This window comes from Streptomyces cinnamoneus, from assembly GCF_014650495.1.
GTDB lineage: Bacteria > Actinomycetota > Actinomycetes > Streptomycetales > Streptomycetaceae > Streptomyces > Streptomyces cinnamoneus.
In genome coordinates this window covers 213,431-269,886 of record NZ_BMVB01000001.1, presented here as the reverse complement: position 1 = coordinate 269,886, position 56,456 = coordinate 213,431, and the positions used below count along the sequence as shown (strand labels likewise).

The window sequence follows — 56,456 nt, the reverse complement described above, 5'->3', positions numbered from 1 at the left end:
TCGCCTCGACCCAGCCCGCCATGGCGAGCAATTCCTCGTCGGCACACGGCGCCGCAACCAACTGGAGCCCGAGCGGCAGCCCGTTCGGAGCGGAGCCCGCCGGAACGCTCACGGCGGGCATGCCGGCGAAGCTCCACGGCAGACACATGATGGCGTTCCCCGTGCTGCCCAGTCCGCGTGGGGCCGGGCCGGTCGCGGCGGGGGTGAGCCAGGCGTCGACGGCCGCGTCCACCATGGCGGCCCGGACGCGCTCCCGGAATACCTCCCGGGCCCGCAGCGCACCGTCGTACGCCTCCTTGTCGATCTTCTGGCCCGCTCTGATCGCACGTACGGTCTCGTCGCGGTACAGCTCGCCGTAGCGCGGGAACCAGGTGGCGTGGGCCTGGGCGAGTTCGAAGCGGTTGATGAGGAACTGCTGGGCTACGACGTCCTCGAAGTCGCCCGGGAACGGGATCCTTCGCACCGTACAGCCTCGGTCCGCCAGCTGCCGCGCGTGATCGTCGAAGGCACTGCGGGCGTCAGGATCGGCCCGATCGAGATACGGCCCGTCCGGAAGGCCCAGCACCGGCCCTCCCACGGCGGGTACCACCGGCCGCCAGTGGTCGCACAGGGCTTGCGCCGCCGGGATCACACCGGCCACGTGCGCAGCGAAGAGTCCGACGGTGTCGAACGTCGGAGCGTTGGCGATCACTCCCTGCGTGGGGATGCGGCCGTACGTCGGCTTGAACCCCACCACCCCGCAGTAGGCCGCGGGGCGGAGCATGGAGCCGATCGTCTGTGTGCCGACCGCCAGCGGGACCATGCCCGCGGCGACGGCCGCGGCCGATCCGCTGCTCGAACCTCCCGGCGTGTGCTCAAGGTCGTGCGGGTTGCGCGTGGGAGCCGGCGCGCTGACCGCGAACTCCGCTGTGGCCGTCTTACCCGCCACCAGCGCGCCCGCGCGTCGCAGCCGGTCCACCAAGGGTGCCTGCCGTCCCGCCAGCGCCTCCGGCGGAAGCGCCGATCCGGCGCGTGTGGGCAGCCCGTCGACGTGAATGATGTCCTTGACGCCCACGGGGACGCCGAAGAGCGCCGGCCGGTCCGCCGGGTCGGGCCATCTCCGCAGGAGGGCAGCCCCCTCCCTCCGTAGCCGTTCCCGCCGCCCGGGCTCGCTCACGAACGCGTGCACCTTCGCGTCGGACTTCTCGATGCGGTCGCACATGCCGTCGGTGTCCATCACGTCCCCTCCCGCGTTTCCCATGAACGCCAGGCTACGAGCGGCGGTTTCGGCATGCTGCGGACTGTCCACAGCCCCGGTCATATGATCAGCCTGCTGGGGGGAATGGGAGGAGCTGAGTTGGAACTGCCACTGAGCGGCATCACCGTCGTCGCCCTCGAACAAGCCGTCGCCGCCCCCTTCGCCACCCGCCAGCTGGCCGACCTCGGCGCGCGGGTCATCAAGGTCGAACGCCCGGGGCACGGCGACTTCGCCCGGGACTACGACCGCAGTGTGAAGGGGCTCTCGGCGTACTTCGTCTGGGTCAACCGGGGCAAGGAGAGCGTGGTCCTCGACCTCAAGGACGGATCCGACCGCTCACTGCTCGACCGCATCCTCGCCGGTGCCGACGTGTTCGTCCAGAACCTCGGCCCCGGCGCGGCCGCGCGGCTGGGCCTGGCCGCCGACGGCCTGCGCGCCCGTCACCCGCGCCTGATCACCTGCGACGTCTCCGGCTATGGACCGGACGGCCCGTACCGGGACCAGAAGGTATACGACCTGCTGGTGCAGTGCGAGGCCGGGCTCGTGTCGATCACGGGCAGCCCCGACTCGCCGGCCCGGCCGGGCATTTCCATCGCCGACATCGCCGGCGGCATGTACACCTACACAGGCATCCTCACGGCCCTGTACGAGCGCGAACGCACCGGCGAGGGCTCGGCCCTGTCCGTCTCGCTCTTCGACGCCTTGGCGGAGTGGATGGGCCACCCCTACTTCACCCAGGCGTACGGAGGCTCCCCGGTCTCCCGCAGCGGCGCTCGCCATCCGTCCATCTCGCCTTACGGGCACTACCGCTGCGGGGACGGCGCACGGGTGTTCCTGAGCGTGCAGAACGATCGCGAGTGGGTCAACCTGTGCGAACTCGTACTCAGGAACCCCGGTTTGGTTCGCGATCCGCGCTTCGCCGACAATCCGCTGCGGCACGCCCATGACGAAGAACTGACGGCCGTCATGGAAGAGTGCTTTGCCTCCCACACAGCGGACGGGGTCCTCGCGTTGCTCGACGGCGCGGGAATCGCGCATGCCCGGCTGCGGACGGTGGCCGAGTTCGCCGATCACCCGCAATTGGCCGCGCGGGAGCGCTGGCGTGATTTCGGGTCGCCGGCCGGTCCGCTGCGCGGCCTGCTCCCTCCGGTTGAGGTGGCCGGCCGTGAGGCCGCCATGGGAGCCGTACCCGCGCTCGGCGAGCACACCGAGGCGATCCGTGCGGAGTTCGGGACCTCCTGACCGTCCACATGCCGCACAAGCCTGACCGTACAGAAAATCCTGACCATCGCGAGGGTGACCCTGTCAGTGGTACGCACGTGTTGCGTACGCAGCACGGAGGTCTGGGTGACGGGTGCGCCCGGCGGCAGGCTCTTCCTGACAGCGCACCACAGATCAGGAAGGGCCGGGTGGCAACATGTACGGGGCACAGCAGTGGTCGGCGGGATGGTCGGCGCCGGTGCAGCGACCGAGCAGCGGTTTCGAGGAGAACTGGTCCGAGGCCGGGTTCGACCGGCAGTCCGTGCGACAGGTCGTGCGGGTGACGACGAGTGGTACGCGAGCCCGCGTGCGGCTCTCGAATCGCTTCGGCAAGAAGCCGCTCACGGTCAGCGCCGCCAGCGCGGGGCTGACGGACGGGGGTGCCGCACTCCGCCCGGGCACACTGCGGGAGTTGACGTTCGACGGGGCGCCTTCCGTGGTCATACCGGCGGGTGGCCAGGTCACCAGCGATGGCGTGGAGCTCCGAGTGGAGCGGTTCGACTCCTTCACCGTCACGCTGTACTTCGCCGGGCCGACCGGACCGTCGACGTTCCACGCGCAGGCGTACACGGACAGCCACCTCGCCGACGGCGATCGCACGGCCGACGCCGGCAGTGAAGCCTTCACAGAGCGGACGCACTCCTGGTACTACCTCTCCGACGTCGAGCTGGCGGGTGACGAGGAAGCACAGCATGAGTCGGTGGTCGCCTTCGGCGACTCCATCACCGACGGCTTCGGCTCCACCGTGGGCGCCGACCGGCGTTACCCGGACGCACTCGCCGGGCGGATCGCCGCCGAGGGCCTCCCGTGGGCAGTGATCAACGCGGGGATCGGCGGGAATCTCATGCTCCACGACTCCCTCTGGTACGGCGACGCGGCCGTGTCACGGTTCGAACGCGACGTGCTCGACAAGCCCGGCGTCCGTTCGGTGATCCTCTTCGCCGGTCTCAACGACATCGGGTTCAGCGAGGTCGACCTTCCGACGTACAAGCCCGCGCCCGACGTCCCGGTCACCGAACTGGTGGATGGCTATCGTGCGCTGATCGAGCGTGCGCATGAGCGGGGCGTCAGGGTCATCGGTGCGACCGTCCTGCCGTTCAAGGGAGCGGAGTACCACACTCCGCGCGCCGAGGCCAAGCGCGTCGCGCTCAACGACTGGATCCGCACCTCCGGCGCTTATGACGCAGTGGCCGACTTCGCCACGGCTCTGGCCTCCGCGGACGACCCGGAGCTGCTCGATGCGGCCTTCGACAGCGGCGACCACAAGCACCCCAACGACGCCGGGTACCGCGTCATGGCCGAGGCCGTCGACCTCAGCTCACTGTGACCGGCGCCGGGGGCGGGCCGAGCGGTCGTACCGCCCGGCCCGGCGCGAGCGCCGTAGCTCAGACCTTGGCCGTGAGGTGCGTGTCGCGCCGCACCAGCGAGGCGTAGCGCCCGTTGTCCGCGAGGAGTTCCTGATGCGTACCGCGCTCGGCGATGCAACCGCCGTCGAGGACGATGATCTGGTCGGCGTGGCGGACCGTGGAGAGCCGGTGGGCGATGGTGATGGTCGTCCGCCCGGCGGACAGCGCGTCGATGGCCTGCTGGACCGCGTGCTCGGTGTGGGTGTCCAGAGCGCTGGTCGCCTCGTCCAGGATGAGGACGGGCGGATCCCGCAGGATGGTCCGGGCTATCGCCAGGCGCTGCTTCTCACCGCCGGAGAAACGGTAGCCGCGCTCACCGACGAGGGTGTCGTAGCCGTCGGGCAACGACGCGATGTAGTCATGGATCTGAGCCGCTTCGGCCGCTTGCCGGATCTCTTCGTCCGTGGCGTCGGGTTTGGCGAAGCGGAGGTTGTCCGCGACGGAGGCGTGGAAGAGGTAGGTCTCCTGGGAGACGACGCCCACGGCACGGGCCAGGGTGTCGAAGTCGAGGTCGCGGACGTCGACGCCGTCGAGCAGGACCCTCCCGCCCGTGACGTCGTACAGCCGGGGCACGAGGTAGCTCAGGGTGCTCTTGCCGGATCCCGTGGGGCCGACGACGGCCAGGCTGCCGCCGGCGGGCAGGGCGATGTCGATGTCCTTGAGCGCCGTGCTGCTCTGGTCGTACGAGAAGCAGACGTCCTCGAAGCGGACTTCGCCCCGGATCTTCTCCAGCCGTACCGGGTCGGCGGGCTCGGTGATCTCCACGGGCAGGTCGAGGTATTCGAAGATCCGCTGGAAGAGCGCGAGGGAGGTCTGCATCTGCACGCCGGTGGAGAGCAGGCTGACGGTGGGCCGGAGCAGGCCCTGTTGGAGGGAGACGAAGGCCACGAGCGTGCCGAGGGTGATGTCCGGGCCGCCCGTCTTCAGGGCCAGGCCCGCCGCCCAGTAGATGAGTGCGGGCATGGCGGCCATGACGACGCCGATGGTGGACATGCGCCACCGCCCGGCCATGCTGGTCCGCACTTCGAGGTCGACGAGCCGCTCGGACTCACCGGCGAACGCCTTCGTCAGGGAGTCGGAGCGGCCCATGGTGCGGCCGAGCAAGATGCCGCTGACGGACAGTGATTCGGTGACCATGGCCGCCATGGCGGCCATCTGCGTCTGGCGCTTGGCTGTGATCTTCCTGCGCTCGTCGCCCACCCGGCGGCTGACCCACACGAACACCGGCAGCAGGAGGAGGGTCACGACGGTCAGCCGCCAGTCCAGGGCCACCATCGCGATGACCGTGGCGATGACGCTGGTGAGGTTGGACACCAGGGACGTCGCGGTCGAGGTCACCGTCGCCTGCATGCCGCCGATGTCGTTGGCGATGCGGGACTGGACCTCGCCCGTGCGGGTGCGGGTGAAGAAGGCGAGCGGCATGCTCTGCAGCCGGCCGTACACGGCGGTGCGCAGGTCGTGCATCACCCGCTGGCCGACGGTGGTGGAGATCAGGGTCTGCAGGACGCCGAAGACGCTGTTGACGACCGCGGCGGCGATCATGCCCAGGGCCAGCAGAGTGAGCAGGCCGGTGCGGCCGCGGGGGATCGCGACGTCGAGGACCTCGCGCAGCATGAAGGGTGAGGCGACCGTGACCAGGGACGAGGCGGCGACGAGCAGCCCCACGAGGGCGAGCCGGCCGCGGTAGGGGCGGAAGAGACGGAGGATGCGCCGCACCTGAACGGGCTGCTCCGGATCCCGGGGAGGTGGTGTCCAGTTCGGTTCGTCGTGAGGCATGAGCTCCTTCAGCGAGGTTCGGTTCGGCATGCGGGACGTACACAAGCATGAAGAACGCCGATAACACTGACGCTGAACAGAGCATAGCTCACTGTTACCTATACTCACAATGAAAAGGGTCCTGATAACATTGCGATCATGACGGCCCCCGACACCTCCGGCCAGCTCGCCGAACAGCTGCTGCGGCTGACCCGAAGGCTCCACCGCGCACAGAAGCGCTATCTGGATCCCGTCGGCATCACCCCCGCCCAGTCACGGCTGCTGCGTACCGTGGCGCACTACGAGACCCCGCCGCGCATGGCGGATCTGGCCCAGCACCTCGAAGTGGTGCCCCGGGCGGTCACGACGCTGGTCGACGCCCTGGAGGCCAACGGCGCGGTGCGCCGCGTGCCGGACCAGTCCAACCGCCGGGTCATCCGCATAGAGCTCACCGACGAGGGACGCTCGACGCTGCGTGCCCTGCGGGAGGCCCGCAGGGCGGCCGTGGAGGACATCCTCGCCCCGCTCAGCACCGAGCAGCGCGACGTCCTGGGCGGCCTGCTGAACGAGCTGCTGGCGGGCCCGGACCGCGGCGCGCTCTGAACGGCGCACGGCGGCCACGGACCCGCCGGACCGGCGGTCAGCAGCGCTGCCGGTCCTCCGTGAGCTCTCCCTGAGCGGTGGCCAGAGTCCGGTCGTAGCAGGTGCCGGGGCCGAAGAGGCGGTAGCGCTCGCTGGAGACGCCCGTGGCGTGGCGCTGGTCGCGCGGCACGTTCTGGTTGTACGCCGCGTCACCCGTATAGGTGTCGTCCAGACGTGACCAGTCGACGCGCTTGCCGCCGCGCAGGGTGACGCTGTCGGCGCGGTCTCCCATGGTCATGACCGTGCGCAGGCGGTTGCCCGAGCCGACCGACGTCTCACCGTCCATGGTGTAGACCCGGTGGTTGCCGGTGGTGGTCGCCGGTCCGCGGCCGGCGACGGTGACCGTCTCGTCGTCGGTCCAGCGGGCCTTGAGCGCGTCCGTCGACTCTCCCTCGGTCCAGCGGTGGGCGGAAGCGCCGGCCACCGTCCGGGTGACGGTCGTCGTGACCCGGCCGTGCGAGGTGTCGAGGTAGCCCGCAACCGTGAGGGAATGCCCGCCGTCGGACGTCAGCCGGTGCTCCTTGCCCGGCTCGTACGCGGTGGTGTTCGCGGGCTTGCCCGGCCGGTGGACGGTCACCGCGCCCGTGACCCGGTCGGCCTTCGCGTCCTGCCACACCAGGACGTTGGTGGGCACGCTCCAGCCGCTCTGCCCCGCGGGCACACCGGCGACCGAGATCGCGACCTTGTGGGGTTTGCCGTCGTTCAGCTGCCCGGCGAAAGGCGTGAGGTCGTACTCCACCGGCCGGACGTCGAAGGCGCGCGGGCCCGGAATCACGTACCAGAGGAAGGGATTGGACCACCCGCCGGTCCAGACGGTGGGAAACGGCGCAGCGATGCCGGCGAGCCGCCCGTCCACCGACACCTGCACCTCGCGGTAGGGACCGTCCTTGGCCTTGCAGGAGTACGGTGCCGCGTCCGGGACGGTGAGGTACCAGAACTCCTCACAACCACCGCCCGATCCGGTCGCATACACCTCGGCGACGATCCGCTCGCTGTTGCGCGGTGTGGTCAGCAGCCCCTCGTACACCGCGCCCTCGTGGTGCGCACCGTCCAGGGTGAGGACCTGGTCGGGCGTCCGGGCGGGCTCCGCCCGGCCCTCGGCCCTGTAGAACGTCAACGTCACCTTGACCTTGATCACGCCGGTGTACGTCTCGTTCACCGTGTTGCCGATGAGCATTTCGACGGGCTGCGTGGTGCGCAGGGTGGGGGAGTAACGGGTGACGTCCTTCTCGACGTTCCAGGTGATGCCCTCGGGCGAGGGCTCGGGTGTCGAGGTGCGCAGCACCTCGACACCGCCTATCTGCAGGTAGCCCAGCCGGTCGTACTGCCGTCCGGCCACGGCGCCTTCGAGTCGCAGGACGACCTTGTTCCAGCGGTCGCCGCAGCCCTTGGGCGGCAGGTAGGTGCCCTTGTAGGGCGTGTAGTCGCGGAACTCCGTTGCGGCGACGGTCACTTTGCACGAGGTGGTTCCGGGTGTGGCCACCGGCGGGGCGCCGGTGACGGGGTCGTGCCAGTCGGTCCCGAATTCGGGGGGCGCCGCGGCCACGGCGGGGCAGACGCCCAGCAACAGGCCGGCGATCGCGGCGCACAGTGCGAGAAACAGTCGTCTCATGGGGCAGGAGTGAAGCGCCTCGTCGAGCAGCACACCAGTACGCCGCTGGCCTGATCCGCCGGCCTCAGCGGAAAACCAGTTGTGGCGAAAGCGCCCGAAGCGCGAGCCTTGCACGGCCCCCACCCACCCCTGCCCGAACCGGGATGCCATGCACATCAGTGATCTTCCGTATGCCGATCCGGGCCGGCCGGACGTCCGGTCAGGTCCTCGTTTCCTGCTCTGGCTGGGACGCAACCAACTGGGCGGCCAGCTGAAGGCGTTGTTATGGGGCGTCCTCCACATGGCGTCCGTGGCCGCGTTCCCCCTGGCCGTGGGGATCGCCGTGCAGGCCGTCGTCGACCGGTCGGGTGGACGGCTCGCGGCCGCAGGTGGCCTGATGCTGTTGCTCGGGGCGTTGACGGCGCTGGGCGACACCATGCTGCATCGGGTGTCGGTCACCAACTGGATCACAGCCTCGGCACGGGTACAGCAGCTTCTCGCCCGCAAGACGGCCGAGTTGGGATCCGCGTTGACGCGTCGGGTCGCGGCGGGCGAGGTCGTCGCCGTGTCGACGGGTGATGTGGAGAAGATCGGCTGGTTCGTGGAGGCCCTGTCGCGTTTCGCGTCCGCGGCGCTCACCACGGTCGTGCTGTGCGTGGCCCTGGTGGTCTACCAGCCCGCGCTGGGGCTTCTGATCGCGCTCGGCGTGCCGGTGCTGATCCTGGCCGTCCTGCCGTTGCTGCCGCCTGCCACGAAGCGGGCCGACGAGCAGCGCGACAAGGCGGGCCGGGCCACGGAGCTGGCCTCGGACACCGTGGCCGGGCTGCGGGTCCTGCGCGGCATCGGTGGCGAGGAGCTGTTCCTGTCCCGCTATCGCCGCGCCTCGCAGGAGGTGCGCAAGGCCGCCGTGCGCAGCGCCAGGTTGTGGGCGCTGATCGCCGCGGTGCAGGTGGTGCTGCCGGGGCTGCTGCTGATCGCGGTGGTCTGGCGCGGTGTGGGGCTGGTGCAGGACGGCCGGATCGGTGTGGGCGAGCTGGTGACGGTCTACGGCGTGGTGACGTTCTTGCTGTTTCCTCTTCAGCGTTTCGAGGAGATCGCCATGGCCTACTCCTTCTCCCGTCCCTCCGCGCAACGTGCTGCCCGGGTACTGGGGTTGGAGCGCACCGCGTCGACGACCGACGACGGACGGCACGCGACGGGCCTCGCGGGTGATCTGTACGACCCGGCGAGCGGCCTGCTGGCACCGGCGGGGCAGTTGACCGCGGTGGTGTGCGGCGACCCCGACGCCGCCGGTCGGCTCGCCGACCGGCTCGGTGGTCACGCCCCGGACGGGGCGGAGGGGACGCCGTCGGCGCTGCTGGGCGGGGTGGCGCTGGACGAGGTGCCGCTGGCTGCGGCCCGCGCCGCGGTGCTCGTGCAGGACAAGGACCCGGTGCTGCTGTCGGGCACGCTCGCCGAGCTGCTGGACGTGCCCGCATCGGGCGCCGTGACGGCCCGGGCCTCGCTGGCCGCCGCGCAGTGCACGGACGTGCTGGCGTCGTTGGCGCAGAGCTCGGGGGACGGTTCAGGGGACCCGATGGGCACGCGGATCACCGAGCGTGGGCGTTCGCTGTCCGGCGGACAGCGGCAGCGGCTGGCGCTGGCGCGCTCGCTGGTGACCGACCCGGAGGTGCTGGTGCTGGACGAACCGACCTCGGCCGTCGACTCGCACACCGAGGCGCGGGTCGCGGAGGGCGTGCGTGCCCTGCGCAAGGGCCGGACGACAGTGGTGTTCTCTTCCAGCCCCCTGCTGCTCGACCGGGCGGACCGCGTGGTGTTCGTCCGGGACGGCCGTGTGGCGGCGGAGGGAACGCACGCGGAACTGGTGCGTTCCCACCCGCTCTACCGCGCGGTGGTCACCCGTAGGACGGATGAGGAACTGGACGAGGAGCTCGCCGGGTTCGGCAAGAGCGAGCAGATCGAGGAGTCGGCATGATCGGTGTGGCGCCACCGGCGTACGACCCGGCCGCACCGGAGTCGGCGACGACCCTGCCGGTCGGCGGACCTGCCACGGTGCGGGGCTATGTAAGGGGCCTGCTGGGCAGGCACCGGGCGGCCTTCGTGCTGCTGGTGACGGTGAACGCGGTCGCGGTCGTTGCTTCGATGGTCGGCCCGTACCTGCTGGGCGGGCTGGTGGAGGACCTGTCGTCGGGAGCGGAGGACGTCCACCTGGGCCGCACCGTCGCCCTGTTCGCCGCCGCCCTGGCCGTGCAGACGGTGTTCGTCCGCATGGTGCGGCTGCGCGGGGCGGTGCTCGGCGAGGAGATGCTGGCGGACCTGCGGGAGGACTTCCTCGTACGGTCGGTGGCCCTGCCGCCGGGCGTGCTGGAACGGGCGGGCACCGGTGATCTGCTGTCGCGGATCACCACGGACATCGACCGGCTGGCGAACGCCATGCGGGAGGCCGTGCCGCAGCTGGCCGTGGGCTTCGTGTGGGCCGGGCTGCTGCTGGGGGCGATGACGGTGACCGCGCCGCCGCTGGCCCTGTGCGTGCTGGTGGCGCTTCCCCTGCTGATGGCCGGCTGTCGCTGGTACTTCCGGCGGGCGCCGAGTGCGTACCGCTCCGAGGCGGCGGGGTACGCGGCGGTCGCCGCTTCCCTCGCGGAGACCGTGGATGCCGGGCGGACGATCGAGGCGCACCGCCTGGGCGACCGGCGGGTCGCCCTGTCGGACCGGCGCATCGCAGAGTGGACGGCGTGGGAGCGGTACACGCTCTGGCTGCGTTCGGTCCTCTACCCGGTGATCAACATGACGCACGTGCTGGTGCTCGGCTCGGCCCTCGTCATCGGCGGGGTGTTCGTCCTGCAGGGGTGGATCTCCGTGGGGCAGCTGACGACGGGTGCGCTGTTCGCGCAGATGCTGATCGATCCGGTCGGGCTCATCCTGCGCTGGTACGACGAGCTGCAGGTCGCCCAGGTGTCGCTGGCCCGGCTGGTGGGGGTGCACGAGATCGAGGCCGCCGAGGGGGACGGGCGCCTCTCCCCCGCCGGACGGGAGGTCCGGGCGGAGGAGGTGCGGTTCGGCTACACCGCGGGCAATGACGTGCTGCACGGGGTGTCCCTCGACGTCCGGCCGGGTACCCGGGTGGCGCTGGTCGGCCCGTCCGGGGCGGGCAAGTCGACGCTCGGCCGGCTGCTGGCCGGGATCTATGCCCCGCGTGCGGGCGAGGTGACGCTGGGCGGGGCGCAGCTGTCCCGGATGCCGACCGAGGACGTGCGCCGCCATGTGGCGCTCGTCAACCAGGAACACCACGTCTTCGTGGGCTCGCTGCGCGACAATCTGCTGCTGGCCCGGACGACGGCCGGGGACGACGAGCTATGGGCGGCGCTCGGCGCGGTGGACGCCGACGGCTGGGCGCGGGCGCTGGAGGAGGGGCTGGACACGGAGGTGGGCTCGGGCGGGCTCGCACTCACCCCGGCCCAGGCCCAGCAGGTGGCCCTGGCGCGGCTGGTCCTGGCGGATCCGCACACGCTGGTCCTGGACGAAGCGACGTCCTTGCTGGATCCGCGCGCGGCCCGGCACCTGGAGCGTTCGCTGGCGACGGTGCTGGAGGGGCGGACGGTCGTGGCGATCGCGCACCGGCTGCACACCGCGCACGACGCGGACGTGATCGTCGTGGCGGAGGACGGCCGGATCAGCGAGCTGGGCAGCCACGACGAGCTGGTGGCGGCGGACGGCGCGTACGCGGCGCTGTGGCGTTCCTGGCACCAGTAGCCGGGCGGTGCGGATCGGTCGGGGCCCGGGCTTCAGATGAGGTCCAGGGCCCCGAGCCCTCCGACGCCGCCGAGGACCATGAAGGCCGGCATGAGGACCTTCAGCTCCACCCAGCTGCCGGCCCGGAAGCGCATGGCCTTGGGCGGGCCGAGGGGGTACCAGCGCTTGCGGCCTATGGGCAGCGGCCACAGGATCGGGCAGCCGGAGACGGTGAGAGCGTCCCCGATGTCGTGCACGAGGGCTCCGAGGACGATGGGCAGGCCCAGCCACATGTACTCCTGGCCGGGGCCGGTGAACAGCCAGTCCGAGCCGTTGCCCGGCTCGTCCAGGACGCCGGCGAGGATCCAGGCGCTGGTCGCGCCGAGAAGCCAGACCAGGACGTCGCTGGAGGTGCGGGCCATCCGCCACAGGAGTCCTTCGACGGCGAGTACCAGGTGGACGAAGAGGATGCCGAGCACGGCCCAGCGGTCGCCGGTCATGGCCAGCGCCGACGTACCGGCCCCGATGAGCAGCGCCCACAGCGCGGTGTGGGTGAGAGTGCGGTGGCCGCCGTTGCGGCGGGGGTCGCCCTTTGCCCTCGTGGCCTTGTAGACCGCGTGGGACAGGGCGTCGATGATTCCGCACAGAATGCGCGATATCGGGCCGAATGCGCGCGATATGGTCGCGGACTTGTGGTCGAGGTCCGGGGCGAGGGCCGCTCCGGCGCAGATCAGTGCGCCGACGACGAGCACCGGCCAGGGCATCGGGTGCCCGGCCCCTGCCGCGGCCGCACCCACGCCCAGCCAGGCCGCCGCGCCGGACAGCGAATGCGCCGGTCCCATCATGGTCGTTCCACCCCTTCGCCCGGCGGCATCCGCCTTCCCTGACGCCGCGTCGGCGACTCAGCGTAATGCCCGGATGATCACCGTTGGACCGGCCGGTTCCCGGATACGGTCCTCGGCCAGGCAGTATGGGGGTGTGACCCTTATCGATCAGATGCCGAGCCATGCCGACCCCGATGCCCTTTTCGAAGCGTTCTCGACCTGGGCCGAGGAGCGGGGCATCACGCTGTACCCCGCTCAGGAGGAGGCGCTGATCGAGGTGGTCTCCGGCGCGAATGTGATCCTTTCGACGCCCACCGGGTCCGGCAAGAGCCTGGTCGCGGCCGGTGCGCACTTCACCGCGCTCGCCAATGATCAGGTGACGTTCTACACCGCCCCCATCAAGGCGCTGGTCTCGGAGAAGTTCTTCGACCTCTGCAAGATCTTCGGCACCGAGAACGTCGGCATGCTCACCGGCGACGCCTCGGTCAACGCCGACGCCCCCGTCATCTGCTGCACGGCCGAGGTGCTCGCCTCCATCGCGCTGCGGGACGGCAAGGACGCCGACATCGGCCAGGTCGTGATGGACGAGTTCCACTTCTACGCCGAGCAGGACCGTGGCTGGGCCTGGCAGATCCCGCTGCTGGAGCTGCCGCAGGCGCAGTTCATCCTCATGTCCGCGACGCTGGGCGACGTCTCCCGCTTCGAGGAGGACCTGACCCGGCGCACCGGGCGGCCCACCGCGGTGGTGCGCTCCGCGACCCGGCCCGTACCGCTGTCGTACGAGTACCGTTCGACGCCGCTGACCGAGACGCTCACCGAGCTGCTGCAGACCCGGCAGGCGCCCGTGTACATCGTCCACTTCACGCAGGCCGCGGCCGTCGAGCGGGCGCAGGCGCTGATGAGCATCAACATGTGCTCGCGCGAGGAGAAGGACGAGATCGCCAAGCTGATCGGCAATTTCCGCTTCACCACCAAGTTCGGCCGGAACCTCTCGCGCTATGTGCGGCACGGCATCGGCGTCCACCACGCGGGGATGCTGCCGAAGTACCGGCGGCTGGTGGAGCGGCTGGCCCAGGCCGGTCTGCTCAAGGTCATCTGCGGTACGGACACCCTCGGCGTGGGCGTGAACGTGCCGATCCGCACGGTGCTGTTCACCGCGCTGACCAAGTACGACGGTCAGCGGGTGCGGACGCTGCGGGCCCGGGAGTTCCACCAGATCGCCGGGCGGGCGGGGCGGGCCGGCTTCGACACGGCGGGCTTCGTCGTCGCCCAGGCGCCCGATCACGTCGTGGAGAACGAGAAGGCGCTGGCCAAGGCGGGTGACGACCCGAAGAAGCGCCGCAAGGTGGTCCGCAAGAAGGCCCCCGAGGGCTTCGTGAACTGGACCGAGAACACCTTCGAGAAGCTCATCGCCTCCGAGCCCGAGCAGCTCACCTCCCGCTTCCGTGTCACGCACGCGATGCTGCTGGCGGTCATCGCCCGTCCGGGCAACGCCTTCGAGGCGATGCGCCGGCTGCTGGAGGACAACCACGAGCCGCGCCGGAACCAGCTGCGGCACATCCGGCGCGCCATCGCCATCTACCGCTCGCTGCTGGACGGCGGCGTGGTGGAGCGGCTCGACGAGCCGGACGCCGAGGGGCGGATCGTCCGGCTGACGGTCGACCTGCAGTCGGACTTCGCGCTCAACCAGCCGCTGTCGACCTTCGCGCTCGCCTCCTTCGAGCTCCTGGACCCGGAGTCCCCCTCCTACGCCCTGGACATGGTCTCGGTGGTCGAGTCGACCCTGGACGACCCGCGCCAGATCCTGGCCGCGCAGCAGAACAAGGCGCGCGGCGAGGCCGTGGCGGCGATGAAGGCGGAGGGCGTCGAGTACGAGGACCGCATGGAGCGGCTCATGGACGTCAGCTACCCCAAGCCGCTGGAGGAGCTGCTGTCCCACGCCTACAACCTGTACCGCAAGAGCCACCCGTGGGTCGGCGACCACCCGCTGTCGCCGAAGTCGGTCATCCGCGACATGTACGAGCGCGCCATGACCTTCACCGAGTTCACCTCCTACTACGACCTGGCCCGCACCGAGGGCATCGTGCTGCGGTATCTGGCCAGTGCGTACAAGGCGCTGGACCACACCGTGCCGGACGACCTCAAGTCCGAAGACTTCGAGGACCTCATCGCCTGGCTGGGCGAGATGGTGCGCCAGGTCGATTCCAGCCTGCTGGACGAGTGGGAGCAGCTGGCCAATCCGGAGGAGGAGTCGGCGGAGGAGGCCCAGGACCGCGCCGACCAGGTCAAGCCGGTCACCGCGAACGCCCGTGCGTTCCGTGTGCTGGTGCGCAACGCCATGTTCCGCCGTGTCGAGCTGGCCGCCCTCGACAACGTCGCCGAGCTCGGCGAGATGGACGCCGAGTCCGGCTGGGACGAGGACCGCTGGGGCGAGGCCATGGACGCCTACTGGGACGAGTACGAGGAGCTGGGCACCGGCCCCGATGCGCGCGGCCCGAAGCTGCTGCAGATCGAGGAGCGTCCGCAGGACGGTCTGTGGCGGGTGCGGCAGACCTTCGCCGACCCGAACGGCGACCACGACTGGGGCATCTCCGCCGAGGTGGACCTCACGGCCTCCGACGAGGAGGGCCGCGCCGTGGTGCGCGTCACGGACGTCGGCCAGCTGTAGCCGGCGCCGTCCGGCCCGGGGCCCGCGCTCCTTTCCTCGCCCGCAGCCACGCCCGCCATCCCCGGGGCCGCCGTGCCTGCCCGTCCCGGCACGCCGCCCCGGGCGCCTGCTCGGCGGGCTCAGCCTGTGGCTCCGGCAGCAGCGGCCCAGCCGGCGCTGCCGGGGTCTCCGGGACGGGGTCGGCGTGCCGGCCCTCCCGGCCGGGTGCGGGCCGCTGGGCACGTGCCTCGGCGAGGGCGGCACGGAGGCAGTGCAGGTGCCACTCGACCTCGTCGGGGTCCTCGGCCGTGACCAGCTCACCGACCGCGTCCCGGGCTGCCGCCGTCTCCGGCCGCGCCTGGGTGAGGGCGGGGCGCAGGGCGATCAGGTAGGCACGTTCGTCCGGATCCGGCACCGCACGGGCGAGATCGCCTGGGTCGAGCACGGCGGCGGGGACTGCTGCCCGCTCCCAGGGGCCCTCCGCCCCGGCCCTGAGCTGATCGATGCGGCGCGCTCGCCAGCTGCGGGCACGCCGGTCGGGGTGTTTCTCCAACGCCTCGCGCAACAGGACGGGGGTCCGGCCGGCCAGCATCTCGGGACTGCGGTCGGCGAACTCCACCAGATCCGTTGCCAGGTACTGCCAGACGACGACGCGGTACCGGTTCATGTAGAAGCGCACGGGAGCGAAGCAGCCGCCCCGGGCGAGGCGGGTGAACCGGGCGGGGCTGATGCCGAGCAACTCGGCGCCGTCGGACGTTCCGACCACCCACAGCCGCGTGCGCAGCGCCTCGGGGAACCCTTCGCTCGACCGGTGTCGCTCGATCTCCTCACGGGCGACCCGGCGCCCGTCCTGCCCCCACGCGCAGGTCCGCACCTCCCCCAGCTGCACGGCCAGCTCGAACTCGCGGGGCGTGAGCCCCAGCTCCCGGGCCGCCCGCCTGAGCGGAACCTTCAACTCCGTTGACTTCCGGGCTCGTTCCTGCCGCACCGCAGTCATGATGACCTCCCCGCCATGGGTTGATTACTCACAGCGACGAAGATAGCGGAGGGTCACCACTCTCCGTCCATCCCTGTGGACAACTCACCGATGACTTGGAACGTGCCTGGTCAGCGCCTTAACGGACGCGATTGACCAGCAGTGTCATCTCGTAGGCCACCTGCCCGATGTCGGCCTCGGCGCCGCCGAGCACGCACAGGCAGCTCTCCTCGCCCGCGGCCGTCACGAAGAGCACGCCTTCCTCGAATTCGATCATCGTCTGCCGCACGCGGCCCGAGCCGAACTGCAGCCCCGTTCCCCTGGCCAGGCTGTGCAGCCCGGAGGCGACCGCAGCCAGATGCTCGGCGTCCTCCCTTTCCAGACTTGCGCTCGCCCCCGTCACCAGCCCGTCGTTGGACAGTACGAGCGCATGACGTATCTGCCCCACGCGCTCGGTCAGCTCGTTCAGAGCCGCATCCAGTTCTTTACCTGATGCCATGTTCTGCCTCCCCGTTCCGCAATTCCCCGTAACTGCCGTGCCAGCCTTGCTCACCTCCGCGCTCCCGGCAACCCGCCCGGCCCGTCAGCACGCATCTGTGCACTGATCGGCACAGGACAGCGACACGGCACAGAAAATGACCGCGGCGCATTCATGCGATTCCCCGGTCCGTCGATCACCCTCATTTCTTTACCGGCGGTTCAACTCCATCGCTGCCGGGCACACTTGAACGACGCAGGAAATGCCGCTCACGGGGGCAGGTGATCCGCGTGTTCAACAAACTACGCAGGCGAATCGAAGAGGTGCGGCAGCCTCCGGCGCCGCGGCCGTCCGCGGGCGCCACATCCGGACGCCCTCGCCAGCACAATCTCTTCGAGGCCGCGGCGGCCTACGTGGCCGCCTGCGCCGAGAACGACTTCGAAAGGAGCGCGGAAGCATCGCGGTGGGTGTCGCCGGAAGCGCTCAGCTTCGGGGTGAACGAGCTGGCGTGCCGGGCAGTCATAGCCCTCGCCCGCGAACGCGACGAGTCACCGCAGACCGTGGCCCGTACGCTGCTCGGTCTGCCGCCGGCCTGAGCCGGACGGACCACCGCTCCGACACCCCGCACCACGCCCCCACCCCTCGCATGCCGCTCCACGGACGTTTCCCAAGCCGTCACTTCAAAGACGTGTACATGCCATTCCTCTGGTTCTACGCTGCCAGCGCGCCCCGTGTACCCCCACCGACTTCGCCGCTTCCGGAGGACCTCGTGCCCGCCGCAGCAAACCTCCCCCACCCGCCGCGCCGTGCCCGGCGCCGCCACTCCGTCGCCCTCGCCACCGCGTTCGGCCTCGCCGCGACCTCCCTCGGCCTGTGGGCCTCGGACTCGGCAGCGGCTCCCGCCGTCCCCACCCCCGACCACGTCGTGGTCGTCGTCTTCGAGAACCACGCCTACAACCAGGTCATGGGCAGTTCGAGCGCCCCGTACACCAACTCCCTGGCGTCCGGCGGCGCGAACCTCACCGCTTCGTACGCGGAGACCCACCCCAGCCAGCCCAATTACTACGCGCTGTTCTCCGGTGACACCCAGGGCGTCACCGACGACAGCTGTGTGGACCCCGGCTTCAGTGACGAACCCAATCTGGCCTCCGAACTGATCGCCGCGGGCAAGACCTGGGCGAGCTACAACGAGGGCCTGCCCTCGGAGGGTTCGACGGCCTGCAAGAGCGGCAAATACGCGCAGAAGCACAATCCCTGGTTCGGCTTCGACAACGTGCCCACCGACACCGCGCACACCCTCGGTGCCTTCCCCCGCGACTACGCCAGCCTCCCCACCGTCTCGTTCGTCGTGCCCGATCTGTGCAACGACATGCACGACTGTTCCGTCCGCACCGGGGACACCTGGCTCAAGAACAACCTGCAGGGCTACGCCGACTGGGCCAAGAGCCACAACAGCCTGCTGCTGATCACCTTCGACGAGGACAACCGCCTGAGCGGCAACCGCATACCGACGGTCCTCTACGGTCAGCCGGTGATGGCGGGCGGCACCTCCGGCACCACGTACAACCACTACGACGTGCTGCGCACGCTGGAGACCATGTACGGCCTCCCGCACGCCGGAAACGCCGCGAGCGCCAAGGACATCACCGGCATCTGGAACAGCTGACCGTGTACCTCGCGGACAGCCGCACCGCCCCGGACGCCGCCCCCGGTCGTCACACCGCTCCGGGGCGGCGGGCCGCCGTCCCCGGAGCGGTGCTCGCCCTCGGCACGGTCAGTCTGATCACCGACGTCTCCTCGGAGATGGTCACCGCCGTCCTGCCGCTGTACCTCGTCACCGGGCTGGGCCTGTCCCCGCTCGGCTTCGGCCTCCTGGACGGCGTGTACAACGGCGTCAGCGCGCTCGTACGACTCGTCGGCGGCCGGCTCTCGGACCGGGGCGGTGGCCGTCACAAGACCGTGGCCGCGGTCGGCTACGGTCTGTCCGCGGCCTGCAAGCCTCTGCTGCTCGTCGCGCACAGCGTGCCGCTCGTCGGGGCCGTCCTGGCCGCCGACCGCACCGGCAAGGGCCTGCGCACCGCACCACGCGACGCCATGATCTCGCTGGCCTGCGGGCCCGCCGGCCGCGGGCGGGCCTTCGGCGTGCACCGGGCCATGGACACTGCCGGGGCACTGCTCGGCCCACTCCTCGCCTTCGCGATCCTGCGCGCCGCTGCGGACGGGTACGACGCCGTCTTCGTCGCCAGCGGATGCATCGCCGCCCTCGGCGTCCTCGTCCTCCTGCTGTTCGTGCCGCGGCAGCAGAGCGCGCCTCCACGCCCACCCCGCGTGCACACCCGCACGCCGGTGCGCGAGCTCCTGCGGCGACCGGGCGTCCGCCGGCTGACGGGCGGCGCGGTGCTGCTGGGGCTGACCACCGTCAGCGACTCCTTCCTCTACCTCACCTTGCAGCGCCGCCTGGAGATCTCCGAGTCCTGGTTCCCGCTGCTGCCGCTGGGGACGGCCGCCACGTTCCTGCTGCTGGCCGTTCCCCTCGGTGCGGTCGCCGACCGCTTCGGCCGTCGGCGGCTGTTCCTCTGCGGCCACCTCGCGCTCCTCGGGGCGTACGGGCTGCTCGCCGCGCCGCTCGGCAGCTCTCCCGCCCTCGCCTGCCTCGTGCTCGTGCTGCACGGGACCTTCTACGCCGCCACCGACGGGGTGCTCGCCGCGGCCACGGCGGACAGCGTGCCCGCACACGTGCGGGGCAGCGGGCTGGCCGTCGTCCAGACGGGTCAGGCCGCCGCGCGCTTCGTCTGCTCGATCGGCTTCGGCGCCGCCTGGACCGCTTGGGGCGACCGCACGGCCCTCGGCGCGGCCGCGGCCGGCCTGTTCGTCTCCGCTGCCGTCAGCGCGCTGCTGTTGCGCCCCTCCCCCACCGACGCCACCCCGGAGCCCGCCCGTTGAACCGCACGCACCGTCTCCTCGTCCTCCTCGCCGCCGTCCTGCTCCTGACGGGCCTCGCCGTCGGCGCCACCCTGCACGCCGCCGACCGGGCCGCCGAGAAGGACCGCGCCCAGGCGGGCGGGCCTCCCGTACGGTCGGGGAAGGTGTCCCTGGACGCCCCGGGCCTCGCAGTCTTCCGCAACATGGCCTGGGGGCCGCACCGCGACGAGATCGCTTCCGTGCCCGGCGGCGACCTCACCGGCCCGCGCAGGGCCTCCGGTGTGCACTGTCTGCGCTTCCACACGGCGGGGGGCACCGGAATCTGCCTGCAGGCCGTGCACAGCGGGATCCGCGACAGCTATCGCGCGGTCGTACTCGACGCACGCCTGCGGGAGTTGCGCCGGTACGACCTCGCGGGCGTGCCCAGCCGGGCCCGGGTCAGCCCGGACGGCCACACCGTCGCCTGGACGGTCTTCGTCAGCGGCGACTCCTACGCGGGCACCGCCTTCTCTACCCGTACGTCGGTCCTGGACACGCGGACCTGGACCCTGGACCGCAACCTGGAGACGTACCGGATGTTCCTGGACGACCGCCCCTACCGGGCCGCCGACCTCAATGTCTGGGGCGTCACCTTCGCCGACGACACCCGCTTCTACGCCACCGTCGCCACGGCCGGAAAGACCTACCTGGTGCGCGGTGACCGCAGGGAGCGGACGCTGCGGACCCTGCACGCCAACGTCGAATGCCCTTCCCTCTCCCCTGACGGAACGCGTATTGCGTACAAGAAGCGCGTCGAGGGTGCCTCCTCCGACGCGCCCTGGCGGCTGTACGTCCTGGACCTGCGCACCCTGCGCGAGAGCGCCACGGCCGAGCGGCGCAACATCGACGACCAGGCGGTCTGGCGGGACGGGCACACGCTCGTCTACTCCCTGCCCGGCGACTACGGGTCCGATCTGTGGACGGTCCCGGCCGATGGCTCCGGCAGTCCGCGGCAGGCGATGGCGGCAGCGCTGGCCCCCGCCTTCACCGGACGGTCCTAACGGCGGAGCTCCTTGCGGGAGACCCTGCGCAGCCGCTTGCGCTGCGAGGAGTCCAGCAGCAGGTAGGCGCCGACCGGCACCCCGACGATCACCAGCAGCGCCGCCCAGAAGGGCAGCAGCCACAGCAGGACGATGCCCACCGCCACGCCGCCCACGGCGACCTTGGCCCTGTTGGTCATTTCCGTGCCTCCTTCGCGACGGCTGTCGCGACGTCTGCCGCCGCGCCTGTCACAACGCGCCGCGGCCGTCGCCGGTTCCGGGTGCGTCCCGCAGCGGGGCACCGACTTCGTGCATATGGCGCAGCGCCTGTGTGTAGGAGTCGATGAGTCCGGTTTCAGCGTACGTCAGCCCGGCGGATGCGCAGTGGGCTCGGACGAGGGGCCGGGCGAGCCGGAGGTGGGGACGCGGCATGCTGGGGAAGAGGTGGTGCTCGATCTGGTAGTTCAGTCCGCCCATGAACCAGTCGGTGACCGGACCGCCGCGGACGTTCCGGGAGGTGAGGACCTGCCGGCGCAGGTGCCCCCAGCGCTCACCGTCCGGGTCGGGCATCTCCATGCCCTTGTGGTTGGGGGCGAAGACCATGCCGAGGTGGAGGCCGAAGAGGGCGTGGTGGAGCAGGGCGAAGGCGACCGCCTTGCCGGGGGACATCGACGCCAGCAGCAGCGTCGCGTACCCGGCGAAGTGCAGGGTCAGGAGTGCCGCCTCGGTCAGCCGTCCGCCGGCCTCCTGCCGTTTGAGGTCGCGCAGGCTCGAAACCTTCAAGTTGATGCCTTCGAGCAGTAGCAGGGGGAAGAACAGCTGTGCCTGGTTGCGGGTGAGCCACCGGGCGAAGCCCTCCCGCCGGGCGGCCTGCCGCTGTGTCCACACCAGCGCACCCACCCCCACGTCGGGGTCCTTGTCGACGTGGTTGGGGTTGGCATGGTGGCGGTTGTGCTTGTCGTTCCACCAGGCGTAGCTCATGCCCAGCAGCAGGTCGGCGTGGACGAGGCCGAGGAGGCGGTTGGAGCGGCGCGTGGCGGCTATCTGGGCGTGGCCGCTGTCGTGCCCGACGAAGGCGGTGCGGGCGGAGAAGACCGCCGCAGGCACGGCCAGCAGCAGGGTCCACCAGGAGTCGCCGGCGAGCACGACCGCGGTCGCCGTGGCGGCGAGCGCACCGGCGTTGCCCGCGATGGTGAGTGCGTACCGGCCCCTGCGGCGGTCGAGGAGACCGGCCGACCGGACCTGGCGCAGCAGCGGAGCGAAGTCGCTGCCCGCGGTGGGTTCCGCGAGGACGGCGCTGGCCTGTGGCATGGCGATCTCCTGGTGTGAGGGGTGTTCCGACCCCATGCAACGTACGGATCGCGGGCCGGCCCGGGCCATGACGTCACCACCCGGACCGGTGGGGGGCCACCCCCCGGACCGGACGGGGGTCTGACCCCATCGACGGAGGGAAAGTGGCGCGCCTCACAGCCGCTGCGTGTCCGCCCACGGCCTGCGCCCTGTAACCTCGGCGACTCCGACTCGCACTAGTCAAATTTGAGGAATGCGCAGCGCTGTGATCCCACCCTCTGCCGCAACACCCTCCGACATCTCCCGCTCCGACATCTCCCTGCTCGTCCGCTGCCGGGCGGTCTTCCTCCCAGGAGACCCCGCCCGCACCGGACGTGTCGCCTTCTGGCAGCCCACGGGTGAAGCGCCCCTGACCACCGGCGCCGTCGAGGAGCTGACCGTCGCCGTACCCGACGGCCCGGACGTCGCCACGACGACCGTGCGGGCCACCGTGCTTCCCGCCCGGGAGGCGTTGCCCGTGCTCACGCGGGCCCGCTCGGCGCGGGCCGACGAGGCGGCGGCCTTCTGGGGCGCCGTTGCCGTGCTCGCCCTGCAACTCGCCGCACGCGGCAAGCTGTTGCCCGGCCTGACCGCCACGGACCACGACTCCTGGCGGGTCGGTCCCCTCTCACCCGACGACCAGCGACGGGTGCGCGAGCTGGCCGCCGCCATGCCGCCGGCCGCCCACGCCGTACCGCTGGCCGACAGCGACCCGCTCCTGCTGCCCGACCCGGAGCGGCTCGTGCGGGCCTTCCTGGACGCCGTCGCCGATGGTCTGCCCCGCTCCCCCGCCGCCGTGACAGCCGCCGGAAGCGCTGCTTTCGCCGCCCCCGCGCCACAGCGGCTGCCCGAGCAGCGCAGTTGGGCCGCGGACGTCGCGGCCGGCCACGACGCGGGCGTACGGCTGTCCCTGCGGGTCGAAGCCCTCCTGTCGAACGGGACGGCGGAAGACGACGGGGAGGACGCCCGGCCGCGCTTCCGGGCCGTTCTGCAGCTGCACAGCCTCTCAGACCCGGCGCTCGTCGCCGACGCCGCCGACGTCTGGTCCGGCGCCTCGGCCGCCGGGGCCGCGCTCGGCAAGGGCGCCCGGATGAACGCCCTGCTCGCCCTGCGGCGCGCCGCCCACGCCTGGCCCGCCCTCTCGCCGTTGCTCTCCGCTGCGGCACCCGATGCCCTCGAACTCGCCGACGAGGAGGTCGGTGAACTGCTGGGCGCCGCTTCGCCGGCACTGGACGCCGCCGGCGTCGAGGTGCACTGGCCGAAGGAACTGGTCCGCAAGCTCACCGCGCGCGCCGTCGTCGGCCCGCCGGACGACGACGGCGACGCCGCGTTCGACCGCCGCTCGGGCATGCCGTCGCTGCTCTCCGCCGACGCCCTGCTCGCCTTCGGCTGGCGCTTCGCCATCGGTGACCAGGAGCTGACCAAGGAGGAGCTGGACCGGCTCGCCGAGGCGAGCCGCCCGGCCGTGCGCCTGCGCGACCAGTGGGTGCTCGTCGATCCGGAGGCCGTACGCCGCGCCCGTGAGCGGCAGGAGCGCAAGGTCACCCCATTGGAGGCGCTGGGCGCCGCCCTGACCGGGCACGTCCCCGCACAGGACGACAGTGAGGAGACCGTCACGGTCCAGGCCACCGGCTGGCTGGCGGCGCTCCGCGACCGCATCGCCGACCCCGAGGCCACCTGCGAGCCTGTCGCCCAGCCCGAGGCGCTCGCCGCCACCCTGCGCGACTATCAGCTGCGTGGCCTGGACTGGCTGCACCGCATGACCTCGCTCGGTCTCGGCGGATGTCTCGCCGACGACATGGGCCTGGGCAAGACCATCACCCTCATCGCCCTCCATCTGCACCGGCAGACGCTTCCCGGCGCCGGCGGGCCGACCCTCGTGGTCTGCCCCACCTCTCTGATGGGCAACTGGCAGCGCGAGATCGAACGTTTCGCCCCCGGCACCCCGGTGCGCCGCTTCCACGGTGCGGCCCGTGACCTGGACGCCCTGGAGGACGGCGAGTTCGTCCTCACCACCTACGGCACGATGCGGCTGGACGCCCCACGGCTGGCACAGGCCGGCTGGGGCCTGGTCGTCGCCGACGAGGCACAGCACGTCAAGAACCCGTACTCCGCAACCGCCAAGGCACTGCGCACCCTTGAGGCAAAGGCGCGCATCGCGCTCTCCGGCACCCCGGTGGAGAACAACCTCTCCGAGCTGTGGGCGATCCTGGACTGGACGACGCCGGGTCTCCTCGGCTCCCTGGGCGACTTCCGCCGCCGCTACGCGCAGGCCGTCGAAGGCGGCACCGACCCGGCCGCCGCCGAGCGGCTCTCGGCGCTCGTCCGCCCGTTCCTGCTGCGCCGCCGGAAGTCCGACCCGGGCATCGCGCCCGAACTGCCGCCCAAGACCGAGACGGACCACAGCGTCGCCCTCACCAAGGAGCAGGCGGGGCTGTACGAGGCCGTGGTGCGGGAGATCCTGGCCGAGGTGGCGGAAGCCGACGGGTTCGAGCGGCGGGGGCTGATCGTCAAGCTGCTCACCGGCCTGAAGCAGATCTGCAACCACCCTGCGCAGTTCCTGAAGGAACTCGCCCAGAAGGAGGGCGCCCCCGACGGGCACGGCGTCCCGGAGCGCGGTCGGGACAGCACCCGCGGGAGGAGTCCGCGCGTCGCGGGCCGTTCCGGCAAGGTCGAACTCCTCGACGAGCTGCTGGACACCCTCCTCGCCGAAGGGGCGAGCGTGCTCGTCTTCACCCAGTACGTGCAGATGGCACGGTTGCTGGAACACCATCTGGCCGCGCGTGGCGTACCGACGCAGTTCCTGCACGGCGGCACCCCCGTGGCACGGCGCGAGGAGATGGTCCGGCGCTTCCAGGACGGGGAGGTGCCCGTCTTCCTGCTGTCCCTGAAGGCGGCCGGTACCGGCCTGAACCTCACCCGCGCCGGGCATGTCGTGCACTTCGACCGTTGGTGGAATCCCGCCGTCGAAACACAGGCGACGGACCGCGCCTACCGCATCGGTCAGACCCAGCCCGTGCAGGTGCACCGGCTCATCACCGAGGGCACGATCGAGGACCGGATCGCGGAGATGCTCACCCGCAAACAGGCGCTGGCCGACGCGGTGCTGGGCTCCGGTGAGGCCGCACTGACCGAGCTGACCGACGCCGAACTCGCGGAGCTCGTCGCACTGAGGGGGACCGTACGATGACCGAGCGCACCTTCGACGCCCTGCCGCCCTTGGACGGCCGGGCCTTCGCACAGAGCTGGTGGGGCCGTGCCTGGATCCAGGCGCTGGAGGACACGGCCCTGGACGGCCGACAGGTCAAGGCCGGCCGTCGGCTCGCCCGTTCCGCAGCGGTCGGTGCGGTGTCCGTGCGTCCCGGCCGGATCACCGCGCTCGTGCACGACCCCGACGGCACTCCGTACCGTTCCGATGTGATGGTCCAGCAGCTCGGCGCGGACGACTGGGACCGGCTCCTGGACGTGGTGGCCGACCAGGCGGGGCACATCGCCGCGCTCCTGGACCGCGACATGCCACCGCATCTCGTCGAGGACGCGGCCGCGGTGGGCGTGGAACTGCTGCCCGGCATCGGCGACCTGGAGCCGGAGTGCGGGTGCGGAGCGTGGGACCACTGCCCGCACACAGTGGCGCTCTGCCACTTGGTGGCGCGGCTGCTGGACCAGGACCCGTTCGTCCTGCTGTTGATGCGCGGTCGCGGCGAGCGGGAACTGCTGGACGAGCTCCAGGCGCGCAGCACCACCCACAACGCCGCGAGCATCCCGGAACCGGCCGTCGGCGTGCCGGCCCGCGAGGCGTTCGCGGCGCGCGGTCCCGTACCGGCGCTTCCCGACCCCCCGCCCTTGGTGGACGTGCCCGGACGGCCGCCCGTCCTCACCACCGACACGCCTGCCGCGCCGGGAGTCGACGTCGAGGCGCTGGAGTTCCTCATAGCGGACGCCGCCGCCAGGGCCCGCCAGCTGCTGGCCGAGGCCCTCGCACCGGCTCACGAGCTGACGCCCGTCCCGGGCGAACTCACCTCTCGGCAGGATGCGGTGCGCCTCGCCGCCGCAGGACCGCCCGACGCCGTGGTCGCCCGCCTCGCGGCCGGCTGCGGCTACGGTCGCGCGGAGCTGGCCCGGGCGGTACGGGCCTGGGGACACGGCGGGCCGGCGGCGCTGGCCGTGCTGGAGGAGGAGTGGACACCGGAGCCCGAGGTCCTCGCCCGTGCCCGTGCCGGATGGGCCGGTGCGTGGGAGGGCGACGGGAGTGCGCCGCGGCTGCGGGTGACGCGCAATCACTGGACGGTGGTCGGCGCCGGCGTGCAGGTGCGCTACGGGCGGGACGGGGGCTGGTGGCCGTACCGCAAGGAGGGCGGGCGCTGGCAGCCCGCCGGCGGCCGCGAGCAGGATCCGGCGGCCGCCCTCGCGCACGTGCTCGCGGAGAACTGACGGCGGTCCGGGCCGCGGCCCGCTCGCTACAGCCCGAGGATGTCCGTGGGAAACGCCGTCGGCAGGCCGGGAAGGCTGGGCATGCGCGTGGGCAGCTCGGTGGGGAAGCCGGAAGGAAGGCCGCTGGGCAGTCGTGACGGGAGGTCGCTGGGGAGCTGGAGGGAGGGCGAGGGTGCGCCCGGCCCACTGGGTGAGCCCTCCTGCCCCGGCTTGCTCTCGCGGTCTCCGAGCAGCAGGACCGCCCCCAGCACGAGCACCGCGACCGCCACCAGACCGGTCACGGCCACCGCGACCCTCCGCCCTCCGCCGGGCGGAGGTGGCGGCCCGGGCGACCAGGGTTGCCCGGGCGGCCCGAAGCCGCCGGGTGGCGGAGCCGGTGGACCGGGGGGCGGTCCGTACGGGGGCCCGGGCGGCGGTCCAGGTGGAGTGGCCATACGGCCAGCGTCCCCGGCATCGGGCATGCGCCATCGTGCGGTGACGGTTCCGCTACACGCTTCGCTCCGGACCGCGACATTCCGGCCGGCCGCCGCGCGCGTGGCGTTACCGGAACAAAGATCTTTAAACAGTACGATCCCAGAGATGACTGCCGAAACCACCCAGCCCGGCATCACGGAGGCGAAGGCGGGAGCGGCGCGCCTCCTGCTGGCCTACCGGCACGGCAATCAGACGGCGTTCGACGACTCCCTGCCCGCATCCGCCACGGCCGAAGAGACCCGGGGCCTCGTCAGTGCGCTCGCCTGGATCGCCAACGAGGCCCTCGGCAAGGTGTACCCTCCCGACGTCGCCGACCGGGTGCTGCGGCGCATCGCCAGACGGATGCCGGACGATCCCGGCCGGGTCGAGACGGACGAGGAGGCCGCACCGGATGTCGCCGTGCTGCTCGAATCCGTGTGGCGGGGCGACACGGAGACGGTACGGGAGCTGGTGCGCGCCACGCCGGACACCACGTTCGTGCTCGGCAAACTGGTGCACGCGGTCGCGCTGCTGCTGCCGGCCGTCCCGCGGTCGGACGTGCACCGGGTCCTCAGCGAACTCCGCGGAGAAACGCCTCCAGACCCGCCAGATCATCCGTGTTGAGGTAGTCCACGCCCGCCGAAAGCAGCTCCCGCCACAGCGCGTCGCGTGCGGGGCCCGGCCGGTCCTCAGTGGCCCAGAACCGTACCTTCCGCCCTTCGGCATGAGCAGTGGTGACGATGCGTCGCAGCGCGTCCCTCTCGCGCACGGGTATCGGCCCCGCCCCCTGCCAGGTGAAGTTCTGGCCCCAGTTGTCACTGATGAGCGGCGCGAAGGAAGCGGGTGCTCCGCCGAGGTCGCCGAGACGGCCGTCGTAGAAGGCGTGCCGCACGCGCTCCGCCTCCATGGGGATGCGCGCGCCCCGGTCGCCGGAGACGACGGCGGTCACGGCGGAGCGGCGGACCCGGCTGCCGGAGGCGACGGTGAGGATCGAGTGGTAGGGACGCAGGTGCCGGGCGAGCGCCCGGTAGGTGGGGTCACCCGCCGTCTTGATGTCGATGAGCAGCTGCAGCGTCAGGTCGTATCCGCGGTACACACGCCCGCGGTTGGCTCTGACACGGCGCAGCAGCGGGTCGAGGTAGAGGGACTCCAGGGTGCGCCGGGGGTCGAGACCGGCGGCGTCGTGGGCCACGAGGAGCTTGCCGTCCACCAGCCAGATGTCCGCCTCGACGCTGCCGAAGCCGTGCGAGAGCGCGTCGGCGAGGGGGCGGGGGTGCGCGTAGTCGTTGTGCGCATGGGCGTTGCGCAGCGGCTGCTCGCCGCGGGCCGCGTCCCCGGTGGCGGGCGAGTCGGCGCGGGCGGGCGTGGCGAGGGAGCCAGCGACTGCGGCGGTGAGAGTGAGGACGGCGGCTCGGCGCGTGCAGGGCATGGGGGTGCCTCCCGGCGGCTGGACGGGCGAATAGACGGCGGCTGCCTGTGCTGACGTCAGTGAGTATCGGGGCCTTCAGAGCCGTTTGACAGGGACGAGCGGAGAGTTGCCCCGGCCGACGTCGGTGCTTTGCCTGTCGTTCTTTCGGGGCATGGTGAAGTCCCGTGCGTCATGACAGAGTTGACGGGACCTCTGGGGTGACTGTGGGTAGACATGTACGCCGTGTGCGCACGGTGCTGTCGGTGCTGGTGGCATGGGTCTCGCTGGTCGGTGGTGGCACGGCCTGGGCGGGTACGGAGGGGTTCTCCCCTCCGCAGGAGATCTCCTCGCCGGAGCTGGGCGCGCAGTCCGCGCTCGGGCCCGGGGTGACGTACCGGGGTTTCTCACTGACGGGTTCGCACGGGCCGGCGTACGGGCACCTGCTCACCGTCGACCTGCGGGAGCCCCGGGTGTCGGTGGACCTGCTCCACCCGGGCGCGGTCGCAGGGCGGGCGCAGGTGTCCCGGCTGGCCGACCAGCAGCAGGCGGTGGGCGCGGTCAACGGGGACTTCTTCAACATCACGGAGGATCAGCACCCGGGGGTGGAGGCCACGGGTGCACCGGTGGGGCCGGCCGTCGCGGACGGGCGGCCGCTGAAGGCGGCCGTGCCGGACGGCCAGCGCTTCGGCCCGGCCCTGCCGCCGGGTGGCAGCACCGAGGACGTCTTCGGCGTCGGGACGAACCGGGTGGCGCGCATGGACCGCCTCGCATTGGAGGGCTCGGTGCGGACGGGCGAGGACGAACTGCCCTTGAGCGGCTTCAACCAGTACGCCCTGCCGGTGGGCGGCATCGGGGCGTTCACCTCCACGTGGGGCAGCGCCTCGCGGCTGCGGTCGACGTGCGGCACCGACACGGAGCGCGGTGCACCGTGCAGCGACGAGACCTTCGAGCTGACGGTGCGAAACGGCCGGGTGGCCTCGGTGGCGGCCAAGCCCGGCCGGGGCGCGATCGCGCAAGGATCGGTGGTGCTGGTGGGGCGCGAGAAGGGGGCACGGGAGCTGCGCAAGCTGGAGGTCGGCGACCGGGTCGCGGTGGAGCAGCAGCTCCGGCCGCGGCGGGCGGGAGCGTTCCGGTTCGCCATCGGCGGCTTCCCGATCCTGCGCGGCGGTCGTCCCCTGGACGGCCTGGACCTGGCGACGCCGGCCGTGCGGACCGCCGCCGGTCTGGCCGACCGCGGGCGGCGGCTGTATCTCCTGGCCCTGGACGGCGCTGCCGACTACCGGCGCGGACTGACCGTCGCCGAACTGGCCCGCACCCTGGGGAAGCTGGGTGCCGTCGACGCCTTCAACCTCGACGGCGGCGGGTCCTCGACCTTGGTCACCCGAGGGTGGGGCGCCGCGCACGCGACGGTGCGCAACCACCCCTCGGCTGGCGCCGAGCGACCTGTGGCCAACGCCATCGGAATTTTTATCCGACGTTGACAACAGCTTTCAATCCCATCCGTTTGAGTGATCGCGCCCGGCGAATGCCGCTGCTAACTTCGAACGGGGCCGAGCGGGAATTCCCGTCAACCCCGTAGCGGGCGGATCTGCAATGGATGGGTGGGCATTCGATTATGACGACGTCAGTGGAGTCCGGAGCCGGAACGGATAATTCACCGGGCCGGCTGAGTCTGGGCACGGAGGCGGCCCGGAATCTGGCGACCACGACAAAGTCCGTACCGCAGATGCAGGGGATCACCTCCCGGTGGCTCCTGCGGCTGCTGCCGTGGGTCCAGGTCTCCGGTGGCACCTACCGGGTGAACCGGCGTCTGACGCACACGCTGGGGGACGGCCGGGTGGAGTTCTTCAGCACCGGGGCGGAGGTGCGCGTCATCCCGGCGGAGCTGGGCGAACTGCCGCTGCTGCGCGGCTTCTCCGACCCGGAGGTGCTGGAGGCCCTGGCGGGCCGGTTCGTCCAGCGCGAGTACGCTCCGGGCGACGTCCTGGTCGAGGCCGGGCAGCCTGCCGATCAGGTCGTCCTCATCGCACACGGCAAGACCGAGAAGGTGCACGACGGCGAGTACGGCGAGCCCACGGTGCTCGGAGTGCTGGCGGACGGCGGGTACTTCGGCGACCGGGCGCTCGCGGCACGCGAGGCGGGCGAGTGGGACTTCACGGTCCGGGCCGTGACGGCCTGTACGGTGCTGACCCTGCCGCGCCAGGAGTTCCAACAGGTGCTGGAGAGCTCGCAGGGGCTGCGCTCGCATGTGGAGACCTACCGCAGCCGGTCCGGGCTCCCGCAGAACGAGCACGGCGAAGCCGCCATCAACGTGGCCTCCGGACACGTCGGGGAGCCTTCGCTGCCCGGGGTCTTCGCCGACTACGAGCCCTCACCGCGCGAGTACGGGCTGAGCGTCGCCCAGACGGTGCTGCGGGTGCACACCCGCGTCGCCGATCTCTACAACGAGCCGATGAACCAGGTCGAGGAGCAGTTGCGGCTCACCATCGAGGCCCTGCGCGAACGCCAGGAGCACGAGATGATCAACAACCGCGAGTTCGGCCTGCTCCACAACGCCGACCTGCGCCAGCGCATCCACACCCGCAGTGGCCCGCCCACCCCCGACGACCTCGACGAGCTCCTGGCGACGGTCTGGAAGGACCCCGGCTTCCTCCTGGCTCACCCGCGGACCATCGCGGCGATCGCCCGGGAGTTCAACCGTCGCGGCGTCTACCCGGACAGCGTCGAGGTCGGCGGCCACTCCCTGCCCGCCTGGCGCGGAGTCCCCATCTACCCGTGCAACAAGATCCCCATCACCGAGACCGGCGTCAGCTCCGTCCTGCTGATGCGCACCGGGCAGGAGTCCCAGGGTGTCGTCGGTCTGCACCGGACGGGAATTCCCGATGAATATCAGCCGAGCCTTTCCGTGCGATTCATGGGAATCAGCGAACAGGCGATCATCTCCTACCTGGTGAGCGCCTACTATTCGGCGGCCGTCCTTGTCCCGGACGCTCTCGGAATTCTGGAGAACGTCGAGATCGGGCACTGAGCCTCCTGCCGCCGTAGGCCGCTCGGCCCCGCTCAGCCGCCACCGGAACCGACGACCCGGTGGATGCGGGGCCGGCGGACTGCGCACCCCTCTCGCACACCGTGCGACGCACCACGCCTTGCCCACTTCTTGCACCACGTCTTGGCCCACGTCCCGCACCACGTCTCGCACCACGTCTCGCACCACGTCTCGCACCACGTCTCGCACCACGTCTCGCACCACGTCTCGCACCACGTCTCGCCACCATGCTTCTCACAGATGGGTGATCGCCACCAATGACCACGTCAGTCGAGCCGGAGCACTCCGGGCAGCCGTCACAGGCCCAGGCGGCCTCGCAGCTGAGCCTGGGCACCGACGCGGCACGCCAGCTCGCGACGACCACCAAGTCCGTCCCCCAGATGCGCGGGATCTCCTCGCGCTGGCTGCTGCGCGTCCTGCCCTGGGTCCAGGTGTCGGCCGGCACCTACCGGGTCAACCGACGGCTCACCTACACGGTCGGCGACGGCCGCGTCGAGTTCGTATCGACCGGTTCAAACGTTCGGGTCATCCCGCCCGAGCTGGGCGAACTGCCGCTGCTTCGGGGCTTCGAGGACAGCGCCGCCCTGGAGGCGCTCGCCGATGCCTTCGTCCAGCGGGAGTACGCCGCGGGCGACACCCTCGTGGAGGCCGGCCGTCCCGCCGACCACATCTTCCTGATCGCCCACGGCAAGCTCGCCAAGACGGGCACCGGCAAGTACGGCGACGAAACCGCACTGGGCACCCTGGCCGACGGCGACTACTTCGGTGAGCGAGTGCCCCTGGAGCCCGACGGCACCTGGGACTTCACGGTACGGGCTGTGACCCGCTGCACGGCCCTGGTGCTGCCGCTGCAAGCATTCCAGGAGCTGTCCGAGCGCTCCGACGCACTGCGCAGCCATGTCGCCGGCTTCGCCTCCCGCCCCACCCGGCCGTCCAACAACCGGGGCGAGGCCGACATCACGGTGACCTCAGGACACCGCGGCGAGCCGGTCATCCCCGGCACCTTCGTGGACTACGAGCTCTCCCCCCGCGAGTACGAGCTGAGCGTGGCCCAGACGGTGCTGCGCGTGCACACCCGGGTCGCGGACCTCTACAACGAGCCGATGAACCAGGTCGAGGAGCAGTTGCGGCTGACCGTCGAGGCCCTGCGCGAACGCCAGGAGCACGAGATGGTCAACAACCGCGAGTTCGGCCTGCTGCACAACGCCGACCTCGGGCAGCGCATCCACACCCGCAGCGGCCCGCCCACCCCCGACGACCTCGACGAGTTGTTGTCCCGGCGCCGTAAGACCCAGTACTTGCTGGCGCACCCGCGGACCATCGCCGCGTTTGGCCGCGAGTGCAACAGCCGGGGCCTGTACCCGAAGAACATCGAAGTGCAGGGCACTGCGGTGCGCTCCTGGCGCGGTGTGCCCCTGCTCCCCTGCAACAAGATCCCGATCAGCGAGACCGGCACCAGTTCGATCATCGCCATGCGGACCGGCGAGGAGAACCAGGGCGTCATCGGCCTCCACCAGACCGGCATCCCCGACGAGTACCAGCCCAGCCTCAACGTGCGCTTCATGGGCATCAACGAGCAGGCGGTCTCGTCCTACCTGGTGAGTGCCTACTACTCGGCGGCGGTGCTGGTGCCGGACGCCCTCGGCGTCCTGGAGGACGTCGAGATCGGGCGCTGACCCGCTCCCGCAAGCGGTGGTCACCGGTCGTCCGCCCCTGCGGGCGGACGACCGGTCAGGGCTTCACGCCGCTGACGAATTGCGCGGTGGCCGAGAGGCCGTGGGAGATGGTCGGTGCAACACTGGTGCTCGCGAGCAGGAAGCCGAGCAGCACGCACACCAGAGCGTGCCCGGTGCGCAGTCCTCCGCTGCGCATGAACACCACCGCCAGGATCAGAAGCAGCAGGACCACCGAAATCGACACGGCCATGGTGTACCTCCTCGACGGAGCGGCGGATTCCGCCAGTGTCGCTCATCCCGCCCCCATGACCGACGTGACAGACATACTCCATCCGAGTGGAAAATCACCGATTCAGCCGTGAAATATCGTGACAAGCCACGAAGACGCCAGGCGACAAGTCGACAGCAGGCGGCTCTCCCCGGCAGGGGCCCCGGCCCGTCGGGCGCAGTGGCGTCCGTCCGCCCGTCGAACGGCCGCCCGTTCGACGGGCGTCCTGAGCAGCCGGTGCCTAGGCTGACGGAATGAGCACAGCCCGGGAGCCCGGTTCCGCGACGGCGCAGGAAAGACGGGCACAGCAGGGCGGACGGGCGCCGGGGACCGGCCCCGAACCGACCGCCCGGGACACCGCCTGGCACCGTTTCCTGCACCGGGTCCCCAACGGATTCGCGATCTTCTTCGGACTGCTCGGCGTCTTCTGCACCATCACCTCGCTCGTCCCCCCTCTGCGCCGCGCGGCGGAGCCGCTGACGAACGCGCTGGATCTGCTGACGGTCCCCACCGCGTCGAACCTCGCCTACGCCGTCTTCCTGCTGCTGCTCGCCGCCGCGACGGCCGCCCGCAAGCGGGTCACGCTCTGGTTCGTCCTGGCCTACCTGGCGCTGCTGCTGTTCACGGACGTCGTGCTGCTCGCCGTGGGTTACTGGGACACGATCCCGTCGCTGGTGCTCTGCATCGTCGGGATCACGCTGCTGCTCCTGGCCCGCCGGGAGTTCTACGCCAAGTCCCGGCGCGGTGCCTTCCTGCGGGCCCTGCTCGTCCTCGCCGCGGGCCTGGCCGTCGCCATCCTGCTCGGCTGGGCCCTGGTCTCGCTCTTCCCCGGCACCCTGGAGAGCGGCGGCGGCAACCGGCTGCTGTTCGTCGCCAACAGGGTGTGCGGCGGCCTCGTCAGCGGCCGGCACTTCGCCGGGCACCCGCCGCACTGGGTCTACTTCCTCCTCGGTCTGTTCGGCGCGCTGGCCCTGCTCAACGCCGCCATGGCGCTCTTCCGCTCACAGCGGCTGGAGGCGGCCCTGCACGACGACGAGGAGCCGCGGATCCGCGCCCTGCTCGGCCGCTACGGTGGCCGCGACTCGCTCGGCTACTTCGCTACCCGGCGCGACAAGGCGGTCGTCTTCTCTCCCAGCGGCAAGGCGGCGGTCACGTACCGCGTGGAGGCGGGCGTGTGCCTGGCCTCCGGGGACCCCCTCGGTGACCCGGAGGCATGGACCCCGGCCGTCGACGCCTGGCTGGAGCTGGCCGGCCACTACGGCTGGCAGCCGGCGGTGATGGGGGCCAGCGAGGAGGGCGCCCGGGCGTACGCGCGCTCGGGGCTGGGGGCGCTGCAGCTGGGCGACGAGGCGATCCTGCAGGTCGCCTCGTTCGACCTGGACGGGCGGGAGATGCGGGTGACCCGCCAGGCGGTCAACCGGGTGGAGCGCACGGGGGCGACCGTCCGCATCCGCCGTCACTCGGCACTCTCCGACGAGGAGATGGGCGAGGTCATCCGGCGTGCCGACGCCTGGCGCGACACCGAGACCGAGCGCGGCTTCTCCATGGCCCTGGGCCGCCTCGGCGACCCGGCGGACGGCGACTGCCTGCTGGTCGAGGCGTTCGCGAGCGACGGCACGATGATCGCGCTGCTGTCGTTCGTGCCGTGGGGTTCCGACGGGGTGTCGCTGGACGTGATGCGGCGCGACCGGGCGGCGCCCAACGGGGTCATGGAGTTCATGGTCACCCAGTTGTGCGCGCAGGCCGGACGGTTCGGGGTCAAGCGCATCTCCCTCAACTTCGCCGTCTTCCGTTCTGTGTTCGAGGAGGGTGCGCGCATCGGCGCGGGCCCGGTGCTGCGGCTGTGGCGGAAGCTGTTGCTGTTCTTCTCCAAGTGGTGGCAGCTGGAGGCGCTCTACCGCTCGAACGTGAAGTACAACCCCGAGTGGCATCCGCGGTTCCTGTGCTACGCCGACGCGGGGGCGCTGGCCCGCATCGGGCTGGCCACCGGCATCGCCGAGGGCTTCGTCGCGGTCCCGAGCCTGGGCAAGCTCTGGAGCCGGGGGCGGCCGCGGGTCGGCGCCCGCCCGGCGTCCACCGCGGGCCTTCCCTCGCTCTCCGAGCTCGGCTTCACCACCGGCGTCGAAGGCGGCGCCGGGGCGGCCGGGGCCGACGAGCTCGCGGGGCTGCCGGAGCAGGTGCGGGTGCGGCGGCGGAAGCTGGAGCGGCTGCGGGCCGCGGGGGTCGAGCCGTACCCCGTCGACGCCCACCGCACGCACACCCTCGCCGAGGTCCGCGCCGGCCTCGCCGGGCTGCCGCCCTCCTCCCGCACCGGCGGGCGGGTGACGGTGGCAGGGCGTGTGCTGCTGATCCGCAACCACGGCGGCATCGCGTTCGCCGTGCTGCGCGACTGGTCCGGTGACCTCCAGCTCGCCTTCACCCGCGACGGCTCGGGCCAGGAGTTGCTGCGGCGCTTCACCACCCACATCGACCTCGGCGACCACATCGAGGCCGAGGGCGAGCCCGGCACCAGCGACCGCGGCGAGCCGACGCTGTTCGTCACCCGCGCCCGGATGACCGCGAAGTGCCTGCGCCCGCTGCCCGACAAGCGGCGCGGCCTGAGCGACCCCGAGGCCCGGGTCCGGATGCGCTACGTGGACCTGGCCGTCTCACCGGAGGCCCGGCACACGGTACGGGCGCGCAGCGCGGCCGTACAGGCGCTGCGCCAGGGGCTGCTCGACCGGGGCTTCCTGGAGGTCGAGACGCCGATGCTGCAGCAGATCCACGGCGGTGCGAACGCCCGCCCCTTCACCACCCACATCAACGCCTACGACCTCGACCTGTACCTACGCATCGCCCCGGAGCTGTATCTGAAGCGGCTGTGCGTCGGCGGCCTGGAGAAGGTCTTCGAGCTGGGCCGGACGTTCCGCAACGAGGGCGTGTCGTACAAGCACAACCCCGAGTTCACGATGCTGGAGGCGTACCAGGCGTTCGCGGACTACGACGTGATGCTGGATCTGACCCGCGAGCTCATCCAGCAGGCCGCGGTCGCCGCCCACGGCTCGGCGATCGCGGTGCGGACCGACGGCGCGGGCAAGCGGACCGAGCACGACATCTCGGGGCCCTGGCCCGTGAAGACGGTCTACGGGGCGGTCTCCGAGGCGCTCGGCCAGGAGATCGGCGCCGATACGCCCGTCGCTGCGCTGCGCGCCTGCTGTGACGCGGCGGGCGTGCCGCACCGGCCGGAGGACGGGCGGGGCGACGTCGTGCTGGAGCTGTACGAGCGGCTGGTCGAGGAGCGCACCACGCTGCCCGTCTTCTACAAGGACTTCCCCACCGACGTCTCCCCCCTCACCCGCCCCCACCGGGCGGATCCCCGGCTGGCCGAGCGCTGGGACCTCGTGGCGTTCGGCACGGAGCTGGGCACGGCGTACTCGGAGCTGATCGACCCCGTCGAGCAGCGCCGTCGGCTGACGGCGCAGTCCCTGCTGGCGGCGGGCGGCGACCCCGAGGCGATGGAGCTGGACGAGGACTTCCTGCGGGCGCTGGAGTACGCGATGCCGCCGACGGGCGGGCTGGGGATCGGGGTGGACCGGCTGGTGATGTTCCTTACGGGGCTGTCGATCCGGGAGACGTTGCCGTTTCCGCTGGTGCGGCATCGTTGAGGGCCGCACCGCGGTCGCCCCAGCGGACCGTGCGGTCGCACCAGCGCTCCAGCAGTACGGGGTCGTGGCTGACGGCGAGCAGGCCGGCGCCGCTCTCGCGACGGTAGGTCTCGACGACGCCGACGAGCGCGGCCGTCGTCGACGCGTCCAGCATCGCCGTCATCTCGTCGCAGATCAGCCAGCGCGGGCGCAGGACCAGTGCCCGTGCCAGGCAGGCGCGCTGCAGCTGGCCGTCGCTGACCTCGTGCGGGCGGCGCGCCAGCAGTTCCTCCGACAGGCCGACGCCCGGGGCCAGCGCGCGGACGCGTTCGGTGGCTTCGGCGCGGCGGCCCGTCGCGCGCAGGGGCTCGGCGATGAGGTCGCGCAGGCGGAGCCGGGGGTCGGCGGACTGCCGCGGCTGTTGGAAGACGACGCCGAAGGCGGTGCGTTGGTCGCGCGGCGCGCGGTGGCGCCAGCCGCGGGCGGGCTCACCGTCGATGACGACGGTCCCGGCCGTGGGCCGGTGCAGCAGCGCGGCGACGCGGGCGAGGGTGGACTTGCCGCAGCCGCTGGGGCCGAGCAGGCCGACGGCTTCGCCGTCGTGGACGGTCAGCGAGACGTCCCGCACGACGGGCTTGCGCGGATCGTAGCCCGCGGTGATGCCGTGCAGCTCAAGCACCGGGTTCCTCCTCGTGGTGGCAGGCGAGGCCGTCGGCGAACACGGGCACGGTGGCGCAGGCGTCGGTGGCCCGCGCGCACCGCGCCGCGAACGCGCAGCCGTCGGGCAGCGCGCCCAGTTCCGGGGGCATGCCCGGGATCGGGGTGAAGGACCGTTCCGGCAGGGCGTCGAGCAGGCCACGGGCGTAGGGATGGCGGGGGCCCGGCGCGCCGAAGAAGGCGGCCGCGTCGGCGAGCTCGACGATGCGGCCCGCGTACATGACCGCCACGCGGTCGGCGATCCGCTCGGCCGCCACGAGGTCATGGGTGATCATCAGCAGGGCGTGGCCGGCGTCCACGTGCCGGCGCAGCTCGTCGGCCGTGCGGTCGACGAGCGCGCGGTCCAGTCCGGTGGTGGGTTCGTCGGCGAGCAGCAGGGGCGCGTCGCCGACGAGGGCGAGCGCGGTGGCCGCACGCTGCGCGAGCCCGCCGGAGAGCTGGTGGGGGTGGCGGTCGAGGTGGTCGGCGGGGAACGCCGCCCGTTCGGCGGCGGCCGGGACGGCCTCGTCCAGGGCGCTCCCCCGGGCGCCGGTCAGCTCGCGCACGGTCTCGCGCAGTTGCGAGCGGACGGTGCGCACGGGCGTGAGGTGCCCGGCGGGGCTCTGCGGGACGAGGCCGATGCGGCGGCCCCGTACGGTGCGGGCGAGGGTGCGCTCGTCGGCGGCGAGCAGGTCCAGGTCGCCCAGCAGGGCCCGGCCCGCGGTCCGCGCGTTGCCGGGCAGCAGCCCCAGCAGCGCGGAGGCGAGGACGGATTTGCCGCATCCGCTCTCCCCGACGAGGGCGAGGCACTCCCCGGGCCGGAGGCGGAACGAGGCGTCGGTGACGGCGGCGACCTCCCGCCCGCCCCGCATGCGGAACCGTACGGTCAGGCCGTCGACGTCCAGGACGGGGCCGCCCTGGGCGGGGCCGCCGTCGACGGGGCCGCCCTGGGCGGATACGTTCCGGCGCTTGTGAGGCGTGGAGGGTGTGGGGGTCGTGGAAGGCGTGGAGGGCTTGGGGTTCGTGGAAGGCGTGGAAGGCGTCGGGGGCGTCACAGCGTCAGCTCCGATCGGCGGCGCGGGTCGAGCCGTTCGCGCCAGGCACCGGCGAGGGCCGCCACGGCCAGGGTGGGCACGACGATGAACAGGCCGGGGAAGAGCGTGGGCCACCAGTCGCCCGCAAGGAGCGAGCCGCGGGCGCCGTTGACCATGTTGCCGAGGCTGGCCTCGTGGGTGGGCAGGCCGAGGCCCAGGAACGACAGCGCCGACTCGTGCCAGATGGCGTGCGGGATCATCAGGACCGCCGCGAGCGCGGCCTGCGGCAGCACGCCCGGCAGCAGGTGCCGTACGGTCACGCGGAGGCGGGACGCGCCGCCCGAGACGGCGGCGTCGACGTAGGGGCGGGTGCGCAGCGACAGCAGTTCGGCCCGGACGATGCGGGCCGTCGACAGCCAGTGGGTCACCACCACCGAGGCGATCACCGGCCAGATGCCGGGCCGGAACATGGCGACGACGAAGATGCCGAGCAGCAGATGCGGTACGGACGAGAAGAGGTCGACGAGCCGCATCAGCGCACGGTCCGTCCAGCCGCCGAGCACGCCCGCCAGCACGCCGGCGGCCGTGCCGAGGACGGTCGCGGTGAGCGCGGCGACGACGCCGACGAGCAGGGACAGGCGCAAGCCGTACACGCAGCGCAGCAGCAGGTCGCGGCCGACCTCGTCGGTCCCGAAGGGGTGCGCCCAGGACGGGGGGTGCAGCTTCGCGGCGAGGTCGACGGCCTGCTCGTCGAGGGGGACGGCGAGAGGCACCAGCAGGACGGCGAGGAGGACCGTCGCCAGGACGCATGCCGAAGCGCGCAGGCGCACGGTGTTGCTACCCATCGAATCCCACCCTCGGGTCGGCCAGGCCGTACAGCAGGTCGGAGAGCAGGTTGCCGAGCAGCACGGCGGCCGTGGCGAGGACGGTGAGGGCCGCGAGGAGCGGGAAGTCGACGCTGGTGGCGGCCTGGACGGTCGCGGAGGCGATGCCGGGCCAGCTGAAGACGGTCTCGACGAGCAGGGCGCCGGTGATCAGTTCCGGGACACGCGAACCGATGAGGGTGAGGACGGGCAGCAGTCCCGAGCGCAGGGCGTGGCGGAGCAGTACGGTCCGCTCGCGCAGGCCCCGGGCGCGGGCGCCGCGCACGGGGTCCTCGTCCAGGGCGTCGCCGACGCCCTGGCGTACGTACAGCACGAACCACGGCAGCTGGGTGGCGGCAAGGACGAGGGCGGGCAGGACGAGGTGGGAGGCGACCTGACCGGCGGTGACGGCGTCGGCGCCGGTGTCGGTGAGGCCGCCGGCCGGGAGGGCGTCGAGCCGGATGGCGAAGAACCACATCGCGAGCAGGCCGAGCCAGAAGGGTGGTGCCGCTTCGAGGGTGTAGGCGAGGGAGGTGACGGTCCGGTCGAGCAGGCCGCCACGGCGCCGGGCGGCGAGGACGCCGAGTGCGGTGCCGGTGCAGACGGCGAGCAGGAAGGCGACACCGCACAGCAGGACGGACCAGCCGATGCGTTCGCCGATGACCTGGGCGACGGGCTGCCGCAGGGAGGTCGACTGGCCGAGGTCGCCGCCGAGGGCGGCCGTCAGCCACTCCCACCAGCGGACGACGAACGGCCGGTCGGCGCCGAGGTTCTCGCGCAGCTGGTCGAGGACGTCCCGGCCGGCGCCGAGCCCGGCGGAGCCGGCGTACGCCCTGGCCGGGTCGAACGGGGAGGCGGCGGCGATGGCGAAGACGCCGAAGGTGACGACGGCGAGCAGGGGGACGGCGGTCAGCAGCCGCCGTCCCGCCATGCGTGCCATCGGCCCCCAGGGGAGCCTGGTGATCACTGCTGGGGCTGCCAGTCCTCGACGTTCCACCACGGGCCGGCGCCGAGGCCGTGGTCGTGCGGCTCGACCTGGGTGGCGAGTTCGCGCCAGCCGTCGTTCATCACGTACAGGTGGTCGACGTGGGTGAGGAAGGTGTAGCCGGGGTTGTCGGCGAGGCCGCGCTGGACGGCGTCGTAGGCGGCCTTGCGGGCGTTCTTGTCGCCGCTGCGCCGGCCCTCCTCCAGGGCCTTGTCGACGTCGGGGTTGGCGTAGGCGGCCATGTTGTTGAAGCCGTCGAGGGCGAGGGAGGAGTGCAGCAGGTTGTAGAGGTCGAAGTCGGGGTCGGCGGGGTTGCCGCCACCGGCGAGAACCGCGTCGTCCTTCATGCGCGGCTCGATGACCTCCCAGGTGCCGCTCTGCACCTTGGCCTCGATGCCGGCCTTCTTGGCGTCGGAGGCGAAGGCGAGGGCGTGCTCCTCGCGGAGCTTGTCACCGGCGGGGAACCAGAGGGTGAAGGAGGCGCGCTCGCCGTCCTTCTCGCGGATGCCGTCGCCGCCGGGCCGCCAGCCCGCGTCGTCCAGCAGCTTCTTGGCCTTGGCCAGGTCGTGCGGGCGCTCGGTGCCCCGGGCGAACCACTCGCTGTCGGTGGGGACGGGCCCGTACCCGGCCCGGCCGGCGCCTTCGAGCAGCTTGTCGACCATGGCCTTGCGGTCGACGGCGAGGTCGAGGGCGCGGCGGACGGCGGTGTCGCCGGTGACCTTGTGGGCGGTGGGCAGGGTGACGCCGCGGAAGTCGGTGGTCTTGGCGGTCAGGGTGAGCTTCCCCTTGTCGCCCTTGAAGCCCTTGGCGAGGTTGGGCGGCAGGATGGCGCCGTCGAGGTCGCCGGAGCGCAGCCGGGTGGCGCGCACGTCGTCGTCCTTGATGATCGCCATGGTGAGCTTCTTGACCTTGGGCTCGCCGCGCCAGTAGGTGGGGTTGGCCTTGAAGGTCAGCTTCTCGCCCTTGCTCCAGCCGGTGAGGACGTACGGGCCGGTGCCGATGGGCGCGGTGTTGAACGAGCCGGTGTTGACGTCCTGGCCCTTGGCCGCGTGCTCGGGTGCGATGGGCAGCACGGTGCGCTCGGCGAACGGGGCGTAGGGGTACTTGAGCGCGAAGACGACGGTGTCGTCGCCCTCGGCGGTGACCTTGTCGATGGCGTCGAGCTCGCCCTTGGCGGCGTTGTTGGTCTTCTCGTCGAGGATGGTCCGGTAGGTGAAGACCACGTCCTTGGCGGAGAAGGGCTTGCCGTCGCTGAACGTCACGCCCTGGCGGAGCTTGTAGGTGTACGTCCGCCCGTCGTCGGTGACCTTGGGCAGCTCGGCGGCGAGGGCGGGCTGGAGCTTCATGGCCGCGTCGCGGCGCAGCAGCCCGTCGAAGATCTTGGAGTTGCCGTCCTTGCCGTACCCGAGGAGGGGGCTGAGGGTCTCGGGCTCGTTGGCGAGCCCGACGACGAGCGAGTCCTTGGCCCCCGCGCCCCCGCCCCCACCGGGCGCCGAACAGCCGGCCACCCCTCCTGCGAGAACGCCTGCCGTGGCCATGGCGGCCACTCCCCGTATGGACCGGGCCGTCATGCCCTGCACCTCTACTCACGATCTATTGCTTTTGCGAACCAGTCGCAATTAAACAGCAGGCAAAGTCAGGGGTAGATGGCGGGGCCATGTTTGGACAGGTCAGGAGGGGTGGGGATGAGGTCCCGGTGGGGTGCAGGGAGCCACACTGGGAGCCACCGGCTGTCCGTTCGCGACTGGCTCCAGGAGAACTACGGAGCGCCTGAGGCCCCGTCGAGCCCCTCGAAGGTCTCGAAGGTCTCGTCCAGGAAGCCCGCAAAGATGTCGTCCATGGCGTCCGCTCCCGCGGTAATCACCGGGCGCAGCTGCTTGCGGTAGACGGTCTCGGTCGTGGTGCTGCCGTTGTGTCCGACAATGCGGGCGATCTCCTCGATCGGGAGGCCGTGGTCCGACAGCAGCGACACAAAACTCGTTCGCAGTTCGCGCGGCGTCCATGCGGTCGGCTCCTCGAAGCCGGCGTCCTTCAGGAGAGACCTGAAGTGCCGGAGGACATCGTGAGCGTCGCGTTGCTCTCCGGTCTCGCTCGGGAAGACCAGATTGGCGTCATCCCACGTTCCTTCGTGCTCCTGCATCTGCTGCTTCTTGAGTGCCGCCATGACGGAGGCGGCGTAACGAGACATGAGAAGCGACCGCCGACTCCTTCTCGTCTTGGTGTCCCCGTGCCGGCGAACCGAACGCCAGACGTCGACGTACGGCTGCGCTTGCGCTCCGTCGGGTCCGGCAAGGTGCACGTGCGTCCACGTGAGAGGCCGCTCCTCTTCGGTTCGCGCGCCGACGAGGAGCCCCAACACGACATAGGCGTGGATCCAGCTGCCCACCCCGGTGCGGAGTACGGCTGCTGCCTGTTCAAGGCTGAGGGACTTGCTGGGGCGCCCGGGACGCCCCTCAGGGAGCTCAACCAATTCGGCGACGTTTCTCGCAATCTTCTTCTGGCGCATGGCGTGGCGGATGGAGCGGCGCAGGATCGAGATCAGGATCCTTAACGACCGGTCCGCCAAGAGCCGGGCCTTCACCTCCAGCCAGTCGTCAAGGTGATCCAGCTCCAGTTCACGCAGTCTGGCCTTGCCCAGGTCCGGAATAATGTGCTTGTTGGCAAGGCTGCGGTAGGTCTTTACCGTGCCCTCATCACGCCCTTTCAACCCGTTGGCGAACCATCCCTCCACAGCCTGCTCGACGGTGTAGGTGGCAGAGGGCTTGATGCCTGTGTCCAGCTCCTTCTTGAGATCCCTGAGCTTGCGGCGGACTTCCGTCTTGGTCTTGCCCATGACCGTGGCACGGTTCCGCTTGCCGGACGCGGTGTAGCCCAGGGAGACAGCGCCGATGTAGCGGTTCTTGGACTTGTCCCAGTAGATCGAGTCTTCACCGTTACCCGCTTTGTGGGGCCGGCGAGATCTCTCGGTCATGAAATTGTCCTCCAGGGGAGTGGGGGCCACTTCTTCTGAGGAAGTGGCCCCCACATGGCGTGGCAGATCAGGTCAGGCAGCCGTTTCGGCTTCGGCCTTGAGGAGTTGGATGTATTCGTCGATGTACTCGGTGGGCACGAGACGACGGCGGCCGACACGGACGGTACGGAGGCGCCCGAGGCGGATCTCCTCGTAGGCCGTGGAGCGGCCCAGGCTGAGAACTCGTGCAGCTACTTCGACGCGGTGGAGGCGGCGCGGGACCGCATCCACCCCAGCAGGTTTGGGCATGTGGGTGGTCTCCCGTCTGTGGGCCGGCAAGCGGGCCTGCCTTCGGCAGGGCCGCATTCGCGTCCGTGAGCTAGTGGCGATGCAGCGGATGACGGAGACTTGATCCGTATCCGTGCGGTGGCTGCGTGGAATCGCTGACAGAACTGACAGAACCTGGCTCACAAACCTCTGACCTGCTGTTCTGGCGTCGGATTGGGTCGTGACAGAACTCTCGAAAACTCTGACAGAACCTCTTGGCGAGGAGTTCTGTCACGCCGGGCCTCCGGCGGGCGCCGGGTTCTGTCAGAGTTTCCGGAGGTTTTGTCACAGCCTTTCGCGGGGCCGTTTCCTCAGGTCAACGGGCTTGTGACGGGGGTTCTGTCAGTTCTGTCAGCCCGGCGGTGGTTCTGTCAGGCGCCTCAAGCGAGGCGGGGGTGGGTCTCGTACCGGGGGGACGGCGGCCGGCCGCCGCGGCCGGGGCGCGGGGGCGGGGGTTGCTGGCGGAGCCAGCCGTGTTCCTCCAGCAATGCGAGGGCGGGGTCAAGGTCAGCCATGGCGGGGAAGTCACCGCGCGAAAGCTGCCGGAACAGCTCCCGCTTGGTGAACGTGGCTGGCGTGGTGCCCCGGAGGTGATTCAGGACCTGGTGGGCGGCTTCCTGAGCGGGGTCGGCACCCATGGCGTCGAAGACGTGCTGAGCATGGGCGGTGAAGTAGTCGCCGAGGCGGGTCGCGGCGGCGAGGGTGGCGGCCTCGATGGGGTGAGTCCAGCCGTTCTCCGGATGGGTGGCCAAGTGGAGGAGTCCGGCGATGCGGGCGACCGCCCCGTCGCGCTTGCTGGCCCACTTCACGATCCCGGCGAGTGGTCCGCCCTTCCCGATGCGAGATTCAGTGACCTTCTGGTAGGCAAGCAACACCACGTCGGCCTCAGGGGTAAGGGTGAGCAGGGCCGGGTCCGTCCAGCCGTTCATGGCCAAGGCCAGACCGCCGAGGCGGCGGGCGTAGGCGTCGGCGACGCCGTCCGGGATGAGATCAGGGGTGAGGTTTCGTCTGCCGACGAGGGATTCGGGCTGGGCGTAGAGGAAGCGGGCGAGGAGCCCGCGGCCGTCGGCGCCCTTGATCTGGCCGATCGATTCGAGGACTTCCGGCTGCACCGCCAGGCCCATGGTCACTGCGGGGTGTTCGATGTGCTGGGCGTCGCGCCCCTGCCGGTTGACCCGGACCATGTCCCCGGCGTGCCCCTTGAGGAAGACCTCCATGTTCGGGGCGCCGCTGTAGCGTCCGGCGATGATGTCGAAAATGCCGCCCTCCGGGGACAGGACGGAGATCCGCCCGTCCTGCTCCGCGAGGAGGGTGGCGAGGTTCTCCGGGGTCACGTCGTCCGCGACGAGCTGGGGCTTGGCCGGGACGGTGATCTCCTCGGCGGCCTGGGCCAGGGCGATGGCCTCGGCGGTGAGCTGGTCACGCATGCCGGGCTCGGCGTTCGCGGCCTTGGCCGCTGCCTTGTCGGCGGCCGACTTGGCCAGACGGGCGGTAGTCTCGGCCTCCGCACGCACGGGACCCGAAAGCTCTACGAGAGCCTTCTCCGCGGCCATGAGGGGTTCGGTCATCAGAGCGAATACGGCGCTCTTGCGGTTACCGGGGTCGAGAGCGACGGCCGTATAGAGGTTGACCGGCTCACGCCAGCGACCCCGGACGCAGACGACGGCTCGGCCGCCGGCGGCCGTGGCGATGACGGCGAGGCCCAGACACCCAGCGAGGTCGGCGGGGGTTTGGGTCTCCTCGGCGACAGCGGCCACCATGTCGGCGAGCCAGCTGGGAAGGGCGTCGACGGGGAATGCCGGGAGGTCGCGCCGCGCAGTGAGCAGCACGGGTTCGTCCCAGACCGGCCCGGTTACCTCTTCGGGGGTGAAGGGGTCGAATCCCTCCCACAGGTCAGCAGAGGGCGCCGTGGTCATGCCGCAGACCTCCTTTCGGTCGCCGTACGGGTGGTGGGTGCGGTGTGGTGGCCGCAGACGCACAACCAGTCGGCCAGAGGCGCTCCCTTGTTACAGACGTGCAGGCCGGGCAAGATGCCGGTCACCGTGGCCGTGCCGCGCGGCTGCCCGTCGGGAGAACAAGCTGAAAGGTCGGCCTGACGGCCGACGACCCTTCGGGCGCCCACCGCTGTTGGGCGTGTCGGCCCTGTGGCGAGGCTCCGCCGTGTCGTGGGAGGGAGAGTGCTCTTAATGGGGGAGGTGGTGGGGCGGCCGGTCATGAGGCCGGGCCCGGGTTGTTGGCGATGGACCAGTTCAGGGCGTGAGTGATCGCGGCGATGCACTCGCGTTCGCCCAGTCCGCACGCCTGCCCTCCCTGATTAAGAGCCTGCTCTACTTCGCTGCGGGCGAGGTCGCCGGTCTTCACCAGCCGCCCGAGTGCGCGTGCGGCCCGGACGAGGGTGCGGTTGCGCGTGCCCTCGGGCGCGTTCACCACGTTGGCCACCTCGTTGCGCAGCGCCGCCGCGGCGTAGGCCGAGGCGTTGCGCGCTGCAGGGATCGTCACGGGGGTGCCGGGTCGCCGGGGGGTGAGGGCGGCGGTCAGCCATTCGGGCATGGGCGCCACGGGGGCGTGCTCGACGATCTCGTAGGTGCCCTGTTCGGTGGTGCTGCCGGGGGCGAGGACGTAGCCGCCCCATCCGCGGGTGTCGATGAGCGAGGCGAGTTTGCCGGCCGTGTTGCCGAGACGGATCTTGCACGGGGGGTGGAAGTACAGGTGTCGTCCGCCGCTGGGAGTCCGCACGGTGTGGGTGGTGGGCAGCGGCTCGCCGGCGCGCTCGCAGAGCGCTTTGAAGGCCGTCATGCCGTCAGGCATGTCCTTCATACTCTTGTCCTTCGGCACGTCCAGGTCGACGACGAGTAACCCGGCCGGGCCGGTGGCGATGCCGATGTTGAACGGACCGGTCTGCCAGCACTGGCCGATGCGGATCGGGTCGGTGGTGGCACGGTTCTCCCACTTCACATGCCCGTCCAGGCAGGCGCCGGTCCGCGGGCAGCGCTCCTCACCGTGCAGGGCGGGGCGCTTGTCGCCGGGGATGAGCGGGAAGACGGGCCAGCTGTTCCCGGCAGCGTGAAGGGCTTCGACCAGCAGGGGGTTGTAGGTGTCGGTGTTCGTGATGGCGCCCACTCGCGGAATCGGGGTGGGTTGGGTCATGCTGGGAGTTCTCCTGTTTCTGTCGAAGGGACAAGGAGCCGAGGCGGTCGCGGTCTTGTGGTGAGAGGCGACCGCCTCGGGCGTGTCTAGAACGGGGGCTCGTCGGATGCGGGCTGCGAGGGAGCCGCCTGCGGGGCAGCAGGTGCAAGGGCGGATGCGTCTGCGGCGGAGCCGCGGGCAACGGTGGTCTGGGCGCGCTTGGGCATGGCTGTGGCGAAGCGCAGCGAGGGGCCGATGTCGTCAGCGTCCAGGACGAGCATGGAGCGCTTCTCCCCCTTGTCGGTGTCCCAGTCGAGCTGGCGCAGCCGGCCGGTGACGACGACCCGATTGCCTTTGCCGAGACTTGCGGCGATGTTCTCGGCGAGGGCCCGCCAGGCGGTGCACCGCAGGAACATCGATGTTCCGTCTGTCCACTGTCCGCTGTCCCTGTCGAAGCTGCGGGGTGTGGAGGCGACGGTGAAGCGGGCCATGGCCACTCCGGCCGGGGTGAAGCGCAGTTCGGGGTCGCCGGTGAGGTTGCCGACGACGGTGATCGAGGTCTCGCCTACGGACATGGGGCCTCCCTAGCTGGCTGGGGCAGGTTCGAGGTTCTGGCCGGTGATGGCTTCGCTGACCATGGCGACCAGGTCGCGGGCTGCGGGCGGGGTGACGGCGTTGCCGAGCATCAGGACGCGGGTGCGCTTGTCGTTGGCGAGCAGGCGGTAGTCGGCGGGGAAGGCCATGGCGGCCGCGTACTCGTGGGGTTCGAGCATCCGGAAGCGGCATTCCTCCACCGAGGTGACCGTCCCGCCGTACAGGGCGCCGTGGCGTTCCACGGTGGTGACGGTGGGCATGGGCCGGGCGGCCGGCCGGGCGGTGCCGTTGCTGTAGTACGGCACGACCAGGTCCGGCGCCGTGACGATGCCGTGGTGGTTGCCGGAGGCGCACACGGTCGCCAGCGGCTCGCTGATGGCGCGGTGCGAGGAACTGCCGCCCCTGAGCTCGACCATGTAGGGCGGCAGTGCCAGCCCGGTCTCGTTGCGAGTGGTGACCGTGCGCAGGGGTGCAGAGGTGGGGGTGGCGCGCTTGCCGTCCCGGCCTTCCACGGGGACGGTGAGCGGTTCGGAGAAGGCGGTGAACCCGGCCCTGATGCGGCGCATGGTGTCGACCGCCAGCGGGCGCTTGCGCTCTCCGATCGCGGTTGCCGGAAGGGCCCAGTCGATGGCGTCGCCGGCGGGCCGTACGTCCGGCTCGACCACGACGTTGCGGCACTCGGTGCGGGGGCAGCGCCACAGGTACTGGGCGCGCTTGCCGTAGCGGCCCCAGCGCCGGTCGGCACGCTTGAACGCCTGCATGGCGCGCACGCGGCCATGGGTGGGGCAGGTGGCGGAGGGGCGGGTCCACTTGTCGAAGTCGGGCCGTCGCTCGCCCCTGCGCCACAGGACCACGTACATGCGGTCGCGGGACTGCGGTGCGGCGGGGCCGAAGCGGGCGGCGTGCATGGAGTTCATCCACACGATGTGGTGCTCGTAGCCCCAGGCGTGAAGTGCGGACAGCCATGCCTGAAAGGCGGCCCCGGGGGCCTGTTCGGGTCCCCACCAGTAGGCGTCGACGACGTTCTCCACGATGATCGCGCGGTAGCGGTGGGCTTCGGCGAAGCGGGGGACGTCGTGCATGGTGGCCCGGGAGCGGATCGCGGCCTCGTCTGTGCCGTCTTCGGCGAACAGCCCGTCCTCGTGCCCGCCGTGACCGCGGCGCCGCCCTTTGGCAATGGAGTGGTTGGTGCACTCCGGGGAGGCCCACAGGATGTCGGTGGTGGGGTAGCGGCGGGGGTCGACCTGGGAAAGGTCAGCACAGTCATGGTCGGCGTCGGGGTGGTTGGCCTGGTGAGTGTCGACGGCATGCCGGGCGTGGTTGGCGGCCATGCGCACCCGTACGCCTGGCACGGTGACAGCGCCCGTGGATGAACCGCCGGCGCCGCAGAACAGGTCGGTCAGGGTCAGCACAGGATCTCCTGTTCCTGTCGAAGGGACGGGAGCCGGGGCGGTCGCGGTCTTGTGGTGAGAAGCGACCGCCCCGGGCATATCTAGGAGCGCCGGTTGTGGAGCCAGGCGGCGTACTCCTGGCGGACGTAGCCGCGGTAGCTGGTCCGGGCCCACAGTGGGTCACTGGGCCCGTACTCCCCGCCCCAGAAGAGACCCTCCTCGGAGCTGTCAAAGATCGACAGAGCGATGGCAGCGACTTCGGCGTTCTCGGCCGCCATCTCGGCAGCCAGCGAGGACGAGACGACGGCCTCCTCCATGGCCATGCGGTCCAGGAGCACCGCCTTACGGAGCAGAAGCTCACGCTCAACGTCGGGCGTGTGGTCGCCGGTTTTGTCGAGACGGGAGGCCAACTCCATGAAGTAGGCCAGCTCGTACGCGATCGGCGGCGCGTCGGTGTAGGCGTCGTCGCGCAGTTGGTGGTCGGCGGTGATGTACAGCCGCAGGCGCTTTCCGTCGCGGGTCGGCTGTTGGCGGATCTGGCCGATCGTAAACGTGCCGAACAATGTCTTGGCGATGGTGTCGGCGTCGGCGGGGTCGCAGATGACGCGGATCTCGAACATGAGGGTTCCTTCCGGGTCAGAACGGCGGTTCGTTGCTGTAGCCGGTGCCCTGGCGCTGTCGACGGCGGGGCAGGTGCGGCAGCGGTAGCAGGACCCAGCGGCGGGCCTGGTTCCAGCAGCTGCAGGGCTCCCAGTCAGAGCCGTCGTATTCGCCGGTCTCCGGGTGGCCGTAGGGGTGCTCAATGCCGCCGGTGCCGTCGCACGTACGGCAGTCGGGCTGGGGGGTGTCGGTGAGGATCAGTGCCGGGCGGGGCCAGGTGGTGCGCTGTATGCGCAGTCGGGGCAGGGAGCGGCGACTCATGCGGTCCGCTCCTGGGCTTCGTCGGTGGCGTCTGCCAGCTCGTCGAGCTTCGTGAGCAGGTGGGTGAGCTGGCGGCGGGTGATGTTGCGGCTGTAGAGGTTTGGCATCCATCCGCCGTTGTCCCAGCACATTTCCACGGTCACGATCTCTTCCGGGTCGACGTCCACGTCAGATCTCCTTGGTGATGTCGAGGGCGGGGAGTTCAGGCAGGCCGGTGTGGGTGAGTGCGGCAGGGTCGAAGCCGGGCAGCGCGGCCCGGGCGGTGAGCGCTTGGGCGAGGGCGGTGGCGTAGACGGCGCCTTCGCGAGCGACTTCGATCTGGGCGCCGGCGCGCAGGGCTTCGACGCGTTCGACGTGGGCGTGCTGCTCGCGCTGCAGGGCGGTGTGGCGCTGGTAGCCGATGGTTTTGCGGCGGTCGGTGCGCCAGTGGCGGGCGGCGATGCCGTAGGCGATGGCGGTGGCCAGGGCCCACAGGAGCAGGGGCAGGGAGAGGCCGTCGGCGTATCCGGCGACCCCGGCCAGGGCGAGAGCACCGGAGGTGGCGAACGCGGTTCCGGCGATGACGCGGTCCCCCGCCCAGCCCGTGGAGGAGGCGACGCCGGCTCCGGCGGCCGCGGCGGCCAGGACGGTCATCAACGCGGCGTCGCCGATGCTGTGCTGGGCGCCGTTGGCGTTCCAGATGCGGCCGAGGATGAGCACGGTGGACGTGGCCACGGCCGGCCCTGCTTTCGGGGCTGCGATGGCGAGCCAGTGGCGGGCGACGATGGGTTCGTTCACGGGCCTGGCCTCTCTCAGAGATTGCCGATGGCGTTGACGACAGCGGTGGTGAGCTCGTTCACGGGCCCCGCGGCGCCGGTGGAGGCGAGGGAGAAGCCGAACATGATGGCGATGAACGCGGAGCCGTAGCCGAGGGACTTCGAGCGCAGCAGGAAGAACAGGACCAGGCCGTAGAGAGCGACCAGCGAGACAGTGACGCCCATGAGGAGACCTCCTTGAGGCAGGGCGTGGGGTGGTTAGCGGGTGCCGTCGCGGTAGGTGCGCGACCAGCGGTTCCACAGGTGGCGGCCGACGCGGATGCGGATGCCGTGGCCGTCGCAGCGACGGCAGTGCTTGCCGCGCTTGGGGCGTCCCTTGCGGTCGGTGGTCATGGCGAAGCCGAAGCCGCGGCACTTGCGGCAGGTCCCGAACGGGCCGACCACACACAGCACCGCGTAACTGAGGGTGATGAACAGCAGGGCGGGTATAGCGGCGAGCGAGAAGGGCATGGAGGAGCCTCCCGGACGGTTTTCGGGGCGCGCTCAGGGAAGGCCGCTATCCGCTAGCAGCCTGATCAGGGCATACGTGGGGTGCTAGCGGGGCCGCTAACGTTAGCGGGGTGCGCTGCTAGCGATAGCGGCCCCGCCGGGTCAACCAGCGTCCTGGCTTCCGTCACGCTCTGCGATTGCGGCGGCGACGTCGGCGCGGACGATGCCTCGTCGGTTGACGACCTTGCCCTCCACGCGGCGGCCAATCTGGACCGTCTCGATCCCGAACGGTTTCAGGGCGGCGGTCAGCTGCTCGGCTGCCCATCCGGCGTACACGTCGGGCCGGAGCTCTTCCAGGCGGGTCACCACGGTTTCGTTCCACACCTTCGGCTCCGCGGCCGGTACCACCGCGGCGATGTCGCGCAGCAGGTCGTAGGCGGCGGTCTCGTCCGGGGCCGGCTCGTCGCCGAGGGCGTGGCCGGAGAGGGTGCCGGCGGCCTCGCGGAGCTTGTAGGCGCGGCAGGCAATGAGGTCGGCGGTGGGGGCGTCGATGTAGACCGAGCCGACGATGCGGGCGTCGGAGCCTTCGCCGACGAAGTAGTGGATGCCCTTGTCGGCCCAGGCGAACATCGTCGCCCGCACGCCCCGCTTGTAGGCGGAGGTGCCCAGCACCATGTCGTTCTCCAGCTGGCCCATGACCTTCAGGCACCAGCGTGCCGAGGCGTTGGCGGAGATGCCGGTGGGCAGGGCCTTGGCGTCCGGCCTCTGGGTGGCCAGCAGGAGCGTGATCCCGAGGGCAGGGCCGCGTTTGACGAGGTCGGTGCAGATCTCCTCGAATTCCTTGCCGTGCTCGGGGTGCTCGAACCACACCTGGCACTCGTCGACACCGGCCACGACCGGATGCAGGCCAAGCCCCTTGCGGTTGGCCAGGTCGCTGGTGACCTTCGACTCCGGGCACAGGTCCCGCGGCAGGCCACGGATCACTTTCGCCCGTCGGCGCAGTTCCTCGCGCAGGGCCCGCAGGTCGCGCAAGGCGTACTGGATGTCCTCTTCGTCGTCGCCTGCACGGTAGCTGTGGGCCACGCGCTCCAGCGGTCCGAGGTCACCGGTGCCCTTCAGGTCGTAGATGTGCAGCTCGGCCCGCGGGTCGAGAGAGGCCACGAGCAGGAGGAGACGGAGCAGGAACGTCTTACCCATGCGGGGGATCGCGCCGATGATGCCGGAGATGTACATCAACGTGACCTCAACCCAGCGGCCACGTTGATCGGTGCCGTACGGGGCGGACTTGAACAGGTCGACGCTGCCGCCCTTCAGCAGCGGCCACGTCGGCTTCTTGGCCTTGGCCATGTCCTGATCCCCGACCCACAGCACCAGGCGCCCGGTGTGCTCTTCGGGTACTGCCTCGGGCCACACGCAGCCCAGCGGCCGGCGCAGGCCGGAGGCGAGCTTGTCCCGCTTGTCGATGACGTCCGTGACCGTCACGCCGTACGGCAGGTCGCCCTCGGCGCGCCAGCCGGGCCCGTCGCGGGTGATGGGAGCGGTGAAGGTGAAGCCTTCCCGGCCCTTGGCCTGCGCCTGGTTAATGGCCGCGATCCCCAGAGCACCCAGGGCCCGCAGGACGATGTCGCTCGTCAGCTTCTGTGCCTTCGGCGTCTCCACGGCCCGTGTGATGACCGGTGCGTCGGCCGGGGTACCGGCCACCCCGAGAGCCAGGACCAAGGCACTGAGCGATACCGCCTGCAGCCATCCCGGTGCCAGTACGTACAGGGCCACAGCGGCCCCCAGGCCAATGATGCAGGCCAGGACCGTCACGAGCGTGCGCAGGCGGACGCGGCCGTCACGCTGGCGCGACAGTCGCAGGTACTCCCCGGCGTCCTCGCGCCGCACCGCGGCCAGGCGCACCGGTTCGCCCTCGGCGTCGGCGACCCACCGCAGAGTGTCGCCCACGAACCGGGCCGTGCCGCGGGGGGCCTGCACGGCCAGGCGGACGGCATAGACCGGGGAGCGCCACACGTGGTACGCGGCCAGGTGACCGTAGTGGCTGCCGGCCCACTTCGCCGCCGTCTCCAGCTCCGCCCGCGACCTGAGCCACGAGGGGATCACCGGACGGCGCTTGGCCCTCATCAGCCGTTCCAGGAACGCCGGGCCGGGCACGTCCGAGCCGTCCACCATCACCACCGCATCCGGGTCAGCCGCAGTGGCGGGCGGCTCGGGCTCGGTGCGGGCGGTACGGGCCTTGCCGAGGTCGACTACCTCGGCGACCGGCTCGTTGCCCTGGTCGGGTAACTGGGCGTCCGTTTCCTGATTGTTGGGGTCAGGTACGTGGTTCACTTGCGATTCCTTCCGTGCAGGGAGGGAAGGCGGGGCCTGGCCGGCGCTTTGGACGGCATGCGGCTGGGCCCCGCATTGGAGCCCGAAGGCTCAGTGATGGCGGTGCAGCGGGTGTGCTGCGGCAATCTCCTGCCAGCGGCGGCTTTCACCCGGATCGGGGTTGACCAGCCGTATCCGGAAGCGGCACCCCGGCACGGGACAGCGGTGCGTGGTGGCCAGCAGCTCGTCAACGGCCCGCCGCACTGCCGTATGAACGGTGGCGTAAATGGCCAGCGTGCAAGCCACGTTAATCAGTACGGGCACACCGTGGGTGGCGAGCTGCCATGCGTAGTCAGCTGCAGCGACGGCGCCCACCGTGATGGCGGCGGCAGGGCCGATCCAGCGGAGTTTCATGAGCGTCAGAGCTGGTTGGGCTCCAGGGCGAAGAACATGACGTTGGCCGTGGCCAGCTCGGGGTTGTTCTTCGCTATCTGCTCCTTGATGGCCGTGAACACGTCGTGGCGGGTCGCTCCGGCCGGCGGGGTCCACGTGCCGTAGGTGCTGTAGGTCATGTGTCCGGGCAGTTCCACGGTCATGACCCAATGGTGGGAACCCTGCTGCTGGGCGGCCTGCTGCTGGGCGGTCTGCGTGCTGCCGTGAACGGTCTGCGTGGTCATTGCGGTTCTCCTTCGGAGTCAGGTGAGGTGGTCAGGCAGCGCGCTGTTCCTCGGGATAGGCGCACGTCACGCACATGCCGAGCGAGGTCGGGATGCGGTATCCGGCGTCGGTCCTGCAGTTCGGGCAGATCCGCTGGGCGGCGTTGGCCTTGGCCAGTGCCGCCCAGCGGGCCGGGGTCATCGGCCGGACCGGCTTGGCCAAGTCGATGCGATAGAGGTAGGCGACCAGCGGACCACGTCGCCGGCGAGGACGTTCGAGCTGGGCGACGACCGGCTGGCCGCCGGGGCGCAGCCCAGCGGCACGCAGTTGCCGGTAGGTGGCCAGTCCGTCCGGGGCCAGGCGCCACTGGTAGACGGGTGTGGCAGCCATCAACTGGCCTGGTCGTCCACGGCTCGCAGGTACGGCCGGCGCGGTTCGTTGTCGCGGACGGCGACGATCTGCTTGCGTCCCCACGACTCGCTCATGCCGTACGCCTCGCCCAGCGCACGGGCACTGAGCGTGCGGCCCGCCTGTGCGGATTCGAGGTATGTACGGCGTGCCTCCAGGCGCAGTCGCTCCCGTGCCGCTTCCTCGAACTGGGCCTCCAGAAGCGCCCTCTCGGCGACTATCGCCGGAGCCGTGCGGGCAGCGTGCTGGTCCCGTGCGGGGGTGCTCCGCACACCATCCGTACGGGGTGTGACCAGGACGGACGGTCCCTCGTCCGTGCCGTGCGGTGGGGTGACATCGGACTCTTGTACGGGCGGCAGTGCAGGGGCGTGCGGGCTGGGAACGGATGCGATCTCATCCGGCCCGCACACCTGCCGTTCGCCGGGCGTCATGGCAACGGTGAACATGGCCGCAAGGGCAGCATCCGCGCCATCCGTGACGCGCTCGCGCTGGATATCCAGCAGCCGCACCCCCAGGGACGCATCCCCCATGCCGACCTTCCGCGCCAGCTTCCACGACGTACGCTCGGACGCTTCCTGGACCTTCACGTCCGGGTGGTTCGCCGCACGGGCCCGGTGATACGCCAGCGCCTGCACAACGGCGGCAGCCCTCGCCTCAGCCTCGGCGTCGCGGCCATCGGTGTGCACCACGATGCGACGAGCCAGGAACGCCATGCCCTCTGCCGACACACACATGCCCATCGGGGTCACGGCGTAGATCACGGTCCGGCCCGGATCGTCCGCAGCCATGGCCGCCATCACCGACGCCGCAGCGGGGAACGCCCACAAGCCTGCCCGAACGATCCAGGGGGAGGACTGCCCCAGCATCGTCAGCCCGAGGAGCACCAGAGCCAGCACAGCGGTCGCGCCCTCACCGGCCGCTACCGCGCCCAAGGCGGTCCCGGCTCCGTAGGCCCGGCTGATGTTGCTGAACGTCCCCATCCCACCAGCGACACCGGTAGCGAACATGGGCACGAACGCGGAGGCCAGGACGATCCTCTGCGCATTGGTCAACGACTTGCCGCCGCCCATCACAGCGTCTCCTCCGCAGCTCCACGGCGGCCAGCCCGGCGGCCGTTGACCGTCGCACATGCCGCTTTCGTGCTCAGCGCGTTCAGCCACGGGGCGCCAGCACGTTTGGCCGCGTACATGTGCTCATCAGCCACGCGCAGCAGCGTCGGGAGATCTCCCTCGTCCGTCCGCGGGTCGAAGGCCACCAACCCAATGGACGCGCCGACGGTGAGCGAGTGCTCCTCGAACTGCACCGGCAGCTTCAGCGCCCGGGCCAGGTCCTCCAGCAACCAGGTGTGTTCCTGGCGGCTCCGTACAGGGGTGATGGCAGCGAATTCGTCGCCGCCCAGCCGGGCGGGCGTGCCCTCGTTCACCTCTGCCCACCGGGCCAAGCGCTCCCCCGCGGCGCGGAGGACCGCGTCCCCTGCGGCATGCCCGTAGGTGTCGTTGACCTGCTTGAAGCGGTCCAGATCGATCAGGTAGACGGCACACGGGGCAGCGTCCAAAGCCTTGGCTGCCTGTTCCATGAACGCCGCGCGGGTCGGCAGACCGGTCAGCGGATCGCGGCGCGCCACCTCGATCCGGCTACGGAGCCGCAGGACGTGCAGCGACCAGCCGGCCGCCAACGGACCAGCAGCAGCGATTGCCGGCAGCAGAGCACTCACGGCCGCCTCCCCTCGTCCTTGGACTCGCCGATGGCGGCCGGCCGGGTGTAGTCGTCGCGAACGAGGTCCGGGTCCAGGTCGAGGAACTGGTGCCGCTGCTCGGCGAGCACGCCACCGGGCTGCGCGGCCCGCAGCTCAGCCAACAGCCGCTCCAGTACCACCCCACCGCGGGGAAGAGAGGAAGTCATGCCGCCACCGCCTTCCCGGCCCGGCCGGAGGTGCGGCGCTGGCGGTAGGCGTCCAGGCACGCCGGGCAGGGGTCCTCACCGTCCCGGCGGTGCCGGTAGTAGCCCGCCGTCTTCCCGCATGTGCGCGTGACCTCGTCCCCCAGGGCGGCCCGGCGACGGCGCCGGTAGATCAGGTACCGCTCCTTGGGCCCCTCGCCACCGCGGATCCCGAACCGCTTGCCCGCCACGGCGCTGCCCTCCGCCGCCAAGGCGGCTTCCAGGCAAGCGCTCCGCACCGGGCAGCGGCCGCACAGCTCGCGAGCCATGTCCGCCGTGGCATCCTCTC

53 protein-coding genes (2 of these 53 running past the window's edge) are annotated in these 56,456 nt (G+C 71.2%); 17 read left to right on the top strand and 36 right to left on the bottom strand.

Features of this window, described 5'->3' with window-relative positions; genetic code table 11:
• Nucleotides 1–1,240, bottom strand: partial view of an amidase gene (locus IE182_RS01160; RefSeq protein WP_190107680.1) — the 5' portion only. 38 nt of this gene lie to the left of the window's left edge; only the first 1,240 of its 1,278 coding nucleotides appear in the window; the start codon lies at nt 1,238–1,240; its stop codon lies beyond the left edge, outside the window.
• 81 nt (nt 1,241–1,321) lie between these two features.
• On the opposite strand from IE182_RS01160, the gene IE182_RS01155 reads away from it, so the two are divergent.
• Together IE182_RS01155 and IE182_RS01150 are read left to right on the top strand one after the other, a co-directional pair.
• Entirely contained in the window at nt 1,322–2,479 is a 1,158-nt protein-coding gene (locus IE182_RS01155) for a CaiB/BaiF CoA transferase family protein (protein ID WP_190107679.1), read from the top strand.
• A 175-nt stretch (nt 2,480–2,654) separates the two neighbouring features.
• Nucleotides 2,655–3,824, top strand: coding sequence for an SGNH/GDSL hydrolase family protein (locus IE182_RS01150; protein ID WP_190107678.1), 1,170 nt, complete (start codon nt 2,655–2,657; stop codon nt 3,822–3,824).
• A 58-nt stretch (nt 3,825–3,882) separates the two neighbouring features.
• Here the strand turns inward: IE182_RS01150 and IE182_RS01145 are convergent, their stop codons facing one another.
• The gene (locus IE182_RS01145; RefSeq protein ID WP_190107677.1) at nt 3,883–5,679 is read right to left on the bottom strand and encodes an ABC transporter ATP-binding protein; all 1,797 of its coding nucleotides are present in this window, start codon (nt 5,677–5,679) and stop codon (nt 3,883–3,885) included.
• A 138-nt stretch (nt 5,680–5,817) separates the two neighbouring features.
• Here IE182_RS01145 and IE182_RS01140 point away from each other — a divergent pair, with 138 nt between their 5' ends.
• Nucleotides 5,818–6,261 carry a MarR family winged helix-turn-helix transcriptional regulator gene (locus tag IE182_RS01140; RefSeq protein ID WP_190107676.1) on the top strand — a complete coding sequence of 148 codons (444 nt, stop codon included), beginning with the start codon at nt 5,818–5,820 and terminating at the stop codon, nt 6,259–6,261.
• Nucleotides 6,262–6,298: 37 nt separating this feature from the next.
• On the opposite strand, the gene IE182_RS01135 is transcribed toward IE182_RS01140, so the two are convergent.
• The gene (locus IE182_RS01135) at nt 6,299–7,912 is read right to left on the bottom strand and encodes a peptide-N4-asparagine amidase (RefSeq protein WP_190107675.1); all 1,614 of its coding nucleotides are present in this window, start codon (nt 7,910–7,912) and stop codon (nt 6,299–6,301) included.
• A 148-nt stretch (nt 7,913–8,060) separates the two neighbouring features.
• Between IE182_RS01135 and IE182_RS01130 the strand changes: the two genes are divergently transcribed.
• Nucleotides 8,061–9,866 carry an ABC transporter transmembrane domain-containing protein gene (locus tag IE182_RS01130; protein ID WP_190107674.1) on the top strand — a complete coding sequence of 602 codons (1,806 nt, stop codon included), beginning with the start codon at nt 8,061–8,063 and terminating at the stop codon, nt 9,864–9,866.
• A complete protein-coding gene (locus IE182_RS01125; RefSeq protein WP_190107673.1) occupies nt 9,863–11,644 on the top strand; it encodes an ABC transporter ATP-binding protein in 1,782 nt (593 codons plus the stop codon). Before IE182_RS01130 ends, IE182_RS01125 begins: the two co-directional genes overlap by 4 nt.
• 32 nt (nt 11,645–11,676) lie before the next feature.
• Here IE182_RS01125 and IE182_RS01120 read toward each other — a convergent pair whose 3' ends face one another.
• Nucleotides 11,677–12,468 (bottom strand): metal-dependent hydrolase, encoded by a 792-nt coding sequence (locus tag IE182_RS01120; protein ID WP_190107672.1) that lies wholly within the window; start codon nt 12,466–12,468, stop codon nt 11,677–11,679.
• A 133-nt stretch (nt 12,469–12,601) separates the two neighbouring features.
• Here IE182_RS01120 and IE182_RS01115 point away from each other — a divergent pair, with 133 nt between their 5' ends.
• Entirely contained in the window at nt 12,602–15,115 is a 2,514-nt protein-coding gene (locus IE182_RS01115; RefSeq protein ID WP_190107671.1) for a DEAD/DEAH box helicase, read from the top strand.
• On the opposite strand, the gene IE182_RS01110 is transcribed toward IE182_RS01115, so the two are convergent.
• Nucleotides 15,093–16,091: a DUF6397 family protein gene (locus tag IE182_RS01110; protein ID WP_190107670.1), complete on the bottom strand. Its 999-nt coding sequence runs from the start codon at nt 16,089–16,091 to the stop codon at nt 15,093–15,095. The two genes, IE182_RS01115 and IE182_RS01110, sit on opposite strands and share 23 nt — an antisense overlap.
• Nucleotides 16,092–16,209: 118 nt before the next feature.
• A complete protein-coding gene (locus IE182_RS01105) occupies nt 16,210–16,569 on the bottom strand; it encodes a roadblock/LC7 domain-containing protein (RefSeq protein ID WP_190107669.1) in 360 nt (119 codons plus the stop codon).
• A gap of 302 nt (nt 16,570–16,871) precedes the next feature.
• On the opposite strand from IE182_RS01105, the gene IE182_RS01100 reads away from it, so the two are divergent.
• The 4 genes from IE182_RS01100 to IE182_RS01085 all read left to right on the top strand — a co-directional run bounded on the left by IE182_RS01100 (nt 16,872) and on the right by IE182_RS01085 (nt 20,510).
• Nucleotides 16,872–17,144 carry a hypothetical protein gene (locus tag IE182_RS01100; protein WP_229844521.1) on the top strand — a complete coding sequence of 91 codons (273 nt, stop codon included), beginning with the start codon at nt 16,872–16,874 and terminating at the stop codon, nt 17,142–17,144.
• A gap of 173 nt (nt 17,145–17,317) precedes the next feature.
• Complete coding sequence (locus IE182_RS01095) at nt 17,318–18,214, top strand: alkaline phosphatase family protein (RefSeq protein WP_373303489.1); 897 nt, start codon at nt 17,318–17,320, stop codon at nt 18,212–18,214.
• 2 nt (nt 18,215–18,216) lie between these two features.
• Nucleotides 18,217–19,491: an MFS transporter gene (locus IE182_RS01090; RefSeq protein ID WP_190107666.1), complete on the top strand. Its 1,275-nt coding sequence runs from the start codon at nt 18,217–18,219 to the stop codon at nt 19,489–19,491.
• Nucleotides 19,488–20,510 (top strand): TolB family protein, encoded by a 1,023-nt coding sequence (locus tag IE182_RS01085; protein ID WP_190107665.1) that lies wholly within the window; start codon nt 19,488–19,490, stop codon nt 20,508–20,510. The genes IE182_RS01090 and IE182_RS01085 overlap by 4 nt, the downstream gene beginning before the upstream one ends.
• Here the strand turns inward: IE182_RS01085 and IE182_RS01080 are convergent.
• Nucleotides 20,507–20,689, bottom strand: a complete 183-nt coding sequence (locus tag IE182_RS01080) for a tail-anchor membrane protein (protein WP_190107664.1) — start codon at nt 20,687–20,689, stop codon at nt 20,507–20,509. The genes IE182_RS01085 and IE182_RS01080 overlap by 4 nt on opposite strands.
• Before the next feature lie 49 nt (nt 20,690–20,738).
• Complete coding sequence (locus tag IE182_RS01075; protein WP_190107663.1) at nt 20,739–21,800, bottom strand: fatty acid desaturase family protein; 1,062 nt, start codon at nt 21,798–21,800, stop codon at nt 20,739–20,741.
• Nucleotides 21,801–22,032: 232 nt separating this feature from the next.
• Here IE182_RS01075 and IE182_RS01070 point away from each other — a divergent pair, with 232 nt between their 5' ends.
• Together IE182_RS01070 and IE182_RS01065 are read left to right on the top strand one after the other, a co-directional pair.
• A complete protein-coding gene (locus tag IE182_RS01070; RefSeq protein WP_190107662.1) occupies nt 22,033–25,008 on the top strand; it encodes an SCO1167/SCO6262 family helicase in 2,976 nt (991 codons plus the stop codon).
• Nucleotides 25,005–26,249, top strand: coding sequence for an SWIM zinc finger family protein (locus IE182_RS01065; protein WP_190107661.1), 1,245 nt, complete (start codon nt 25,005–25,007; stop codon nt 26,247–26,249). Before IE182_RS01070 ends, IE182_RS01065 begins: the two co-directional genes overlap by 4 nt.
• A gap of 26 nt (nt 26,250–26,275) precedes the next feature.
• On the opposite strand, the gene IE182_RS01060 is transcribed toward IE182_RS01065, so the two are convergent.
• Nucleotides 26,276–26,536 carry a hypothetical protein gene (locus tag IE182_RS01060; RefSeq protein WP_190107660.1) on the bottom strand — a complete coding sequence of 87 codons (261 nt, stop codon included), beginning with the start codon at nt 26,534–26,536 and terminating at the stop codon, nt 26,276–26,278.
• Between the two features lie 292 nt (nt 26,537–26,828).
• Here IE182_RS01060 and IE182_RS01055 point away from each other — a divergent pair, with 292 nt between their 5' ends.
• A complete protein-coding gene (locus tag IE182_RS01055; RefSeq protein ID WP_190107659.1) occupies nt 26,829–27,326 on the top strand; it encodes a hypothetical protein in 498 nt (165 codons plus the stop codon).
• On the opposite strand, the gene IE182_RS01050 is transcribed toward IE182_RS01055, so the two are convergent.
• On the bottom strand, nt 27,274–28,131 hold the full coding sequence (locus tag IE182_RS01050; RefSeq protein WP_190107658.1) for a phosphatidylinositol-specific phospholipase C/glycerophosphodiester phosphodiesterase family protein: 858 nt from the start codon (nt 28,129–28,131) through the stop codon (nt 27,274–27,276). The two genes, IE182_RS01055 and IE182_RS01050, sit on opposite strands and share 53 nt — an antisense overlap.
• 224 nt (nt 28,132–28,355) lie before the next feature.
• Here IE182_RS01050 and IE182_RS01045 point away from each other — a divergent pair, with 224 nt between their 5' ends.
• The 3 genes from IE182_RS01045 to IE182_RS01035 all read left to right on the top strand — a co-directional run bounded on the left by IE182_RS01045 (nt 28,356) and on the right by IE182_RS01035 (nt 32,832).
• Nucleotides 28,356–29,591, top strand: a complete 1,236-nt coding sequence (locus IE182_RS01045) for a phosphodiester glycosidase family protein (protein ID WP_190107657.1) — start codon at nt 28,356–28,358, stop codon at nt 29,589–29,591.
• A 134-nt stretch (nt 29,592–29,725) separates the two neighbouring features.
• Entirely contained in the window at nt 29,726–31,138 is a 1,413-nt protein-coding gene (locus IE182_RS01040; RefSeq protein WP_190107656.1) for a family 2B encapsulin nanocompartment shell protein, read from the top strand.
• Between the two features lie 275 nt (nt 31,139–31,413).
• Nucleotides 31,414–32,832, top strand: coding sequence for a family 2B encapsulin nanocompartment shell protein (locus IE182_RS01035; protein WP_190107655.1), 1,419 nt, complete (start codon nt 31,414–31,416; stop codon nt 32,830–32,832).
• Nucleotides 32,833–32,887: 55 nt separating this feature from the next.
• On the opposite strand, the gene IE182_RS01030 is transcribed toward IE182_RS01035, so the two are convergent.
• Nucleotides 32,888–33,082, bottom strand: coding sequence for a hypothetical protein (locus tag IE182_RS01030; RefSeq protein WP_190107654.1), 195 nt, complete (start codon nt 33,080–33,082; stop codon nt 32,888–32,890).
• Nucleotides 33,083–33,354: 272 nt separating this feature from the next.
• Here IE182_RS01030 and lysX point away from each other — a divergent pair, with 272 nt between their 5' ends.
• On the top strand, nt 33,355–36,744 hold the full coding sequence (lysX, locus tag IE182_RS01025; RefSeq protein WP_190107653.1) for a bifunctional lysylphosphatidylglycerol synthetase/lysine--tRNA ligase LysX: 3,390 nt from the start codon (nt 33,355–33,357) through the stop codon (nt 36,742–36,744).
• Here lysX and IE182_RS01020 read toward each other — a convergent pair.
• The 25 genes from IE182_RS01020 to IE182_RS00895 all read right to left on the bottom strand — a co-directional run.
• The gene (locus tag IE182_RS01020; protein WP_190107652.1) at nt 36,689–37,402 is read right to left on the bottom strand and encodes an ABC transporter ATP-binding protein; all 714 of its coding nucleotides are present in this window, start codon (nt 37,400–37,402) and stop codon (nt 36,689–36,691) included. The genes lysX and IE182_RS01020 overlap by 56 nt on opposite strands.
• Entirely contained in the window at nt 37,395–38,291 is an 897-nt protein-coding gene (locus tag IE182_RS01015) for an oligopeptide/dipeptide ABC transporter ATP-binding protein (RefSeq protein WP_190107935.1), read from the bottom strand. The genes IE182_RS01020 and IE182_RS01015 overlap by 8 nt, the downstream gene beginning before the upstream one ends.
• 179 nt (nt 38,292–38,470) lie before the next feature.
• Nucleotides 38,471–39,298 (bottom strand): ABC transporter permease, encoded by an 828-nt coding sequence (locus IE182_RS01010; RefSeq protein WP_190107651.1) that lies wholly within the window; start codon nt 39,296–39,298, stop codon nt 38,471–38,473.
• Nucleotides 39,291–40,256, bottom strand: coding sequence for an ABC transporter permease (locus IE182_RS01005; protein WP_190107650.1), 966 nt, complete (start codon nt 40,254–40,256; stop codon nt 39,291–39,293). Before IE182_RS01005 ends, IE182_RS01010 begins: the two co-directional genes overlap by 8 nt.
• Nucleotides 40,257–40,279: 23 nt before the next feature.
• Nucleotides 40,280–41,872 carry an ABC transporter substrate-binding protein gene (locus IE182_RS01000; protein ID WP_190107649.1) on the bottom strand — a complete coding sequence of 531 codons (1,593 nt, stop codon included), beginning with the start codon at nt 41,870–41,872 and terminating at the stop codon, nt 40,280–40,282.
• A 188-nt stretch (nt 41,873–42,060) separates the two neighbouring features.
• Nucleotides 42,061–43,272, bottom strand: a complete 1,212-nt coding sequence (locus tag IE182_RS00995; RefSeq protein WP_190107648.1) for a site-specific integrase — start codon at nt 43,270–43,272, stop codon at nt 42,061–42,063.
• Between the two features lie 72 nt (nt 43,273–43,344).
• The gene (locus tag IE182_RS00990) at nt 43,345–43,560 is read right to left on the bottom strand and encodes an excisionase family DNA-binding protein (protein ID WP_190107647.1); all 216 of its coding nucleotides are present in this window, start codon (nt 43,558–43,560) and stop codon (nt 43,345–43,347) included.
• Between the two features lie 398 nt (nt 43,561–43,958).
• Entirely contained in the window at nt 43,959–45,494 is a 1,536-nt protein-coding gene (locus IE182_RS00985) for a YfjI family protein (protein ID WP_190107646.1), read from the bottom strand.
• A gap of 295 nt (nt 45,495–45,789) precedes the next feature.
• Nucleotides 45,790–46,725: a bifunctional DNA primase/polymerase gene (locus tag IE182_RS00980; RefSeq protein WP_190107645.1), complete on the bottom strand. Its 936-nt coding sequence runs from the start codon at nt 46,723–46,725 to the stop codon at nt 45,790–45,792.
• A gap of 86 nt (nt 46,726–46,811) precedes the next feature.
• Nucleotides 46,812–47,279 carry a single-stranded DNA-binding protein gene (ssb, locus tag IE182_RS00975; RefSeq protein ID WP_190107644.1) on the bottom strand — a complete coding sequence of 156 codons (468 nt, stop codon included), beginning with the start codon at nt 47,277–47,279 and terminating at the stop codon, nt 46,812–46,814.
• 9 nt (nt 47,280–47,288) lie between these two features.
• Complete coding sequence (locus IE182_RS00970; protein ID WP_229844491.1) at nt 47,289–48,710, bottom strand: DNA cytosine methyltransferase; 1,422 nt, start codon at nt 48,708–48,710, stop codon at nt 47,289–47,291.
• Nucleotides 48,711–48,790: 80 nt separating this feature from the next.
• Nucleotides 48,791–49,309: a hypothetical protein gene (locus IE182_RS00965; RefSeq protein WP_190107642.1), complete on the bottom strand. Its 519-nt coding sequence runs from the start codon at nt 49,307–49,309 to the stop codon at nt 48,791–48,793.
• A gap of 16 nt (nt 49,310–49,325) precedes the next feature.
• Nucleotides 49,326–49,610 (bottom strand): hypothetical protein, encoded by a 285-nt coding sequence (locus IE182_RS00960; protein WP_229844490.1) that lies wholly within the window; start codon nt 49,608–49,610, stop codon nt 49,326–49,328.
• Nucleotides 49,607–49,777: a hypothetical protein gene (locus IE182_RS00955; RefSeq protein WP_190107641.1), complete on the bottom strand. Its 171-nt coding sequence runs from the start codon at nt 49,775–49,777 to the stop codon at nt 49,607–49,609. The genes IE182_RS00960 and IE182_RS00955 overlap by 4 nt, the downstream gene beginning before the upstream one ends.
• Before the next feature lies 1 nt (nt 49,778).
• Complete coding sequence (locus IE182_RS00950) at nt 49,779–50,387, bottom strand: hypothetical protein (RefSeq protein WP_190107640.1); 609 nt, start codon at nt 50,385–50,387, stop codon at nt 49,779–49,781.
• Nucleotides 50,388–50,401: 14 nt separating this feature from the next.
• Nucleotides 50,402–50,590: a hypothetical protein gene (locus tag IE182_RS00945; RefSeq protein ID WP_190107639.1), complete on the bottom strand. Its 189-nt coding sequence runs from the start codon at nt 50,588–50,590 to the stop codon at nt 50,402–50,404.
• Between the two features lie 33 nt (nt 50,591–50,623).
• Entirely contained in the window at nt 50,624–50,875 is a 252-nt protein-coding gene (locus IE182_RS00940; protein ID WP_190107638.1) for a hypothetical protein, read from the bottom strand.
• 141 nt (nt 50,876–51,016) lie between these two features.
• Nucleotides 51,017–53,185 (bottom strand): cell division protein FtsK, encoded by a 2,169-nt coding sequence (locus IE182_RS00935; RefSeq protein WP_190107637.1) that lies wholly within the window; start codon nt 53,183–53,185, stop codon nt 51,017–51,019.
• A 90-nt stretch (nt 53,186–53,275) separates the two neighbouring features.
• A complete protein-coding gene (locus tag IE182_RS00930; RefSeq protein WP_190107636.1) occupies nt 53,276–53,578 on the bottom strand; it encodes a hypothetical protein in 303 nt (100 codons plus the stop codon).
• Between the two features lie 5 nt (nt 53,579–53,583).
• Nucleotides 53,584–53,841: a hypothetical protein gene (locus tag IE182_RS00925; RefSeq protein ID WP_190107635.1), complete on the bottom strand. Its 258-nt coding sequence runs from the start codon at nt 53,839–53,841 to the stop codon at nt 53,584–53,586.
• 31 nt (nt 53,842–53,872) lie between these two features.
• The gene (locus IE182_RS00920) at nt 53,873–54,211 is read right to left on the bottom strand and encodes an RRQRL motif-containing zinc-binding protein (RefSeq protein WP_190107634.1); all 339 of its coding nucleotides are present in this window, start codon (nt 54,209–54,211) and stop codon (nt 53,873–53,875) included.
• Complete coding sequence (locus tag IE182_RS31720; protein WP_229844489.1) at nt 54,211–55,299, bottom strand: conjugal transfer protein; 1,089 nt, start codon at nt 55,297–55,299, stop codon at nt 54,211–54,213. The genes IE182_RS00920 and IE182_RS31720 overlap by 1 nt, the downstream gene beginning before the upstream one ends.
• Nucleotides 55,299–55,943, bottom strand: coding sequence for a GGDEF domain-containing protein (locus IE182_RS00905; protein ID WP_190107633.1), 645 nt, complete (start codon nt 55,941–55,943; stop codon nt 55,299–55,301). Before IE182_RS00905 ends, IE182_RS31720 begins: the two co-directional genes overlap by 1 nt.
• Nucleotides 55,940–56,131, bottom strand: a complete 192-nt coding sequence (locus IE182_RS00900; protein ID WP_190107632.1) for a hypothetical protein — start codon at nt 56,129–56,131, stop codon at nt 55,940–55,942. The genes IE182_RS00905 and IE182_RS00900 overlap by 4 nt, the downstream gene beginning before the upstream one ends.
• Nucleotides 56,128–56,456, bottom strand: the 3' portion of a protein-coding gene (locus tag IE182_RS00895; protein WP_190107631.1) for a WhiB family transcriptional regulator. It continues 151 nt past the right edge of the window; only the last 329 of its 480 coding nucleotides appear in the window; its start codon lies beyond the right edge, outside the window; the stop codon is at nt 56,128–56,130. Before IE182_RS00895 ends, IE182_RS00900 begins: the two co-directional genes overlap by 4 nt.

Coding starts and splice junctions, on each gene's coding strand:
- IE182_RS01000 (WP_190107649.1), bottom strand. CDS start 41,872: ATGACGGCCCGGTCCATACGGGGAGTGGCCGCCATGGCCACGGCAGGC.
- IE182_RS00985 (WP_190107646.1), bottom strand. CDS start 45,494: ATGACCACGGCGCCCTCTGCTGACCTGTGGGAGGGATTCGACCCCTTC.
- IE182_RS00965 (WP_190107642.1), bottom strand. CDS start 49,309: ATGTTCGAGATCCGCGTCATCTGCGACCCCGCCGACGCCGACACCATC.
- IE182_RS01065 (WP_190107661.1), top strand. CDS start 25,005: ATGACCGAGCGCACCTTCGACGCCCTGCCGCCCTTGGACGGCCGGGCC.
- IE182_RS01140 (WP_190107676.1), top strand. CDS start 5,818: ATGACGGCCCCCGACACCTCCGGCCAGCTCGCCGAACAGCTGCTGCGG.
- IE182_RS01130 (WP_190107674.1), top strand. CDS start 8,061: ATGCACATCAGTGATCTTCCGTATGCCGATCCGGGCCGGCCGGACGTC.
- lysX (WP_190107653.1), top strand. CDS start 33,355: ATGAGCACAGCCCGGGAGCCCGGTTCCGCGACGGCGCAGGAAAGACGG.
- IE182_RS01155 (WP_190107679.1), top strand. CDS start 1,322: ATGGGAGGAGCTGAGTTGGAACTGCCACTGAGCGGCATCACCGTCGTC.
- IE182_RS01030 (WP_190107654.1), bottom strand. CDS start 33,082: ATGGCCGTGTCGATTTCGGTGGTCCTGCTGCTTCTGATCCTGGCGGTG.
- IE182_RS01125 (WP_190107673.1), top strand. CDS start 9,863: ATGATCGGTGTGGCGCCACCGGCGTACGACCCGGCCGCACCGGAGTCG.
- IE182_RS00945 (WP_190107639.1), bottom strand. CDS start 50,590: ATGGGCGTCACTGTCTCGCTGGTCGCTCTCTACGGCCTGGTCCTGTTC.
- IE182_RS00900 (WP_190107632.1), bottom strand. CDS start 56,131: ATGACTTCCTCTCTTCCCCGCGGTGGGGTGGTACTGGAGCGGCTGTTG.
- IE182_RS01070 (WP_190107662.1), top strand. CDS start 22,033: ATGCGCAGCGCTGTGATCCCACCCTCTGCCGCAACACCCTCCGACATC.
- IE182_RS31720 (WP_229844489.1), bottom strand. CDS start 55,299: ATGGGCGGCGGCAAGTCGTTGACCAATGCGCAGAGGATCGTCCTGGCC.
- ssb (WP_190107644.1), bottom strand. CDS start 47,279: ATGTCCGTAGGCGAGACCTCGATCACCGTCGTCGGCAACCTCACCGGC.
- IE182_RS01135 (WP_190107675.1), bottom strand. CDS start 7,912: ATGAGACGACTGTTTCTCGCACTGTGCGCCGCGATCGCCGGCCTGTTG.
- IE182_RS01005 (WP_190107650.1), bottom strand. CDS start 40,256: ATGGCACGCATGGCGGGACGGCGGCTGCTGACCGCCGTCCCCCTGCTC.
- IE182_RS00925 (WP_190107635.1), bottom strand. CDS start 53,841: ATGACCACGCAGACCGTTCACGGCAGCACGCAGACCGCCCAGCAGCAG.
- IE182_RS00980 (WP_190107645.1), bottom strand. CDS start 46,725: ATGACCCAACCCACCCCGATTCCGCGAGTGGGCGCCATCACGAACACC.
- IE182_RS01120 (WP_190107672.1), bottom strand. CDS start 12,468: ATGATGGGACCGGCGCATTCGCTGTCCGGCGCGGCGGCCTGGCTGGGC.
- IE182_RS00920 (WP_190107634.1), bottom strand. CDS start 54,211: ATGGCTGCCACACCCGTCTACCAGTGGCGCCTGGCCCCGGACGGACTG.
- IE182_RS01150 (WP_190107678.1), top strand. CDS start 2,655: ATGTACGGGGCACAGCAGTGGTCGGCGGGATGGTCGGCGCCGGTGCAG.
- IE182_RS01110 (WP_190107670.1), bottom strand. CDS start 16,091: ATGACTGCGGTGCGGCAGGAACGAGCCCGGAAGTCAACGGAGTTGAAG.
- IE182_RS00930 (WP_190107636.1), bottom strand. CDS start 53,578: ATGAAACTCCGCTGGATCGGCCCTGCCGCCGCCATCACGGTGGGCGCC.
- IE182_RS01015 (WP_190107935.1), bottom strand. CDS start 38,291: ATGCGGGGCGGGCGGGAGGTCGCCGCCGTCACCGACGCCTCGTTCCGC.
- IE182_RS01010 (WP_190107651.1), bottom strand. CDS start 39,298: ATGGGTAGCAACACCGTGCGCCTGCGCGCTTCGGCATGCGTCCTGGCG.
- IE182_RS01040 (WP_190107656.1), top strand. CDS start 29,726: ATGACGACGTCAGTGGAGTCCGGAGCCGGAACGGATAATTCACCGGGC.
- IE182_RS01080 (WP_190107664.1), bottom strand. CDS start 20,689: ATGACCAACAGGGCCAAGGTCGCCGTGGGCGGCGTGGCGGTGGGCATC.
- IE182_RS01035 (WP_190107655.1), top strand. CDS start 31,414: ATGACCACGTCAGTCGAGCCGGAGCACTCCGGGCAGCCGTCACAGGCC.
- IE182_RS01105 (WP_190107669.1), bottom strand. CDS start 16,569: ATGGCATCAGGTAAAGAACTGGATGCGGCTCTGAACGAGCTGACCGAG.
- IE182_RS00960 (WP_229844490.1), bottom strand. CDS start 49,610: ATGAGTCGCCGCTCCCTGCCCCGACTGCGCATACAGCGCACCACCTGG.
- IE182_RS01145 (WP_190107677.1), bottom strand. CDS start 5,679: ATGCCTCACGACGAACCGAACTGGACACCACCTCCCCGGGATCCGGAG.
- IE182_RS00995 (WP_190107648.1), bottom strand. CDS start 43,272: ATGACCGAGAGATCTCGCCGGCCCCACAAAGCGGGTAACGGTGAAGAC.
- IE182_RS01075 (WP_190107663.1), bottom strand. CDS start 21,800: ATGCCACAGGCCAGCGCCGTCCTCGCGGAACCCACCGCGGGCAGCGAC.
- IE182_RS01055 (WP_190107659.1), top strand. CDS start 26,829: ATGACTGCCGAAACCACCCAGCCCGGCATCACGGAGGCGAAGGCGGGA.
- IE182_RS01050 (WP_190107658.1), bottom strand. CDS start 28,131: ATGCCCTGCACGCGCCGAGCCGCCGTCCTCACTCTCACCGCCGCAGTC.
- IE182_RS00990 (WP_190107647.1), bottom strand. CDS start 43,560: ATGCCCAAACCTGCTGGGGTGGATGCGGTCCCGCGCCGCCTCCACCGC.
- IE182_RS00940 (WP_190107638.1), bottom strand. CDS start 50,875: ATGCCCTTCTCGCTCGCCGCTATACCCGCCCTGCTGTTCATCACCCTC.